The organism is Vogesella facilis (assembly GCF_042648525.1).
GTDB classification, from domain to species: domain Bacteria; phylum Pseudomonadota; class Gammaproteobacteria; order Burkholderiales; family Chromobacteriaceae; genus Vogesella; species Vogesella facilis.
Window position 1 is genome coordinate 207,660 of sequence record NZ_JBHRXN010000010.1, and the last position, 55,403, is coordinate 263,062.

Consider the following 55,403-nt stretch of genomic DNA (forward strand, 5'->3'; position numbering starts at 1 on the left):
AGCCGGTGCAGCCCGGCGGTCAGCGCCTGCACCGCGCCGGCCATGTCCCAGTCGTCATGGCCAGGTTTGACCACGTTGGAAATGGCGCGCAGCTGCAGGAACGGCACGCCTTCCTCGCGGCAGACGTGGAAAAACGCCGCGCCTTCCATGTTCTCGATGTCCACGCCGCGGCTGTCGATAAACGGCGCCAGCGCGGCATTCAGCGACGCGCTGCGCGCCAGCGGGAACGGCGCCGCCGCCGGCAGGTGGTGGCAGGGCAGGGTGTGGCGGCGCACGAAGTCCATGTCCAGCGGCAGGTGCGCCAGGTGGGTGAAGCCTTCCGGAGTGAAGAAGCCGAGGTCGGCCTCGACCTCGGACGCCACCAGCACCACGTCGCCGATCGCCAGATCGGCATGCGGGTACATGCCGGCGATGCCGGCCAGGATCAACAGCGACGGGCGCCGTTGCTGGATGGTTTTCAGCGTGCTGTAGGCGGTGGCGGTGAGGCCGACGCCGCTGATGACGGTGTCGACGCCGTCGCGCTGGAACAGGACCGCCTCGCTGGCGGTGGGAAACAGGACACAGATGCTCATGGCAGCTCCTTGCGGCGGGCTGGACGGATACCCGGATTGTAGCCGCCCGCGCCGCAAGCTTGGCCGCGACCTCAGGCCACGGTGTCGATCAGGCTGCCGATCGCCTTCAGGCCCGCCACGCCGGCCAGCCCGGCCACGCCCAGGGTGGCCAGATCGGCGGTTTCCGCCGCCGCGCGCACCACGCCCACGCCGACGGTGGTGGCGCCGCCCAGCGCCTCGGTACTGCCGGATACCACCTGGCTCACACCGCTGCCAACCTGGCGCAGGCCGCTGCCGATGGTGCTGCCTGCCGAAATCAGACCGTTGATGCTCATCTGTCGCTCCTTCCCATGTGTCGCCAATGTAGCGCCATGTGTCTGCGCTGTTGCCGTGTGTAGCCTAGTGTGTCGAGTGCCGTAAAAACACTGTCAGATTGTTTCCGGTTCGACACAAAGCGGATACAAAAGCGGCCGGCCAGCGGGTGCGGGCCGGCCGCCGTGGGCGGGCAGGATGGGGGTGGGGAAAGCGCGGGCGGCGCCTAGAACGGCTGGCTCTGCTGCAGCAGCGCCTCGAACTCCGCGGCCGGCAGCGCGCGGGCAAACAGGAAGCCCTGGCCGAAGTCGCAGCCGGCGGTGCACAGCCAGTCACGGTGCGCGGCCAGTTCGATGCCTTCCGCCACCACGCGCATGTCCAGCCGGTGCGCCATGGCGATGATGGCCTCGCACAGCGCGCGGTCGCTGCCGTCGGTTTCCAGGTGGCGCACGAAGGACTGGTCGATCTTCAGGTAGTCGATGGCGAACTTCTTCAGGTAGGACAGCGAGGAGTAGCCGGTGCCGAAATCGTCCAGCGACACGCGGATGCCGCACTGGCGCAGCGCGTGCAGCTGGGTGCTGACCTGGTCGCGGTTGTCCAGCAGCAGCCGCTCGGTGATCTCCAGCACCACGCTGTCGCCGGGCAGACCGTGCTCGGCCAGCAGTGCCGGCCATTGCAGCAGATTGGCGTTGTCGGCAAAGAACTGGATCGGCGACACATTGACGCTGATGTGCAGCTGCGGCCGCAGCTGCCGCCACTGCTGCAGCTGGCGGCACACCTCGGCAAACACCCAGCTGCCCAGCTCCACGATCAGGCCGCTGTCTTCCGCCAGCGGGATGAACTCGGCCGGGCTGATCCAGCCGCGCTGCGGATGCTGCCAGCGCAGCAGCGCCTCGGCGCCGGCGATGCGGCCGCTGTGCAGCGCCAGGATCGGCTGGTAGTGCAGGCGGAACTGCCCGCTGGCCAGCGCCTGGCGCAGGTCCTTGCCCAGCCGCACCCGCGTCTGCGCCGCCAGCTGCATCGACGGCGTGAAGAAACAGCTGCGGTTGCGCCCCTGGCCCTTGGCGGCGTACATCGCCTGGTCGGCGTTCTTCAGCAGTGTTTCCAGCTCGCTGCTGTCGTCCGGGCAGATGGTGATGCCGATGCTGGCCGACAGGTAGGCGATGTCGTCGCCCAGGTGGTAGGGCGCGCCCAGTGCCTGCAGGATGCGCTCGGCCATCTCGCCGGCCTGCTGCGCGTGCTCCAGCGTGCTGACGATGACGGTGAACTCGTCGCCGCCCAGCCGCGCCACGGTATCGATGTGGCGCACGCAGGTCTGCAGCCGCTGTGCGGCCAACTGCAGCAGCTCGTCGCCGGCGCGGTGGCCCAGGGTGTCGTTCACCTCCTTGAAGTGGTCGAGGTCCAGCAGCAGCAGCGCCAGCTGCAGGCCGTCGCGCTGGCTGCGGGCGATCTCCTGCTCCAGCCGGTTCTGCAGCATGTGGCGGTTGGGCAGGCCGGTGAGCTGATCGAAGTTGGCCTGCTGCCAGATCAGCTGCGTATCCTTCTTTTTCTGGGTCACGTCGCGACAGGACACCAGTACGTGGCTGATGCCACCCAGGATCACCGCCGCCAGCTGCAGGTCGGCGTCGAACAGGCTGCCGTCCGGGCGGCGGAAGCGCCATTCGCATTGCAGCAGGTGCTGCTGCTGCGTCTGCGGCAGATAGTGCTCGATCAGGATGGCGGCGTCGCGGCCATCCGGCTGCGTCGGCGGCGACAGCATGCACGGCGACAGCCCCAGCAGGTCGCCCACTTCGCAGGCGAACAGCCGCGCCGCCGCCGGGTTGGCATCCACGATCTGTTGGCCGCACACCACCAGCACGCCGTCGGCGGAGGCGGCGAACAGCGCGCGGTAGCGCTGCTCGCTTTCCTGGCGCGCGCTTTCCGCGCGCACCTGCGCGCCCAGGTCGATGTCCAGGCAGAACAGCATCAGCCGGTCGCCGGTATTCACCACGGTATGGCTGGAATGCACGTCCACCAGGTGGCCGTCCTTGTGCTGCAGCTGCAGGTGCGCCGCCGGCGCCCCCTGCTGCTGCGCGAACATCCAGTGCACCTCCTGCCGCACCGCCTCGCGTGCCGGCGGCGGGATGATCAGCTCGTACAGCGAGCGGCCGATCGCCTCCTGCGCGTCGTAGCCGTAGAGCCGGCTGGAGGCGCGGTTCCAGTACAGCACGGTGCCGTCCGGCGCGTAGCCCTGTATCGCCAGCGCGTCCACGTTTTCGAAGATGGCGCGAAAGCGCGCCTCGCTGGCGCGCAGCGCCTGCTCCGCCTGCTTGCGCACGGTGATGTCGCTGATGCTGCCCACCATGCGCGTGGGCAGGCCGTGCTCGTCCCACTCCACCACATTGCCGCGGTCCTGCACCCAGATGATGCGGCCATCGCTGCGGTAGATACGGTGCTCGCTGTAGTACGGCGCCTCGCCGCGCAGGCAGCGGGCGATCAGGCTGTTGACCGCCAGCTGGTCGTCCTCGTGCACCTGGGCGACGAAGTCGGCCAGCGGGTGCTGCTCCTGGTCGCGGGCGATGCCGGTGATCTCGCTCCAGCGGCTGTTGTGCAGCAGCATGCCGCTGCGCGTGTCCCAGTCCCACACCCCTTCGCCGGTGGCCTGCATCACGTAGCGTAGCGTGCGCTCCTGCTGCGCCAGCCGCTCGGTGACCTGGTGCAGGCGGGTGATGTCGCGGCCGATGCCCAGCACCCCCACCAGCGCGCTGCCATTGTGCAGCGGCGTCTTGATCACGTGCAGCAGCGCGCGGTGGCCGTTGTGCGGAAAGGTTACCCATTCCTCGTTGCTCAGCGCGGTGTTCAGGTGCACCGCCAGCAGGTCGCGGGCGCGGAAAAAATCCGCCAGCTCGGCATCGACAAAATCGCGGTCGCGGCGGCCGACAATGGCGCTGGCCTCGGCGCCGAACAGCTGCTCGAAGGCGCGGTTGCAATACAGGTAGACCCCGTCCGGGTTTTTCAGCCATACCGGGTCGGGCAGATGCTGCAGCAGCGAATGCAACCAGTGGGCATCCGCGGAAAGGGGCGGTCGGGAATCGGTCATGGCAATGGCCTGGGGCGCTCGTGTGGCAGGCAGCGTTTCCAGCATAGGAAGCCTGACCGACATTTGCCACGCGGCCGGCATGGGTATGGCCGGCGGCAGAACAGCGTTTTCAGCGTTTGCCCCTTGTGCGCCGGCCACGCCAGCGGCATTGTGCTGCTCTCGGGCCTGCCGGACGTTATCGTGGCGTCGCACAGGCCCCCGCCCGGTATTCATGACATGACCCTTAGCCGCCACCAGCTCAAACTCGCTGCCGCCTTCCTCGCCCTGTACCTGATCTGGGGCTCCACCTACTTCGCCATCAGCATCGGCGTCGCCGCCTGGCCGCCGTTCCTGATGGCCGGCGTGCGCTTCGTGCTGGCCGGCTCGCTGATGTACGGCTACCTGCGCTGGCGCGGTGCGGCCAACCCCACGCTGGCGGAGCTGAAAGGCGCCGCCATCCTCGGCATCCTGATGCCAGCCATCGGCAACGGCTTCGTCACCCTGGCGCAGAAGGAAGTGTCGTCCGGTGTGGCGGCGCTGGTGGTAGCCACCGTGCCGCTGTTCGCCATCCTGTTCGCGCGCCTGTTCGGCCACAAGCCGCGGCGCATGGATCTGGCCGGCGTGCTGCTGGGCATTACCGGCATCGTGGTGCTGAACATGGGCAGCAATCTGCAGGCCTCGCCGGCCGGCGCCGCCGCGCTGCTGTTCGCCTCCGCCGGCTGGGCGCTGGGCTCGGCCTGGAGCCGCCACCTCACCCAGCCCAAGGGGCTGATGTCCAGCGCCATGATGATGCTCACCGGCGGCGGCGCGCTGCTGCTGGGCAGCCTCGCCAGCGGCGAGCAGCTGACGGCGATGCCCGGCTGGCACGGCTGGCTGGCCATGCTGTACCTGGCGGTCTTCGGCTCGCTGATCGCCTACACCGCCTATATGTTCCTGCTGCAGCACGTCAGCGCCGCCGCCGCCACCAGCTATGCCTACGTCAACCCGGTGATCGCCGTGCTGCTGGGGGTGGGGCTGCTGCACGAGCACATCGGCGCGGCCGAACTGCTGTCGATGACCATCATCCTGGGCGGGGTGCTGCTGATCGGCTGGAACAAGGCGCCGCGCTAGCGCGGTGGTCTAGGTTTGCTGTGTCGAACCGCCCGGCTGGGCGGTTTTTTATTGCCTGCGCTAGGCTGGGTAGCTGCGTGGCAGCACAGGCTGGAAGCCCGCTGCAACCGGGCGTTCCGCCGTTCTCCGCCACTCAAGGTTGGCCGCATGCTGGCGGAACACGGCGGAACACGGCGGAACGCCTCTGTGGGGCTTTCCCCCTACGGCAGGTAGCGGCCAACTTCGCATGTAGGTTGGGTTGCGCGTAGCGAAGCCCAGCGTTTACCGCGTGGTTTGGCGGGTAGTTTTGTATCCGCTGCGCGGATGCTGTTTGAAGTCGCCGGTTCCGCCCGGCGGGCGGGGTACTTTCTTTTGCTTCGCCAAAAGACAGTACCCAAAGAAAAGGCGACCCGACGGCTGCTCGAAACCCCGGGCAAAACGGCACGCCCCAGGCGCCGCCGAACTCGTCCCTCGCTAACGGCTCGGGACTCCGACATGCGGCGGCTTAACACCTGGGGCGCACCGTTTTGCCCGGCTCGCGCCAACGGGATTGGGGCGAGCCGGTTCGGCTCCAAGGCTTGATAAGTTGGCCGTACCGCAAGGTTCAACGCATGCGGCCAACGTTGTGAGGCGCCAGATTGCCCCACGGGGAGCGCCGGGCGGAACCGGCGACTTCAAGCATCATCCGCGTAGCGGATACAAAACCCGATACGGCCAACGTTGGCCGCAAGCACACCCCTCCCTCCCCCTGTGTTGCATTTTTGATACCTGCTTAATACCAGTTGCTCCGTTCCCTAATCTCCCCGCAGCGCCAGCACTGGCGCGGCTCGGCATTTTCCGGCGCGAATTTGCACCGCCAATGCTGCATTGCAGCGTTGCCAATCGTGACAACTGGTCTACAACTGGTATTGACGTGGTTGGGTAGTGGTATTAATTTTGCGGCAACACAGCGGCTGGGACGGTAGCCAGGCAGCACGTACACTGATGCCTTTCCAAGACCACTTGAGGATTTCGCCATGGATGAACGCTGGCAGGCACTGAAGCCGGACGAGACGCAGAGCACGCCGCTGTACCTGCAGTTCGCCCGCAAGCTGGCCGACGCCATCAATGCCGGCTGGTGGCAGGCTGACGAGGCGCTGCCGTCGGAGCGCACTTTCTCCGACGAGCTGGGCATCTCGCGCGTCACCGCCCGCAAGGCGCTGGATGTGCTGCTGGAGCAGGGGCTGATTCGCCGCCGGCATGGCTCCGGCACCTTCATCACCCCGCGGCTGGAGCAACCGCTGTCACGGCTGACCAGCTTCACCGAGATGCTGAAGCAGAAGGGGTTCGAACCGTCGTCGGTATGGCTGGAGCGCAGCATCGGCACGCCGACGCACGACGAGGTGATCAAGCTGGGGCTGTCGCCCACCGCGCAGGTGGTGCGGCTCAAGCGCCAGCGGCTGGCGGACGGTGTGGTAATGGCCATCGAGCAGAGCACGCTGCCGCTGGCCTACCTGCCGGACCCGCAGGCGGTGGGCAGCTCGCTGTATGCCTTTCTGGATGCTGCCGGCCACCCGGTGGTGCGCGCGCTGCAGCACATCCGCGCGGTGAACGCCGGGCCGGATATTGCCGCCAGCGCCGGCATCAAGCAGGGCGAGGCGATGTTGTTGATGACACGTATCGGCTACACCGCCGACAACGTGGCGATAGAACTGACCGACACCTGGTGTCGCAACGATTACTACGACTTTGTGGCAGAGCTGAGACGATGAAAACACGGGTACTGCAGGGACGCATGCTGACCACCGCCGGCTGGCTGGATGGCGAGCTGCATCTGGACGACAACGGCCGCATCGCCGCCATCGACGGCCGCCTGGCCGGCGCGGGCGAGCCGGCACGCTACCTGCTGCCCGGTTTCATCGACCTGCACGTACACGGTGGCGGCGGGGTGGACATCATGGAAGCCGGCGATGCGGCGGGCCATGTGGCGCGTACCCACGCCCGCTTCGGCACCACCTCGCTGCTGGCCACCACCATGACCGCGCCGCGCGCCGAGCTGGTACATGTGCTGACGGCGCTGGGCAAGGTGGCGCAACAGCGCGCCGCCGGCAGCGCCCGCATCCTGGGCGTGCACCTGGAAGGCCCCTACATCAACCCCGGCAAGCTTGGCGCGCAACCGGACGACGCCGTGGCCGCGGTGATGGACGAGATCGACTACTACCGCAGCCTGGCGCCGCTGAAAGTGCTGACGCTGGCGCCGGAGATCGCCGGCCACCACGCGGTGATCCGCCGCCTGAGCGCGGACGGCATCCGCGTGCAGCTGGGCCACACCCTGGGCAGTTATGAGGAAGGCGTGGCTGCGCTGCAGGAAGGCGCCAGCGGCTTCACCCACCTGTTCAACGCCATGACCGCGCTGCACCACCGCGAGCCGGGCATGGTGGGCGCCGCGCTGGCGCACGCCGAATACGCCGAGCTGATTCCCGACCTGCTGCATGTGCATCCGGGCGCCATGCACGCCGCGCTGCGCGCCATTCCGCGCCTCTACTGCGTGACCGATTCCACCGCCGCCGCCGGCATGCCGGACGGCGAATACAAGCTCGGCTCCCACACCGTGACCAAGTGCATGGGGGGCGTACGCCTGGCGGACGGCACCCTGGCCGGCAGCACCCTGACCATGGATCAGGCGCTGCGCAACCTGGTGCAGATCGGCCTGCCGCTGGCGCAGGCCAGCAACCGGCTGTCGCTGTACCCGGCCGATTACCTGGGCGTGGCCGACCGCGGCCGCCTGGAAACCGGCGCCTGGGGCGACGTGGTGGTGATGGATAAAGACCTGTTTGTGCAACACGTGTACGTAGAAGGAGAGTGCCTTGAGCCTGATGCTTGATGAAGCCCTGTTTGCCGCCGAGGCGGTAGCCGCCCAACACATGTATGCCGACGAAGGGCTGGCGCTGCTGGGGCGCGAACTGGCCAAGGCACAGCCGCAGCTGGCGCTGACCGTGGCCCGTGGCAGCTCGGACCATGCGGCCAACTATTTCGCCTACCTGGCGATGCAGCGCACCGGCACCCCGGTGGTATCGCTGCCGATGTCGCTGATCACCCTGCACCACGCGCCGCTGGCGGTGCGTGGCCAGCTGGCGGTGGCGCTGTCGCAGTCCGGCCGCAGCCCGGACCTGGTGGACACCATGGCAGCGCTGTCCAAAGCCGGCGCCCGCACCGTGGCGCTGGTGAACCAGCCGGACTCGCCGCTGGCCGCCGCCTGCGAGTGGTCGCTGCCGCTGTGCGCCGGCAGCGAAAAGAGCGTGGCTGCCACCAAGAGCTACATCGCCTCGCTGTCCGCCGTTGCCCGCCTGGTGGCGCACTGGCAGCGTGACGAAGCCCTGCTGGCGGCGCTGGAAGCCCTGCCGCAGGCACTGCAGGAGGCCACCCGCCAGGACTGGTCGCCGGCCATCGAGGTACTGCAGAACGCCGAACGCATCATGGTGGTGGGCCGTGGCCTGGGCTTTGCCGTGGCGCTGGAAGCGGCGCTGAAATTCAAGGAGACCTGCGCCATCCAGGCGGAGGCGTTCTCCGGTGCCGAGATCAAGCACGGCCCGATGGCGCTGATCGACGAAGGCTACCCGCTGCTGATCTTCGCCCCGCGCGGCCCGGAGCAGGCCGGCCTGATCGCGCTGGCCGACGAGATGCGCGGCCGTGGCGCCCGCGTGCTGCTGGCGGCACCGGCCGATGTCGCCAGCCGCGACCTGACGCTGGCGCTGGCCGGTGACGAGGCGCTGGACCCGCTGCTGGCGATCCAGAGCTTCTACCTGATGGCGGCACGGCTGTCCGAGGCGCGCGGGCTGAACCCGGATGAGCCGCGGCACCTGAACAAGGTGACCCTGACACTGTAAACCGTCAGGCGCACCCGAACGCAGTACCCCAATACAACAGATACCTCGACCGCGGCCCACCGCGGCGACACAACGCATGCTGCGCGCACGGCGGGGGACGCCGTACGCGCAAAAAACAGCACAGGGCGCCTCGAAAACCCGGATTTCTAAGCGAGACAAGGCGCGAACGAAAAATTTCGACGCAGCATATGTTTGATATGTAAGGCGAAATTTTTCGTGAGCAACGCAGTGTCGCGACGAAAGCGGGAGTTTTTCGAGGTGCCCGACAGAGAAAGGTGTCACATGACTGCAACCGTAACCCTGCGCGCGCCGCTCAGCGGCAAGGTGCTGCCGCTGAGCCAGGTGCCGGACCCGGTATTCGCCGGCGGCATGATGGGCCAGGGCCTGGCCATCGAGCCGCTGTCCTCCACCCTGCTGGCGCCCTGTGACGGCGTCATCAGCCAGCTGTCGTCCACCGGCCACGCGGTGGCGCTGCGTGCGGCCAACGGTGCCGAGCTGCTGCTGCACATCGGCATCGACACCGTGCAGCTGGGCGGGCAGGGCTTTGCCCCGCGCGTCCAGGCCGGCGACCGCGTCAGCTGCGGCCAGCCGCTGGTGGATATCGACATCGACAGTGTGGCGCAGCGCGCGCCGTCGCTGATCACCGTGCTGGTAGTGACCAACAGCGACGACATGCAGCTGGGCGCCGCGGCCAGCGGCATGGTGCAGGCCGGCAGCAGCGCGCTGCTGGATATCAGCGCCAGCGGCACGGCGGCGGAAGGCGACAGCGTAGCCGGCGGCGTCAGCCACCACGGCCAGGCGCTGGTGGCACACGAAGGCGGCCTGCATGCGCGCCCGGCGGCACTGCTGCAGCACACCGCGCGCCGCTTCACCTCCCGTATCGAAATCGGCTTTGGCGGCAAACATGCCAGCGCGCGCAGCGTAGTGGCCATCATGGGCCTGGGCGTGGGCGAGGGCGACACGGTCAGCGTGCATGCCAGCGGCGCCGATGCCGAAGCCGCACTGGCCGCCATGCTGGCCGCACTGCAGACCCGCAGCGAAGCCGGCCATGCCGCCGCCGCGGTGCCTGCAACCACGTTGGCCGCACGCAGCGACGGCAAGCTGGGCGGCGTCTGTGCCGCGCCGGGGCTGGCAGTGGGCACCCTGCTGCTGCTGGCCGAGCAGGACCGCGCGGTGCCGGAACGCGGCGCCGGCGTGGAGGCGGAACTCACCGCACTGCATGGTGCGCTGGCGCAGGTGCGCCGCGACATCGAGGCCGATATCGCCCTGGCCGGCCAGCGTGGCGCCCGTGCCGAAGGCGAGATCTTCGGCGCCCACCTGGCACTGCTGGACGACCCGGAGCTGATGCTGGCGGCGGAGCGTTTCATCGTCGACGGCCGCAGCGCCGCCCACGCCTACCGCAGCGCCATCCGCGTGCAGAGCGAGGTGCTGCTGAGCCTCGGCAATGCCTTGCTGGCCGAGCGCGTGGCCGATCTGAAAGACCTGGAGCGCCGCGTGCTGGATGTGCTGCTGGGCAGCGACAACAGCGCGCTGCAGCTGCCGGCGCAGGCCATCGTGGTGGCCGACGACCTGACCCCGTCGCAACTCACCCGCCTGCCGCGTGCGCAGGTGGCCGGCCTGGTGCTGGCCCGTGGCGGCGCCACCAATCACGTGGCCATCCTGGCGCGTGCGCTGGGCATTCCGGCGCTGGTGGCCTGTGGCCCGGCGGCGTTGCAGCTGCCGGCCGGCGCCGAGGCGGTGCTGGATGCCGGCGAAGGCTGGCTGGATGCGCAGCCGGATGCGGCCAACCTTGCGCTGGCGCGGCAGCAGATCGCCGGGCACGAAGCGCGCCGCCAGGCGCTGCGCGAGCAGTCCGCCGGCCGTGCGCTCACCCGCGACGGCGTGCACATCGAAGTGGCAGCCAATGTGGTGAACGCCGCCGAAACCCGCGATGCGGTGCTGCACGGCGCCGACGGCGTGGGCCTGCTGCGTACCGAATTCCTGTTTACCGAACGCAGCGACGCGCCGAGCAGCGAGGAGCAGCGCGCCGCCTGCCAGGCGGTGCTGGATGCGCTGGAAGACCGCCCGGCCATCATCCGCACCCTGGATGCCGGCGGCGACAAGGACGTGCCCTACCTGCCGCTGCCGGCCGAGGACAACCCTGCGCTGGGCCTGCGCGGCATTCGCACCAGCCTGGCAATGCCGGAAGTGCTGGACGCGCAGCTCACCGCGCTGCTGCAGCTCAAGCCGCTGTCGCGCTTGCGCATCCTGCTGCCGATGGTGACCGACGTGGCCGACCTGCTGCTGGTGCGCCAGCGCATCGAGGTGCTGGCCGCGCAGCTGGGGCTGAGCGAGCGGCCGCAGCTGGGGGTGATGATCGAGGTGCCGTCGGCGGCGCTGCTGGCCGCCCAGCTGGCCGAGCATGCCGATTTCCTCTCCATCGGCACTAATGACCTTACCCAGTACACGCTGGCGATGGACCGCTGCCACCCGGCGCTGGCCGCGCGCCAGGATGCGCTGCACCCGGCGGTGCTGCGCCTGATCGGCCTCACCGTGCACGGCGCCCGCCAGCACGGCCGCTGGGTGGGCGTGTGCGGCGCGCTGGCTTCCGACCCGCTGGCGACTGCCGCGCTGGTGGGCCTGGGCGTGACCGAGCTGTCGGTCAGCCCGACGCTGGTGCCGGAGATCAAGGACCGCGTACGGCAGCTGGATGCCGCCGCCTGCCAGGAGCTGGCGCTGACGCTGCAGGCGCAGCGCTCCGCCGCCGAAGTGCGCGCCTTGCTGGCCACTGCGGCCAACGTTGCGGCGCAGTGAGAACCTTCACGATCTGCAGCGCCTGGGCGCAACAAGACGGTGCCTCCGCGATATCGCCGCCGCGCTGCAGATCGTAAGCAGAACCCAGCCGTAGCTGATTAGCCGGCACGGCTGGGCAACACGGGTAGGCAGTCACGGCTGCCGGCCCACACACAGAGAGTGAGATGAGGGAGAAACAAGTGACTACATCTAGCAAGTTTGCCGGCATCCAGCAGCTGGGCCGCGCCCTGATGCTGCCGATCGCCGTGCTGCCGGTGGCCGGTCTGCTGCTGCGGCTGGGGCAGCCCGATCTGCTGGGCATCGCGGTAATGGCACAGGCGGGGGATGCCATCTTCGGCAACCTGGCACTGCTGTTCGCCATCGGCGTGGCGGTGGGGTTCGCCAAGGACAACAACGGCGCTTCCGGCCTGGCCGGCGCCATCGGCTACCTGGTGCTGACCTCGGTGCTGAAAGTGATCGACGCCAAGATCAATATGGGCGTGCTGGCCGGCATTACCGCCGGCATCAGCGCCGGCCTCTTGTACAACCGCTACAAGGACATCGCGCTGCCGTCCTACCTGGCGTTCTTCGGTGGCCGCCGCTTCGTACCCATCGCCACCGGCTTTGCCATGCTGCTGGCCGGCGTGGTGCTGGGCTATGTGTGGCCGCCGGTGCAGCAGGGCATCGACGCGGTGGGGCACTGGATCATCGGCGCCGGCGAGTTCGGCCTGTTCATCTACGGCGTGCTCAACCGCGTGCTGATCGTCACCGGCCTGCACCACATCATCAACACCTTCGCCTGGTTCCAGCTGGGTGACTTCACCGACACTGCCGGCAAGCTGGTGCACGGTGACCTCACCCGCTTCTTTGCCGGCGACCAGAGCGCCGGGATGTTCATGTCCGGCTTCTTCCCGGTGATGATGTTCGGCCTGCCGGCTGCCTGCCTGGCGATGTACCGCGCCGCACGCCCGGAAAACAAGGCCGCGGTGGGGGGGGTGCTGCTGTCGATGGCGCTTACCGCCGCGCTGACCGGCGTTACCGAGCCGGTGGAATTCGCCTTCATGTTCCTGGCGCCGGCGCTGTACGCCATCCACGCCGTGCTCACCGGCATCTCCATGGCGCTGATGCATGCGCTGGGCGTGCACCTGGGCTTCGGCTTCTCCGCCGGCCTGTTCGACTACGTGCTGAACTTCGGCATTGCGCAGAAACCGCTGCTGCTGGTGCCGGTGGGCATTGCCTACTTCGCGGTGTACTACGGCCTGTTCAGCTTCTTCATCAGGAAATTCAACCTGATGACCCTGGGCCGTGAAGAAGCCGTAGCCGGCGCAGCGCCGGCAGCGGCTGCCGGCAGCATCGGCGGCCGTGCCGGTGGCTTCATCAGCGCACTGGGCGGTGCGGCCAACCTCAAGAACGTGGATGCCTGCACCACCCGCCTGCGTCTGCAGGTGGTGGACAACGGCAAGGTGGACGAGGCGGCGCTGAAGGCGCTGGGCTCGCGCGGGCTGATCAAGCCGGCCGCCGGCAGCGTGCAGGTGGTACTGGGGCCGGAAGCCGAGCTGGTGGCCGACCAGATCCGCGATGCGCTGCTGCAGGGTGTCGGCGGTAGTGCCGGCGGCAGCGGCGACCGTCAGCAGTGGCTGGCGGCGCTGGGCGGCGAAGGCAACCTGCGCGGCGTATCGGTGGTAGCCGGCAGCCGGCTGCGGCTGGAGCTGGCCGACAGCGGCCGCATCGACGAGGCGCAGCTGAAGGCGCTGGGCGCCAGCGGCGTGATGACGCTGCCGGGCAACCTGCTGCATGTGGTGGTGGAAGGCGATGTGGCGCTGACCGCGCGGCTGCTGCAGGCCTGATCGGCAAGCATTTCCTCCCAAGCCCGCCACCCGGCGGGGCTGGCGGCGGCAAGGCAGTCATGCCTGCCGCCGCTTTTTTATGTGGTGGCGTGCGGCCAACGTTTGGCTGCATGGGCGGGTAGGGTGGAAGTGTGTTGCTTGGGCCCTGCGTAGCGAAGCCCAACGTTTACCGCGTTATCTGGTTTTGTATCCGCTGCGCGGATGATGGTTTTGATGCCGGTTCCGCCCGGCGGACAGGTTAAGGGGGCCACCGCGGCCCCCTTAACAATCCCCGGCTCCCCGGGGCTACTCGAAACCCCGTGCAAAAAGGCACGCCCCAGGCGCCGCCGAACTCGTCCCTCGCTAACGGCTCGGGACTCAGACAAATCGGCGTCTTAAAACCTGGGGCGCACCATTTTGCACGGCTCGCGCCAACGGGATTGGGGGCAAGTCGATTTGGTTCGGCTGTTTGTTGAGTTGGGTGGGGTGTTGGCTTGGGCCGCGTAGCGCGTAGGTTGGGTTGAGCGTAGCGAAGCCCAACATTTACCGGGATGGCTTGGTGGTGTGTCTGATGTGGAATCCGCTGCGCGGATGATAATTTTGATGCCGGTTCCGCCCGGCGGACAGGTTAAGGGGGCCACCGCGGCCCCCTTAACAATCCCCGGCTCCCCGGCGGCTGCTCGAAACCCCGTGCCAAACGGCACGCCCCAGGCGCCGCCGAACTCGCCGCGCGCTAACGTCGCGCGGCTCAAACAAAGCGGCGTCTTAAAACCTGGGGCGCCCCGTTTTGCCCGGCTCGCGCCAACGGGGTTGGGGCAAGTCGGTTTGGTTCTGCTGTTTGTTTTGTGGGGGTAATTGTCGGGAGGGAGTCTGCCGTAGGGCGGGTTGGCCGCAGGCCATACCCGCGCGACGTTGGTGGCTTGCGCGGGTATGAACCGCTGGTTCAACCCGCCCTACAAGAAATGGAGCAAAAACGTTGGCCGCATCAACCCACGCCCACAACATGCGGCCAACGTTGTGTGCCACCAGACTGCCCCCTTGGGACGCGCCGGCAAAAAATGGTTGCCGCAAGGTGTTAAGCGGCCGCATGTTTGAGTCTTGAGCCGTTAGCGAAGGACGAGTTCGGCCGCGCCTTGCGGCGGCCGTTTTTACCGGGGTTTCGCGGACCGCGGGGGCGAGCGGGGTCGATAGGGGGCGGCGGTACGCCCCCTATCCCGTACGCCGGGCGGAACCGGCGACTTCAAGCACCATCCGCGCAGCGGATTCCACACCCGACAACACCAACAAGGCAACGCGGTAAACGTTGGGCTTCGCTGCGCTCAACCCAAGCTACAAGACTGTCGCCTCCGCGTCGCGGGCTACGGGCGGGTACGCCTTTGCCAGATCGGTATGACGAACGCTCTGGTATCGATACCAGACAAGCAACAAATTCCCCCTGCACCAGCACGGCGCTTTGCTACGGTGAAAAGTGTTGGTAGTGCGCACACTACAATCATGAAAACCATTGAGTACAAGCGGGAATGGGACAACGATGGATGCACAGCTGGCGTGCAGCAGGCACGCAGAGATCACCCGCAAACAAGGAGAGACACATGGCACTGAAACTGGCCATCAACGGGTACGGCCGCATCGGTCGCATGGTATTGCGCGCCTGGCAGGAACGTTTTGCCGACAAGGGCATTGAAATCGTTGCCATCAACGATCTGGGCAACCCGGAACTGCACGAACACCTCACCAAGTTCGACTCCATCCACGGCCCGTTCCCCGGCAGCGTGGCGCTGGAAGGCGACAAGCTGGTGGTGAACGGCAAGCCGATCCAGCTGCTGTCGGTACGCAACCCGGCCGAGCTGCCGTGGGGCGAGATGGGCGTGGACATCGTGCTGGAATGTACCGGCATCTTCACCAAGCGCGACAAGGCCGGGCTGCATCTGCAAGCCGGTGCCAAGAAGGTGCTGATCTCCGCGCCGGCAGACGACGCCGACGCCACCATCGTGTTCGGCGTGAACGACAACACCCTGCGCGGCGGCATGAGCATCGTCTCCAACGCCTCGTGCACCACCAACTGTCTGGCGCCGCTGGTGAAGCCGCTGAATGACACCCTGGGCGTGGTGCATGGCCTGATGACCACCGTGCATTCCTACACCAATGACCAGGTGCTGCTGGATACCGAACACAGCGATCTGCGCCGCGCCCGTTCCGCCGCGCTGTCGATGATTCCGACCAAGACCGGCGCCGCCGCCGCGGTGGGCCTGGTGCTGCCGGAGCTGAAAGGCAAGCTGGACGGCTTCGCCGTGCGCGTGCCGACTGCCAACGTGTCGCTGGTGGATCTCACCTTTACCGCCGCGCGTGATACCAGCGTGGCCGAGGTGAACGAGATCGTCACCGCTGCGGCCAACGGTGCGCTCAAGGGCGTGCTGGCGGTGAACACCCTGCCGCTGGTGTCCATCGATTTCATGCACAACCCGGCGTCCAGCGTGTTCGACTCCACGCTGACCCGCGTGATCGATAGCCGTCAGGTGAAGGTGCTGTCCTGGTACGACAATGAATGGGGCTTCTCCAACCGCATGCTGGATACCGCCCAGGCCTGGGCCGCGGCCAAGTAAGGCCGTGCTGCCGGTGCGTGCCAGCAGCGAGGGTTTCTTACCGGTGGCCGTGTGGAGACGGCCGCCTCGCTCTTTAGTTCTTCTGTTGCTTCTATTGTGCATAGACCCGCTCGCCTGCCCCGCAAAGGGCAGGCATTTTTTTGCGCGCGAGGCGGCGGGCAAGGTTGGCCGCACGATCCGGCCGGGTGGGGGCCGCGGCTGCCAGCTGCCAGCTGACGGCTTGGCGCAGTGCCATGCCGTGGCTGCCGGGGCGTGCCGGCGTCATGGTTGATGCCGGCAGGGCGGGCCGCAGTGGCGGCGACACGCCTTGTAATTCGACTACAACGTGGCGCAAGCCCCCGGCAGCAACCGGGGCGGTGGCTGTAGTGGCGCGATTACCTAGTCGTCGTCGCGCAGCGCCGGCATGCGCGGCGGCACCGGCTGGTCGATTACCATCGAGGTCTTGGTATCGCCGTACTGCATCAGGCGCGCGATCACCGCCTGCAGCGTGCTCATGGTGTCCACCGCCACGCGTATCATCAGCCCGCTGCTGCCGGTGATGGAGTCGCAGGCGGTGATTTCCGGCATGCCTTTCAGCGTCTCCACCACGCCGTAGTACTCCAGGTTTTTCACCGTCAGCTCCACCAGGCACTGGATCGGGTAGCCCAGCTTGTCGGGGTTGATGATTGCGCGATAACCGCTGATTACGCCGCTTCGTTCCAGTTTTTCCACCCGATCGGCGACTGCCGGCGCGGAAAGGTTCACCCGGCGGGCAAGTTCCGCAAAGCTCAGACGGCCGTTTTCGTGCAGCGCAGCAAGGATTTTGCGGTCGAACTTGTCCATTTTTTCGATTCCAAAGCCAGGGTAGCGAAAATAGATTGTATACAAAGTGAAGCGGCCGAAAAACCTTCGATTCACTATTACCAGGGGCGATTATCCTCCGTAAAATTCGCCTCGTGTTGAAGCAGTAGGGTCCGCGCCCGAGTGCTTCGACTTCTGGATCTGTTGTGAGGGTGCTCATGTCCCTGAGCATCTTTGAACTGTTCTGGTGATCTCTTTGTCCCTGGTCTTTATGGTTGTTGGCGCCACGCGCCGGCAGCTGACCTCTTCTGGCCTGTCCCTTACCGGACAGGCCATTTTTTTTGTCCGCCGCCACGCCAGGCCCGGCCGCCGCGCCGCCACAAGGTGAAGTGTCATATTTCTGTAACGGCTGCTTTCTATCCTTGCCATAATTGCTACCGGGAGGATTTACGCGCATGCCAGCCAATATTCTGCTTGTCGAAGACGAGCCGGCGATTCAGGAACTGATTGCTTTCAACCTGGTTCAGGCCGGGCACCACGTGCTGCGCGCCAGCACCGCGGAGGTGGCGCTGACGCTGGTCAAGAACGCGCTGCCGGATCTGGTGCTGCTGGACTGGATGCTGCCGGGCGCCTCCGGCGTGGAGATCGCGCGCAAGTTGCGCGCCGACGAACGCACGCGCCAGATCCCCATCATCATGCTCACCGCCCGCTCCGACGAGCAGGACAAGGTGCAGGGGCTGGATGCCGGCGCCGACGACTACATCACCAAGCCGTTCTCGCCGCGCGAGCTGCTGGCGCGCATCAAGGCGGTGCTGCGCCGCCGCGCGCCGCAGATGACCGACGACGCGGTGGAGGTGAAGGGCCTGCGGCTGGACCCGGTGACCCACCGCGTGCAGGGCAACGGCGACACCATCGACCTCGGCCCCACCGAGTTCCGCCTGCTGCATTTCTTCATGACCCACGCCGAGCGCGTGCACTCGCGCACCCAGCTGCTGGACCAGGTGTGGGGCGATCACGTGTTCGTGGAAGAACGCACCGTGGACGTGCACATCCGCCGCCTGCGCAGCGCACTGGAGGGCACCGGGCACGACGGCCTGATCCAGACCGTGCGCGGCACCGGCTACCGTTTCTCGGCGCAGGGGTAAGCCTTGGCCGAATTCCTTGTCGTACGGCTGGTGACCCTGGCGGTCATCGCCGTCATCTCGCTGATCTGCGGGCTGGTGTGGGGCGAACTGACCGGGCTGGCGCTGATGCTGGGCCTGCTGGTGACCTGGCTGGGCTTTCACCTTTATCACCTGGGGCAGCTGCTGCGCTGGCTGGAGCGCCCGGCGCCGCGGCGGGTGCCGGACGGCTTCGGGCCGTGGAACACCGTGTTCATGGCGCTGTACCGCCAGGCGCGGCGGCAGAAGCAGAGCAAGCGCCGGCTGGCCATCGTGCTGGACCGTTTCATCAACGCCAGCGAGGCGATGCCGGACGGCGTGGTGGTGCTGGACGAGTACGACCGCATCGAGTGGATCAACCCGATGGCGGTGGACCACCTGGGGCTGGACCGCCGCAAGGATGTCGGCAGCCAGATCCTGAACCTGGTGCGCGAGCCGGAATTCCACGACTACATGGCCGAGCAGCGCTACAGCCAGCCGTTGATCCTGCGCAATGCCGGCAATGGCCCGGAGCTGGTGCTGTCGATCCAGCTGGTGCCGTTCGACATCAAGCGCAAGCTGCTGCTGACCCGCGACATCACCCAGCTGGAACGGGTGCAGACCGTGCACCGCGACTTCGTCGCCAACGTGTCGCACGAGCTGCGCACGCCGCTCACCGTGGTGGGCGGCTTCCTGGAAACGCTGTCCGACATGCCGGCGGTGGACGACGCCACCCTGCGCCAGTTCCTGTCGATGATGCTGGAGCAGTCGCGGCGCATGCAGAGCCTGGTGGAAGACCTGCTGACGCTGTCGCGCATCGAGAACAGCCCGCACGGCGTGGCGCCGGACACGGTGGACATGGGTGCCATGCTGGACACGCTGCTGGTGGAGGCCGAGGGGCTGTCGCAGGGGCGGCACCACATCGCGTTGCAGCGCGACAGCGGGCACAACCTGCTGGGCAACCAGCAGGAGCTGCACTCGGCGTTCGGCAACCTGGTGTCCAACGCGGTGCGCTACACGCCGGAAGGCGGCAGCATCACCCTGCGCTGGCGCGAACTGGACGACGGCCGCGCGGCGTTTTCGGTGACCGACACCGGCATCGGCATTCCGCCGGAGCACCTGCCGCGCCTCACCGAGCGCTTCTACCGCGTCGACCGCGGCCGCTCGCGCAGCAACGGCGGCACCGGCCTCGGCCTCGCCATCGTCAAGCATGTATTGATGCGGCATCATGGCAAGCTGGAAGTCCGCAGCGAGCCGGAGCAGGGCAGCGAGTTCAGCGTGCTGTTCAGCCCGGAGCAGGTGGCCTGAGCCGCTGGCAAGTCCCCCAAGGTTGGCTGCGGCCAACCTTTTGTCTTTCTGTCGCCGTTACCGGAGGCCCGCCATGCTGCACCACATTGTGTTGTTCCGCTTTCACGATCATCTCGACGCCGCCGCCATCGCCGCGGTGCAGGCCGACTTCGCCGCGCTGGTGCCGGCCACCGGGGTGGTCGCCGACTTCCGCCACGGCCCGGACTGCAGCCCGGAAGGGCTGGCGCAGGGCTTTAGCCACGGCTGGCTGCTGCAGTTTGCCGGCGTGGCCGAGCGCGACGCTTATCTCACGCACCCGGCGCACCAGCAGTTCGTCGCCATGGTGCAGCCGCTGCTGGCGGCGGCGCTGGTGTTCGATTTCGTCGACTGACCGTGCCGGGGCTGGCCGCCGCTGCCGCAAACGGTTCTGTTTGCCGCCTGCGGCGCTGTAGTGGCTTTGCTTCACGCCGGCATCGGGTTAGCATCACCCGACGATATTCCCCGTTTTCCAGCCCTTTTCGAGTAGCACACATGAACCGACTGCAAGCCATCCGCCCGTTCGGCCAGCGCATCTGGCTGGACAACCTGTCCCGTGAACTGCTGGCTTCCGGCGAGCTGGCCCGCCTGCTGCAGGAAGACGGCATCGCCGGCGTTACCTCCAACCCGGCCATTTTCCACAAGGCGATCAGCAGCGACCCGCGCTACCGCGACGAACTGGCGCAGCTGAAGAGCAATGCCGCGCTCAGCGCCGAGCAGCGCTACGAGACGCTGGTGCTCGCCGACATCCAGGCCGCCTGCGACCTCAACCTGGCGCAGTACCGCGCCAGCGGCGGCGACGATGGCTACGTGTCGCTGGAAGTGTCGCCGGCGCTGTCGCGCGACGAAGCCGGCACCCTGGCCGCCGCGCGCCGGCTGTGGGCGGCGATCGACCGCCCCAATGCCATGATCAAGATCCCGGCCACTGCCGAGGGCATCGCCGCCTTCCGCCAGCTCACCGCCGAGGGCATCAACGTCAACATCACCCTGCTGTTCTCGCTGCCGCAGGTGGCCGCGGTGTGGGATGCCTACATCGCCGGCCTGAGTGCGCGCCATGCCGCCGGCCAGCCGCTGGGCCACATCAAGGCGGTGGCCAGCTTCTTCCTGTCGCGGGTGGACAGCCTGCTGGATGCGCAGCTGCCGGCCGAGCTGCAGGGCAAGGTGGCGGTGGCGCTGTCGCGCGTCGCCTACCAGCGCTACCTGGCCCGCTTCCACGGCAGCGAATTCGCTGCGCTGAAAGCCGCCGGCGCCCGGCCGCAGTTCCTGCTGTGGGCGTCCACCGGCACCAAGAACAAGGCCTATTCCGACGTGCTGTACGTGGAAAGTCTGATCGGCGATGAAACCGTCAACACCGTGCCGGATGCCACCCTGGCGCTGTTCCGCGACCACGGCCACGCCGCCGCCACCCTGACGCAGCAGGTAGAGGCCGCCGCGGCAACGTTGGCCGCAGCGCAGGCCGCCGGCGTGGATTTCGACGCCATCGGCGAGCAGTTGCAGCAGGATGGCCTGGCGCTGTTCGACAAGGCGTTTGCCGAGCTGCTGCAACTCACCGCCTGAGCGGCCGCGCCGCAGTAAAAAAGCTCCCCGCGGGGAGCTTTTTTATTGGCCGGCGCCTGGTGCTGGCGGCTAGTTGGTGCTGGGCGGGCAGCGGCTGGCCGGCAGCCGGCTGTCGCACAGCTGCACGCTGCGCAGGTAGTGCAGCCACGGCAGCAGCTGCGCCTTGCTGGGCGAGAACTTGAAGGCCTTCTGGATCACGTAGAAGCTGTCGTGGCCCTGGATGGTCTTGAACCAGGTGTTTTCCGGCTGGCCGGTGGCCGGGTTGTTGGGGCAGGCGAGGAACCACAGCGCATACGGGTAGCCGTTCTCGCGGCCGTCGGCCACCACGTCGTAGGCGCTGCCGGGGCAGGCGAAATCCCATTGCTTGACCATGATGTCGCGGAACGCCTGCGGGGTGGCCACCTTCAGGCCGTGGAACACCTGGGTGGTGAGCATCTCGTCCCAGTGCTGCGCCGACTGTGCCGCCGGCACCATCTCGGTCATCAGCAGGCTGTCCTGCTGCAGCTGGTAGTCGATCTTGTAGCCGGGCGGCAGGCTCTGCAGCAGGTTTTCGCTCTGCGGCTGGGCCAGCGCCGGCAGGCTGGGCAGCAGCAGGCCCAGCAAGGGCAAGCAGAAGGGACGCATGGTGCCTCCGGTGGGCGGGTGTGGCCGCCAGCGGCGCTCAGGACACCACCTGGTTGCGTCCCTGCGCCTTGGCGCGGTACAGCGCGTTGTCGGCACGTTCCAGCGCGCTCTCGCAGCTGGCATCGTCGGCGGCAAATTCGCTGATCCCGATACTGATGGTAGCAGCTGCGTCGCCGATGCCCAGCGCGGCAAAGGCGTGCAGTGCCTGCTGGCGCAGGCGCTGGGCGATGACGGTGGCGCTGGGCAGCCCGGTCTGCGGCAGCAGGGCGACGAACTCGTCGCCGCCGAAGCGCGCCGGCACGTCGTTGCCGCGCAGCTCGGCGCGGCACACGCCGGCCAGCGCGATGATGACCTGGTCGCCCATCAGGTGGCCGTGGCGGTCGTTGATGTGTTTCAGGTGGTCGATGTCGAACGCCAGGATGGCGCTGGGCGTGCGGTAGCGGCTGAACAGCGCGAAGTGCTGCTGCATCGCGGCCAGCAGCTTGCGGCGGTTGGCCAGCCCGGTCAGCGGGTCGGTCTCGCTCTGCGCGCGCAGCCGGGTTTCCAGCTCGTGGCGCGGGGTGATATTGCTGGCCACCCACAGCACCGCGTCCTCGCCCGCCACCTGGAACGCCAGCCGCTGCACCCGGCCTTCGAACCAGATCGGCTGGCTGGGGCCTTCCGCCTTCAGCCCTTTCACATCGCTGCCGGCCAGGGTGTATTCCACGATGTGCAGGCCGCCGCCGTGCAGCGCGCTGGCGATTTCGCCGAGGAAAAAGTCGGTTTTTTCCCGGGTCAGCACATCGCCGATCGACAGGCCGACCAGGCCGCTGCCGTCGTGGTAGTAGCGCAGGTCGGCGCCGCCGAACACCGCGGCGTAGCGGCCGCTGCGGGTGAGGATGAACACCGGGTCGGGCAGCGCCGCCAGGATGGCGGCGAACTGGTCGTTGGAAAGGGCCGAATTGTGCATGCTGGCAGCGGGCCGGGCGGCGCCGGCCGCGGGAGGAATGGCGACCTTCTTACACTAGCACGCCATGCCGCCGGCGTAGCGGACGGCGGCGCTTCAGCGCGGCGCGGTACGCCGCGCCGCCATGCGCTGGCCGGCGGCGTGCAGCTCCGCCTCGCTGATCAGCGCGCTGGCAGTGGGAAACAGCCAGGCTTCCTCGCGCGCGGCGTGCTCGCGGTACAGGCGGGTGAACTCGTGGATCTCGCCGGCGTTGAGCGTGGCCAGCGTGCCGGCGGCGTAGGCGTTGAGGTCGTCGCGGATGGCGTTCCAGCGCGCATGCAGGTAGCCGTGCTCGCCCAGCAGCTGCTCGATCTTCGGCGCCGCGTCCGGCTGGCGCGCCAGGATCAGCGGGAACAGTTCGTCTTCTTCGTCCTGGTGGTGCGCCGGGCCGGCCACCTCGAAGTAGCGCACGATGCCGGCGATGCTGTTGCCCAGCGCGGCGCTGTTGCCGTGGGCGGCGATGTAGGCCGGCAGCGCGTCCAGCTGCTGGCAGAAGTGGCGCACCTTGTCGTGACAGGCGTTCAGCATTTCCAGTGGCGCATCGAACGACGGTGCGGCGGCGGACAGGGCATCGAGCTTGAGCATGGCAGTCTCCTGCGATAAAGGTTGGCCGCAGTATCGCGCCGCCCGTGTTGCCTGCCTATGACGGCGCTCAACTTCCGGCGTCTGCCGTGTGGCGGGCGGTTGCGGTAAAGTGCGCGTTTGCCTGTTGAGACGGAATGCCGCGATGACCGTTCCCTTCCACGTCTGCCCGCTGCCGCGCGATGCGGCCAACCTGGCCGCCGCGCTGGCGCTGCACGATGCCGCCCATGCGCTGGAGGTGTCCTGGCTGGATGGCTACCCGCTGCCGCGGCTGTGGCCGGACGCCGCCGCCATCGCCGCCGACACGCGCCAGCTGCTGGCCGCCTACGACGAGGCCGGCACGCTGTGCGGCCTGCTGCTGGCCAGTGCGCTGGCCGACGACGGCATCGACATCGAGCGCACGCTGGTGCTGCCGTCGCGGCTGGGCGAGGGCTGGGCCGGGCGGCTGCTCACCGCTGCGCTGGCACCGGCGCGCCACGCCACGGTGATGACCGCCGCGGCCAACCATGCCGCCCGGCGCTGCTATCACAAGGCCGGTTTCGAGCTGGTGCGCACGTTCGCCGCGCCGGACGGCCTGCCGTTGCTGGCGCTGGCCTGGCGGCGCGACGACAGCCCGCTGGCGCTGACGCTGGACGCCGACGGCTGGGTACCGCAGGCGCAACAGCTGCCATCGCCCAACTGCGACGCCTATCCCGAGCTGGGCGCCGCGCCGGCCACGCCGCTGCTGGTGCTGCACAACATCAGCCTGCCGCCCTATCAGTACGGCGGCGACGGCGTGCCGCAGCTGTTCAGCAACACGCTGGACCCGGACGAGCACCCCTATTACGCCAGCATCGCCAGCCTGCGGGTGTCCTGCCATTTCTTCATCCGCCGCGACGGCAGCCTGCTGCAGTTCGTGCCCACCAGCCGCCGCGCCTGGCATGCCGGTGCCTCGCACTGGCGCGGTCGCGAGCGCTGCAATGACTTCTCGCTGGGCATCGAGCTGGAAGGCTGCGATTTCGAAGCGTTCAGCCACGCGCAGTACCGCACGCTGAGCGCGCTGGCGGCACTGCTGCAGCGCAACTGCGGCGTGGTGGCGATTACCGGCCACGAGCACATCGCGCCGGGGCGCAAGACCGACCCCGGCCCGTACTTCGACTGGGCGCGGCTGTCGGCCGGCATCGGACGGGCGCTGCCGGAGAACTGAGCGCCGGCCTGGCCATCGGGCGCCGGAAACAGCAAGGGCAAGCCATTCGGCTTGCCCTTGTCGCTGCAGCATGCGGCCAACGTTGGCCGCAAGACCCGGCTTACAGCTCGACCTGCGCCCCCATCTCCACCACGCGGTTGGACGGAATCTGGAAGAAGTCGGTGGCGCGCAGCGCGTTCTTGCTCATCCACACGAACAGCTTCTCGCGCCACGGCGCCATGCCTTCGCGCTCGGTCTGGATCAGCGTCTCGCGCGACAGGAAGAACGAGGTGTCCATCAGCTCGAAGTGCAGCTGCTGCTGCTCGCACAGGTCGAGGATTTCCTGCACGTTCGGCGTTTCCTTGAAGCCGTAGGCGGCCAGCACGCGCCAGAAGCTGTTGGACAGCCGCTCGATGCGGATGCGCTGCGCCTGCTCCACATACGGCACTTCCTCGCTGCGAATGGTCATCAGCACCACGCGCTCGTGCAGCACCTTGTTGTGCTTCAGGTTGTGCAGCAGCGCGTGCGGTACGCCGTTGGTGGTGCTGGTGAGGAACACCGCGGTGCCCTGCACCCGGTCCGGCGAGTAGGTTTCCATGTTCTCGATGAAGCCTTCCAGCGGAATGGCCATCTCGTTCAGGCGTTCCATCAGCAGCTTGCGGCCCTGTTTCCAGGTGCTCATCAGCATGAACGCCGCCACGCCGATGGTGAGCGGCAGCCAGCCGCCGGCCAGGATCTTCACCACGTTGGCCGCAAACAGCGGCACGTCGATGATCAGCAGCGCCGCCAGCAGCGGCGCCACCAGCCACGCCGGCCAGTGCCAGCCGCGCAGCGCCACCGAGCAGGCGAGGATGGAGGTGATCACCATGGTGCCGGTCACCGCGATGCCGTAGGCGCCGGCCAGCGCGCTGGAGCTCTGGAACATCACCACCACGGCGATCACCGCCACCAGCAGCCCCCAGTTGATCAGCGGGATGTAGATCTGGCCGATTTCATGATCGGAGGTATGGGTGATCTCCATGCGCGGCAGGAAGCCCAGCTGCACCGCCTGGCGGGTGAGCGAGAACACGCCGGAAATCACCGCCTGCGAGGCGATCACCGTGGCGAAGGTGGACAGCACCACCAGCGGCAGCAGCGCCCACTGCGGCGCCAGGTGGAAGAACGGGTTGGCGCGCGCTTCCGGGTTGGACAGAATCTCGGCGCCCTGGCCGAAGTAGTTCAGCAGCAGCGCCGGCAGCACGAAGCAGAACCACGCCAGGCGGATCGGCTTGGCGCCGAAGTGGCCCATGTCGGCGTACAGCGCCTCGGCGCCGGTCAGCGCCAGCACCACCGAGCCCAGCGCCAGAAAGCCCACCGCCTGGTGGTGCAGCAGGAACTGCAGCCCCCAGGCCGGGTTCAGCGCCGCCAGCACCGCCGGATTGCCCGCCACGCCGTGCAGGCCCAGCGCCGCCAGCGAGCCGAACCACAGCATCATCACCGGGCCGAACAGCTTGCCGACGCTGGCGGTGCCGTGCTTCTGGATCAGGAACAGCGCGGCCAGCACCACGATGGCGATCGGCAGCACGTAGGGCTTGAACGCCGGGGTGATCACCTCCAGGCCCTCCACCGCCGACAGCACCGAGATGGCGGGAGTGATCACCACCTCGCCGTAGAAGAAACCGCCGCCCATCAGCCCCAGCATGCCCAGCAGCCAGGCCTTGGGACCGACCACGTAGCGGCGCGCCAGCGCCATCAGCGTGAGGATGCCGCCCTCGCCGCGGTTGTCGGCGCGCAGCACGAAGCTGAGGTATTTGAGGGAGACGATCAGCAACAGCCCCCATACGATCAGGGACAGGATGCCCAGCACGTTGGCCTCGGTGACGGCGAGGCCAAGGTGGGGACTGAAGCATTCTTTCAGGGTGTAGAGCGGGCTGGTGCCGATGTCGCCATAGACCACGCCCATGGCCGCCAGGGTGATACCGGCCAGTGCTTGCTTATTGTGTGCCTGCATGATGTTTGTATTTATGGATTCGAGAGTCTGTCGGCAATGCCATGTTGCATTGCAAAAACGACCACAGGTGAGCGCGCAGGGTACTCCTGTGCCTGGGAAACTGCCACGCCCGGCCAGTGCCGCGGGTCGCTTTATGTCGTTTGTGTAGATGGTTTGCCACAGATGGCGCCCTGACGGCCGGCGCTGGCGGCAGCCTGCAAGCCGGCATGCGCTTTTTTGATATTTTTCAATAAAAAAACATTCAGCATTTACCTGCATTGAGTATGCTGACAGCCTGTCTGAATGCAAGGAGCCGTCGGTGTCATTGCGCGTAATCCTGGCCGCCTGCTGCGCCTTGCTGTCAAGCATTGGCGGCAGCGCCGCCGCCCCGCTGCTGCTTACCCAGCAGCAGGCGCCCTATGCCATGCAGGGCGCGGATGGCCAGCAACAGGGCATCGCCTTGCAGGCGATACGCTGCGCGATGTCGCGCAGCGGGCAGCAGGCGGCCATCCGCTTCATTTCCTGGTCGCGGGCGCAGCGGCTGGTGGAAACCGGCGCCGCCGACGGCTACTTCCCGGCGTCGCGCAATGCGCAGCGCGACGAACTGGCGCAGTGGTTCGGCCCGGCCGCGCCGCAGCAGTGGCGCTGGTACCTGCGCCGCGACAATCCGCTCAACCCGCTGGATGCCGATTTCGCGCAGCGCGCCCGCGTTGGCGCCTATGCCGGCTCCAATATGCACCAGTGGCTGGAAGACCACGGCTACCAGATCAGCGTCAGCCCGCCGGGGCACGACCAGATGCTGGACGTGCTGCTGGCCGGCCGCGCCGATGCGGTGCTGGCGGCCAACCTGGCGATGGACGAACTGATCGCGGCGCGCGGCGTCGGCCACAAGGTGAAATCGGTGCTGGCGCAGGAAAAACCGCTGGGGCTGTACCTGTCGCGCAGCTTTCTGCAGCGCCAGACGCCGGAGTTCGCCGCCCGTCTGCAGCAGGCGCTGCAGGCCTGCTACCGCGCGCCGGCCTGAGGCGCGGCTGCCGGCGGCGCTGACGCTGGCGGGACGATCGTGCGCACGGTTTTTCCTGTCCCGGCCGCGACCTCTGCAGAGTTACCACCCGCCGCGCCCGCCGGCCCGGATGCTGCGGCCAACCTTGCCTGGCACGCTTGCCTCTCGTCGTCAGCCCGGCAGCGCCGTCGCCGGCGGCGCAACTGCCGCCCCGGCCGGGTGGGTGTCAAACACGCCGCTGTAGCGGTACACCTCGCCCAGCAGCGGGTGGGTCAGGCGGAAGTCCATAGCAAAGCGGCTGTCGTCCAGCGCCTGTTCCACGATGCTGGTGTGGCCCAGCAACCATTCCGGCAGCGGCAGCCGTACTGGGCCGAGCCGGACGATAAAGCTCTCGCCGCGGTAGTGCAGCTGCTGGCCGACCACATAGGGCGTCATCGCCAGCCCCAGCAGCGGGTTGACGTATTCAATCAGCTGGCCGTGCTTGCCGGCCTCCCAGCAGCTGTCGAAGCGCAGCACCTTGCCGTCGGGAAAGACGATGCGGCGTTGCCAGCGCTGCCGGCCCTGCTGCTCGTCCTTGCGTACCTCGGTGGGCAGTTGCCGGCCGCGGCGGTGTACCAGTGCGCCCAGCAGATGCAGCAACTGCAGCAGCGGCTGCATGGCGCGCGGGTAGTGGATGTCGAGGTGGCCATGCTCCACGCTGTGGCCAGCTACGTAATGGGCCTGCAAGGCGGCTGGCAGCTGCTGCCAGTCTTTGCCCAGTAACTGTTGCATCAAGCTGCTCATCATTGTGCTCCGGGGAGGTGTTTGAAAACCATCAATGCCACCACCAGCACCATGGCGCTGAAGGCGGGCACGCCGAGCCAGAACCAGCAGCGGGCGTACTGCCAGTACTGCGGCGGCAGCGGGCTGTGCTGCGCACAGCTGCTGGCGGCGATCTGCCGCATGCGGATCTGCAGCCACACCACCGGCAGCCAGCAGATGCCAGCCAGCGTGTACAGCGTCAGGGTGGCGGCAAGCCACGGGGTGGATAGCGGCAGGCCCAGCTGCTGCACCAGGTAGAGGCCGCTGAGCGGCTGGAAGATCACGGTAGGGGTGGTGAACAGCCAGTCGGCCAGCACCACGTGGCGGTTGGTGGCGGCGATGTGCGCAACGTTGCCGCTGCGGTCGGCCATCCACTTGTAGAAGGCGCTGCCGAGGCCGGTGCCGAACAGCAGCACCATGCTGAGAATGTGCAGGGTTTTGATCAGCGGGTAGCTCATGAGCTTTCTCCTGGTGTGTCGGCGTGAAAGAACAGCTGCGGCGAGGGCGACAGTGGCGGGCGCCCCAGCAGCCGGGCCAGCGGCTCGGGGTTGGCCGCACGGCTGGCCAGCAGCATGCGCAGGTTGTCCGGCTGCAGTAGCGGGCTGAGGTGGCGACCGACACGCAGCAGGGCCAGCAGCAATGCCGGCGGAATGGCCAGTACCGGCGCCGGCGCCTGGCCGCGTGCCGCGCGTATGGTCTGCAGCCAGTCGGCAAAGCGCAGCGGCTGCGGCCCCACCACGTCCACGCTCTGGCCGGCCACGCCTTGCGCCAGCGCTTGCAGCACCGCGGCCACCACATCGCTGATGTGCACCGGCTGCACCAGCTGGCGGCCACCGTCCGGCAGTGGCAGCAGTGGCAGGCGCGCCAGCTGCATGAAGGCGGCGCTGCTGGCACTGCCCGGGCCGTAGACCAGCGCGGGGCGCAGCACCAGCCAGTCCAGCGGCAGGCTGCGCAGATGGCGGTCGGCGGCGAGCTTGCTCAGGTGGTAGGCGGTGAAGGCGCTGTCGTCGCAGCCCAGTGCCGAAATCTGGATCACCCGTGAAATACCGGCCTGCACGCAGGCGTCGAACAGCGCGCACGGGGCCTGCGTGTGCAGGCTGGCAAAACGCTGCCCCGGCTGTTCGGCGATGATGCCCACGGCGTTGATCACCACATCGGCACCCGCCAGATGGGGCAGCCAGTGCTGCGCGCTGTGCAGCTGGCTGAAATCGGCGCCGTGGCGGCGCGACAGCGGCCGCACGTGGTGACCGGCTGCCAGCAGGGCAGCACTCAGGTGGCGGCCGATGAAGCCACTGGCGCCGGCAAGCAGGATGTTCATTACTGTGCCTCCCCGGTGGTGGCCGGCGGCAGCGGGATGAAGCGGCCCAGGCGTTTGCCTATGCTGCGCAGCCCCAGCAGCAAGCCGGCCAGGGTGGCGATCAGCACCAGTTGCAGGCTGTTCAGCGGGGCGACACTGGTGGTGAACAGGCTGACCAGCAGGGCGAGCAGCAGCGGTGCCACGGTCAGCATCACGCGGGTGTAGCTCAGCCAGAAGGCGGCGCCCTGTTCGCTGGCGCACAGTTGGGTCAGCAGGTTGCGCAGCGGCAGCGACAGTGCGCGCAGCACGAGCGTGCTGGCGCAGAGGCTGATCAGCGCGGCAAGCAGTAGTTGCAGGTAGGCATGCATGGCGATCTCCCGATGGGGTGTGGAGATTCCAGTTTCGTGTCTCAGCGCAGGGTAAACCTCCGCTTTGGTCGGACAGGAGCAATTTATTGCTCCGGAAAGATCATTCCGGAGAAAAAACCGTCAGTTTGCCGGCGCTGCCGCTTGCCCCTGCTGCAGTTTGCGATACTGCCCGGGCGTGGTGCCGGCCACTTCGCGGAAGGCTTCGTAGAAATTGGACTGCGAGGTGAAGCCTACGCTCAGGCCGACCGACAGCACCGAGGCAGAGGGCTCCTCGCACAGCATGCGCTGCGCGGCGGCGACGCGCTGCTCGCGCAGGTAGCGGGCAAAGCCCTTGCCCAGGCAGCTGTTGAGCAGCTCGGACAGCTGGTGGCTGCTCAGGCTCATGGCTTGGGCGAGGCCGGCCAGGCTCAGCTCGGCATCCAGGTACAGCTGCTGCGTTTGCATCAGCGCTGCCAGCCGCGCCAGCGCGGCATCGCGGTCCACGTTGCCGAGCGTGGAGTTGCTGTAGGCGGTGTGCAGCGTGGTGTTGAGCTCTTCTTCCAGCTGCGGGCGCATGGCTAGGGTCAGCTGTACCAGCAGGAAGGCCAGGCCGATGGCCACGGCGTACAGGCTGTGGAACAGCTTGCCCGGCAGCGCGGTTTGCAGCAGCCCCAGCAGCGCTACGCCGCCGGCGATGGCGAATACCGCGCCCAGCAGCAGCATCTCGCGCTGGAAGTTTTCCCGCTCCTGGCGCAGCGGATACAGCACGCGTGCCAGCCACAGCAGGTAGCCGGCGCCGATGGCAAAGGCCAGCGGCAGCGCGACGCCGGCCGGCACCCAGACGCTCAGCAATACCGGCAGCCCGTGCAGCAGCAGGGTCGGCGGCCTGCTGGCGGCATCCGGCTGCAGCAGCGGGCGGCTGAACAGATAGAACGCCGGCGCCACCAGGTACAGGGTGACGAAGTAGGGCCGCTGCAGCACCCAGGGCAGGTCCAGGTACAGCCAGGCGAAGTGGCATAACTGCAAGGCCGCCAGTGCCAGCAGTAGTACCTGCCCGGCCAGGCCGGCCAGTGGTGTGCTGTGCCGGCGCAGATGGCTCAGCCCCAGCGCCAGGGCGCAGAACAGGGAATAACCGGTAAACAGGATGGCCAGGGCGGCGATGGTTTGCATGGGCGGACAGGTGAAAACGGGTGCCCGGAAATATGTCGGAATCATGGTTGGCGGTCAATTCCGCCAGTGCACGCGGCGAGCGGCTGCCAGCTGCTGTCGCGCATGCGGCCAACCTTTCCCCTCGCCGCCGCTACCCGCTACAATCAACGTCATTTTGCAGCATTTCCAAGGAACCCCGCCCATGCGCGCCTCGCAGTTTTTCATTTCTACTCTGAAAGAAGCCCCCGCCGATGCCGACATCGTCAGCCAGAAGCTGATGCTGCGCGCCGGTTTCATCCGCAAAGTTGCCGCCGGTGTCTACAACTGGATGCCGATGGGCCTGCGCTCGCTGCGCAAGGTGGAAAGCATCGTGCGCGAGGAAATGAACTGCGCCGGTGCCATCGAGATCGTGATGCCGGTGGTGCAGCCGGCCGGCCTGTGGCAGGAAACCGGCCGCTTCGACGGCATGGGTGACGAGCTGCTGCGCTTCAAGGACCGCCACGAGCGTGATTTTGTGATCCAGCCGACTTCCGAGGAAGTGGTGACCGACATCGCCCGCAACGAGCTGAAAAGCTACCGCGCGCTGCCGAAGAACTTCTACCAGATCCAGACCAAGTTCCGCGACGAGCGCCGCCCGCGTTTCGGCGTAATGCGCGGCCGCGAGTTCACCATGAAGGATGCCTACTCCTTCGACCGCAGCGCCGAAGCAGCCGGCGTCAGCTACGACACTATGTATGCCGCCTACTGCCGCATCTTCGACCGCCTGGGCCTGACCTACCGCGCGGTGGCGGCCGATACCGGCGCCATCGGTGGCGACCGCTCGCACGAATTCCAGGTAATCGCCGACACCGGCGAAGACGCCATCGTCTACTGCCCGAACTCCGACTATGCGGCCAACATCGAGCTGGCCGAAGCGGTGGCTCCGGCCGGCGAGCGCGCCGCCGCCGCCGAGGCGCTGACCAAGGTGCACACCCCGGGCGTGAAGACCATCGCCGACCTGGTGCGCTTCCTGAACATCGACATCAAGGCCACGGTGAAGGCGCTGGTGGTGGAAGGCGAAGAGGGCGACGCGGTGCTGATGCTGGTGCGCGGCGACCACGAGTTGAACGAAGTGAAGGCGGAGAAGATTGCCGGCATCAAGAAGCCGCTGACCATGGCCACCCCGGCACTGATCAACAAGGCCTTCGGCGCCAACCCCGGCTCGCTGGGCCCGGTGGGCTTCAACGGCCGCATCATTGCCGATCGCACCGTGGCCAAGATGGCCGATTTCGTGATCGGCGCCAACGAGGACGACCAGCACTACACCGGCGCCAACTTCGTGCGCGACTGCGTGGAGCCGGAAGTGGCCGACCTGCGCAATGTGGTGGTGGGCGACGCCTCGCCGGACGGCAAGGGCGAGCTGGCGATCCAGCGCGGCATCGAAGTGGGCCACGTGTTCTACCTCGGCACCAAGTACTCCAAGGCCATGGACGCCACCTTCCTGGATGAAGACGGCAAGCCGAAACACTTCGAGATGGGCTGCTACGGCATCGGCGTTACCCGCATCCTGGGCGCCGCCATCGAGCAGAACTTCGACGACAAGGGCATGATCTGGCCGGACAGCATCGCGCCGTTCAGCGTGGTGATCTGCCCGGTGGGCTACGACCGTTCCGAGGCGGTGAAGGCCACCGCCGACCAGCTGTACGGCGAACTGCTGGCCGCTGGCGTGGATGTGATCATCGACGACCGCGGCGAGCGTCCGGGCGCGATGTTCGCCGACTGGGAGCTGATCGGCGCACCGCACCGCGTCACCATCGGCGACCGCGGCCTGAAGGAAGGCAAGCTGGAATACCAGCACCGCCGCGACAGCGAAGCCACCGCGGTGGCGCCGGCCGACATCCTGCCCCTGCTGCTGGCCAAGCTGGGCTGAACCGTGGCGGCAGGGCGGGCTTTGCCCACCCTGCGCCGCTGGACTAAAAACCAAGCATGAACCCGTCGCGCCTGTTGCCGCTGTTTGCCGTGCTGGCTGCCGTCTCCGTTTGCGGGCCGGCGTGGGCCGGTGCGCAGCGGGAAGAGGCGCTGGCGGCTAACGTCGCCTCGGCGATGTCGCGCAGCATTGCCGACGTCAACGCGCCGCGGCTGGTGTTCGACAACCCGCGTGAAGGCCCGCTGTGGCTGGCGGAAATGTCGCGCCGGCTGCAGTCGCGCATTCCGGACCAGTGGATGCGTGAGCGGCTGCTGACCGCGGTGCAGTACGAGGCCACCCGCGCCGGGCTGGACCCGCAGCTGGTGCTGGGCTTGATCCAGGTGGAAAGCGGTTTCAACAAGTACGCCATTTCGCCGGTGGGCGCGCGCGGGCTGATGCAGGTGATGCCGTTCTGGGTGCGCAGCATCGGCGCCGCCGGCCACAATCTGTTCGATCTCACCACCAATCTGCGCTACGGCTGCACCATCCTGCGTCACTACCTGGATATCGAAGGCGGCAACCTGTTCCGCGCGCTGGGGCGCTTCAATGGCAGCCTGGGGCGCGCGGAATATCCCAATCTGGTGGTGGGCGCCTGGCAGCGGCACTGGCAATGGCTGGCGCCGGGCAACGACAAGCTCGCCGCGCTGCCGTGAGCGGCAAACAAAAAGCCACCGTAACGGTGGCTTTTTTCATGGCATGGCCGGCAAGGTTGGCCGCATCAGGCGCGCTCGCCCTTGGCCAGGGTAATCAGCCGGGTGCCGGCCAGACGGTCGTGCAGGAACTGGCGCTCCGGGTCGGTGAGCGGCCACAGCAGCGGCAGCATCCACCAGGCCATGGCGATCCACATCGAGGCGCGGCTGTCGCCGCTGGCGCGCTGCCAGGCGAGGAAGGACAAGATGGGCACGCCGACGAACAGCAGCAAGGCCACCACGAAGCGTACTGCGGCATGCGGCCAGCCCAGCCGGCCGCCATCACGCAGCACCAGCTTGAGGCGCCAGGTCTTCATCGCCGGCGTCTGTCCGCTCTTTACCCAGCAGTAGCCGAAATAGCCGAACAGCACGCCAGCCATGCCAAGGCGATACAGCCATTCCACGGCCGGTGCATGCCCCGTCCAGACCAGCAGCGGGGTAAAGACCGCGGCGGTGGTGAACACAATGGCGGCAAGTAGCAGCAACTCGTAGAAAAGACTGGCAAAACGGCGGCCGAGGCCCGGCGTGGGTGCGGATGTCATGAGGGGAAGATCACCATCGGAAAAGGTTGGCCGCAGGCGCAGCCAACACTGCATGTTACCAAAGCCGGCATACGCCGCCTACCCCTGTAAAAGTGGCTGTTTTTGAATGTTTTTGCCGCTTTTTTGCACCTGCACAAAAGCGCTTGACCGTGCTTTCTGGCTTGGGTTAAGTTCGTTCATCACGGGACAAAAATAACCTGAATATAAAGAGGCAAAGATGCAGATATCGGGCGCGGAGATCGTAGTTCGCAGCCTGCAGGAAGAAGGGGTCGAATTCGTATTCGGCTACCCCGGCGGCGCGGTTCTCGAAATTTATGACGCAATTTTCCGGCAGCAGGAATTCAAGCACGTACTGGTCCGCCACGAGCAGGCCGCGGTACATGCCGCTGATGCCTACTCGCGTTCCAGCGACAAGGTCGGCGTGGCGCTGGTCACTTCCGGCCCGGGCGCAACCAATGCGGTAACCGGCATTGCCACCGCCTATATGGATTCCATTCCGATGGTGGTGATTTCCGGCCAGGTGCCGACCCCCGCCATCGGTCTGGATGCGTTCCAGGAAGTGGACATGGTGGGCATTACCCGCCCGTGCGTGAAGCACAACTTCCTGGTGAAGGACATCAACGAGCTGGCGTCCACCATCAAGAAGGCGTTCTACATTGCCAAGACCGGTCGCCCCGGTCCGGTGGTGGTGGATGTGCCGAAGGATGTAACCCAGGCCAAGGCCGAGTTCCATTACCCGGAAAGCGTGAGCATCCGCTCCTACGTGCCGGTAACGCGCGGCCATCCGGGCCAGATCAAGAAGGCCGTCAACCTGCTGGCCGAAGCCAAGCGCCCGTACATCTACGTGGGTGGTGGCGCGGTGCAGGGCGATGCCGCTGCCGAAGTCACCGAGCTGGTGAAGATGCTGGGCGTGCCGTGTACCAACACCCTGATGGGCCTGGGCGCCTATCCGGGCGAGGATCGGCAGTTCCTCGGCATGCTGGGCATGCACGGTACTTACGAAGCCAACATGGCCATGCAGTACTGTGATGTGCTGATCGCCGTCGGCGCGCGTTTCGACGACCGCGTGATCAGCATCCCGTCGCACTTCCTGTCGCAGCCGAAGAAGATCGTGCACATCGACGTGGACCCGTCCTCCATCGCCAAACGCGTGAAGGTAGACGTGCCCATCGTCGGCGACGTGAAACACGTGCTGCGCGACATGATCGACCTGTTCAAGCAGAGCGGCCTGAAGACCAACGAGCAGCACCTGGCTGGCTGGTGGCAGCAGATCGAGCAATGGCGCAGCTACAACAGCCTGCTGTACACCCCGTCTACCGAGCTGATCAAGCCGCAGTACGTGGTGCAGAAGCTGTACGAGATCACCGGCGGCGATGCCATCGTGACTTCCGACGTCGGCCAGCACCAGATGTGGGCGGCGCAGTACTACCCGTTCAAGCGTCCGAAGCAGTGGCTGAACTCCGGCGGTCTCGGCACCATGGGCTTCGGCTTGCCGGCCGCCATCGGCGCACAGCTGGCCAACCCGGACGCACAGGTGGCCTGCATCACCGGCGAAGGCTCCATTCAGATGAACATCCAGGAGCTGTCCACCGCCAAGCAGTACCACACCCCGGTGAAGGTGATCGCGCTCAACAACCGCTACCTGGGTATGGTGCGCCAGTGGCAGGAGTTCTTCTACGGCACCCGCTACTCCGAGTCCTACATGGACGCGCTGCCGGATTTCGTGAAGATCGCCGAAGCCTACGGCCATGTGGGCATCAAGGTGGAAAACCCGGCCGATGTCGAGCCGGTGTTGCGGGAGGCCTTCAGCCCGGCACTGAAGGAACGTCTGGTATTCCTGGACTTCCGTACCGACCAGTCCGAGAACGTGTTCCCGATGATCCAGAACGGCAAAGGCCTGGACCAGATGGACTTGCCGCCGCACATGCGCGAGCTGCAGATTGCTCCGTTCGAGAACAACCGTGACTACGGCAACATGTGCTGAGGCGTAAGAATGCGACACATCCTTTCTATCCTTCTGGAAAACGAAGCGGGCGCACTTTCGCGAGTAGTAGGACTTTTTTCCGCCCGCGCATACAATATCGATTCGCTGACGGTGTCGACTACCGAAGATCCGACACTGTCACGGATGACTATCGTTACCCACGGGTCCGACGAAGTCATCGAACAGATCACCAAGCAGCTCAACAAGCTGATCGAGGTGGTCAAGGTGATTGACCTCAACGAGTCCGACCATATCGAACGCGAGATGATGTTGATCAAGGTCCGTGCCACCGGCAAGGACCGCGAGGAAATGAAGCGCATGGCGGATATCTTCCGCGGTCGCATCATCGACGTGACGGAAAAGACCTACACCATCGAGCTCACTGGTACCAGCGAAAAGCTCAACGCCTTTATCGAGGCGATCGACCGTTCAGTGATCCTGGAAACGGTGCGTACCGGTGCATCCGGCATTGGTCGCGGCGAACGTATTTTGAAGATCTGATATCACCAGGGCGGCTACCCGCTGCCCGAGAACAACTAGGGACATAAAATGAAAGTTTTCTACGACAAAGACGCTGACCTCTCCATCATCAAGGGCAAGCAGGTCGCCATCATCGGTTACGGCTCGCAAGGCCATGCCCACGCGCAGAACCTGAAAGAATCCGGCGTCAACGTGATCGTCGGTCTGCGCAAAGATGGCGCATCGTGGAAAAAAGCCGAGGCCGCTGGCCATCAGGTGAAAGAAGTTGCCGACGCGGTAAAAGCTGCCGACGTGGTGATGATTCTGCTGCCGGACGAATCGCAGCCGGACGTGTACAACCGCGAGATCGCCGCCAACATCAAGCAGGGTGCTGCGCTGGCCTTCGCCCACGGCTTCAACATTCACTACAACCAGATCGTGCCGCGCGCCGACCTGGACGTGATCATGATCGCCCCGAAAGGCCCGGGCCACACCGTGCGCTCCGAGTACGTGAAGGGCGGCGGCGTGCCGACCCTGATCGCCGTGTACCAGGACAAGTCCGGCAAGGCCCGCGACATCGCCCTGTCCTACGCTGCGGCCAACGGCGGCACCAAGGGCGGCGTGATTGAGACCAACTTCCGCGAAGAAACCGAAACCGACCTGTTCGGTGAGCAGGCCGTACTGTGCGGCGGCGCGGTGGAGCTGGTGAAAGCCGGTTTCGAAACCCTGACCGAAGCCGGCTACGCTCCGGAAATGGCCTACTTCGAATGTCTGCACGAGCTGAAGCTGATCGTGGACCTGATGTACGAAGGCGGCATCGCCAACATGAACTATTCCATCTCCAACAACGCGGAGTATGGCGAGTACGTGACCGGCCCGGAAGTAGTGACCTCTGCCACCAAGGAAGCGATGAAGAAGGCGCTGTACCGCATCCAGTCCGGTGAATACGCCAAGATGTTCATCCTGGAAGGCAAGACCAACTACCCGAGCATGACCGCCCGTCGTCGCCTGAACGCCGATCATCCGATCGAAAAAGTGGGTGCCGAACTGCGCGCGATGATGCCGTGGATCGCCAAGAACAAGCTGGTTGACCAGTCCAAGAACTAATCTGGACCGTACCCGATCAAGCCAAGCCGGACAGTGTCCGGCTTTTTGCATTCTGCAACACGGTTTGGCTTTTGCCGCACCGGCTGCCGTTTTAGAATGAACGACTGTATGCGGCCAACCTTGCGCCGTTCACCTCGACTCACCCGCCAACAATAACGACCAGGGCTATCCCATGCATATTGATCCGGCCCCGCACAAGCCTTCCCTGCGCCGCCAGGGCATTTACCTGCTGCCCAACTCTTTCACGCTCGCGGCGTTGTTTGCCGGTTTCTATGCCATCGTGCAGGCGATGAACCAGAATTTCGAACATGCCGCGGTGGCGATCTTCCTCGCCATGATTCTGGACGGCATGGACGGCCGCGTGGCGCGGCTTACCCACAGCCAGAGCGCCTTCGGCGCCGAATTCGACAGCCTTTCCGACATGGTGAGCTTCGGCGTGGCACCGGCGCTGGTGGCCTACGAGTGGCTGCTGAAGGATCTGGGCAAGCTGGGTTGGATGGTGGCGTTCATCCATTGCGCCGGCGCCGCACTGCGCCTGGCGCGCTTCAACACCATGATCGGTTCCACCGACAAGCGCTGGTTCATCGGCCTGCCCAGTCCGGCGGCGGCGGCGCTGGTGGCCGGCCTGGTGTGGATCTGCCATGCCTACGGCTACAACGACCTGCCGGGGCTGAAATGGGTGGCGCTGGGCTTCACCGCCTTCTCCGGCATCACCATGGTCACCAACGTGAAGTTCTGGAGCTTCAAGGAGATTCACCTGCGTCGCCGCGTGCCGTTCGTGATGCTGCTGGCACTGGTGGTGGGCCTGCTGCTGCTGATGTCCGAGCCGCCGCTGGTGCTGTTCGGCTTCTTTGTCTGCTATGCGCTGTCCGGCTACGTCATGGCCGCCTTGGGCATGGGCAAGAAGACGCCGCCGCTCGCCAGCGAGTAGGGCGAGACGGCGGCCGGCTTGGCCGCCAGGCGATGCTGCAAGACAACAGGGCGCTGCGGGCGCCCTTTATTGCGTCTGCAATTCTACATAATGTCCGATTTATTGCTTTGGACAACGCGCTTTTTGCGCTTTTTACGCGGGATGGACATTTTTGTTTGACACAATGTCGCGGCGTTTAGTAAGGTAACTGCAGAGACAAACAGGAGAGCAGTATGCAATTGGACATCGAGCGTCTAATCGAGGATTTTGGCGGCCCTAGCGTGCTTGCGGAGGCACTCACGGCCAGCTTTCCCGATGAGCCGGTGACCCGTGCTGCTGTCTATAAATGGCGGGAGCGCGGCAGCCTGCCGCTGGCGCAGCTGAACAAGCTGGCGCTGCTCGCCGTACAACAAGGCAAGAGATTCGATTTCAACGACTATCTGACCGGGGCCGCCGCTTCGGCGCAAGGGAGATCACCAGACATGGGCGACCGTCTTTACATTTTCGATACCACCTTGCGTGATGGCGAGCAGTCGCCGGGCGCAGCGATGACCAAGGAAGAGAAAGTCCGTATCGCCCGCCAGCTGGAGCGCCTGGGCGTGGACGTGATCGAGGCCGGCTTTGCCGCCGCCAGCCCTGGCGATGCCGACGCCATTCGCGCCATCGCCGAGGTGGTGAAGGAATCCACCGTCTGTTCGCTGGCGCGTGCCAACGAGCGCGACATCCGTGCCGCCGGCGAGGCGATCAAGCCGGCCGCGCGTGGCCGCATCCACACCTTCATCGCCACCAGCCCGATCCACATGGAGAAAAAGCTGCGCATGACCCCGGACGAGGTGGTCGAGGCAGCGGTGAAGGCGGTGAAACTGGCGCGCGAATACACCGACGATGTGGAATTCTCCGCCGAAGACGCACTGCGCTCCGACATCGATTTCCTCGCCCGTATCTTCGGCGAAGTGATCAAGGCCGGTGCCACCACCCTCAACGTGCCGGATACTGTCGGCTACGCGGTGCCGAAAATCACCGAGGCCTTCTTCCGCGAGCTGATCGCCAAGACCCCGGGCGGCGACAAGGTAATCTGGTCCGCCCACTGCCACAATGACTTGGGCATGGCGGTGGCCAACAGCCTGGCTGCGGTGCTGGGCGGTGCCCGCCAAGTAGAGTGCACCATCAACGGCCTGGGCGAGCGTGCCGGCAACGCCGCGATGGAAGAGATCGTGATGGCGGTGCGCACCCGCAAGGACGTGTTCGCCGTGGAAACCCGCGTCGATGCCACCCAGATCGTGCCGGCGTCCAAGCTGGTGTCCACCATCACCGGCTACCCGGTGCAGCCGAACAAAGCCATCGTCGGCGCCAACGCCTTTGCCCACGAATCCGGCATCCATCAGGACGGCGTGCTGAAGCACCGCGAAACCTATGAAATCATGTCGGCCGAATCGGTGGGCTGGACCGCCAACCGCCTGACGCTGGGCAAGCTGTCCGGTCGCAACGCCTTCCGTACCAAACTGCAGGATCTGGGTATCGTGCTGGACAGCGAGGAAGCGCTGAACGCCGCCTTTGCCCGCTTTAAAGAGCTGGCTGACAAGAAACGCGAGATTTTCGACGAAGATTTGCACGCGCTGGTATCCGACCAGCTGGTGACCGTCGAGCAGGAAGACTACAAGTTCGTGTCGCTGAAAGTGGCCACCGAGACCGGCGAAGCACCGCAGGCGCAGATCGTGTTCGTCGAGCACGGCAACGAGCAGCGTGCTGAGTCCACCGGCTCCGGCCCGGTCGATGCCGCCTTCAAGGCCATCGAAAGCGTGGTGAAGAGCGAGGCCGAGCTGGAGCTGTACTCGGTGAACGCCATCACCAAGGGCACCGAATCGCAGGGCGAAGTGACCGTGCGTCTGGCCAAGGAAGGCCGCATCGTCAACGGTCAGGGCGCCGACACCGACATCATCGTCGCCAGCGCCAAGGCCTACCTGGCGGCACTGAACAAGCTGCATAGCAAGACCGAGCGCGTGTACGCCCAAGGCCCGGTCTAAAGAGCGCGCAAACGCGGCGGCAGGACATCCCACCCGGAAAGGTTGGCCGCGGCGTTAAAGATCAAAGGCTCACAAGGCCGTCCTATTCAGGTGGCTGCCCCATCAGGCAGACGCCGACCGCCGACCCACGAGGTCGGCGCTGTCGTGTCTGCCTTTTGTTTTGCCGTTTTGGCCGCATCTAGCGGTGATTCAACTACAGGACAGCTGCTGTGGCACAAGGCTATTTCATTACCGGCACCGATACCGAGATCGGCAAGACCCACAGCGCCGTCAAGCTGGTGCGGCACCTGCAGGCGCAGGGCAAGCGGGTGCTGGCGATGAAGCCGGTGGCTTCCGGTTGCGAGCTGCAGCCCGACGGCAGCCTGCTCAACGACGACGTGGCGCGGCTGGTGGCCGCCACCGGCCAGACCGATCTGGACTTGATGAACCCGTACCGCTTCCAGCCGCCGGTATCGCCGCACATCGCCGCGCGCGAGGCGGGGGTGGAGATCGAGCTGGCGCTGATCGCCGAGCATTACCAAAGGTTGGCCGCAGACGCCGAGGTGGTGCTGGTGGAGGGCGCCGGCGGCTGGCTGGCGCCGCTGTCCGACCGCTACCGCATGCAGGAGCTGGCGCAGCGGCTGCAGCTGCCGGTGATCCTGGTGGTGGGCATGCGCCTGGGCTGCATCAACCATGCGTTGCTGACGGCGCAGGCGATACAGGCCGCCGGCTGCCAGCTGGCCGGCTGGATCGCCAACCGCGTGGTGCCCAACCAGCTGGCCTACGCCGACAACCTCGCCACGCTGAAACAGTATCTGGGTGAACCCATGCTGGAGCTGCCCTACGAGGGCTAGCCGCGCTGCAATAGGCCCAATTCGCGCCGCCGGCAGGCGCGCCGTGGGGTGTTGCGCGCCTCAGCAGGGGGCGTCTGCTGCGGTGCATCATGATAAATCCTTGTTTTTTTACGGCGAATTCCTAATCTCGATACTGCACTGCCACGAAATAGAGCAGCGAGTGACCGGGTTTCCGGCCAACACGAGAGGATAGGTGCCGGCAGATTATCGTGCCGTCACCAACAGGATCACTCCGGCAGCGGATGATCCATAGGGGGACGCCATGCTTTCCCGTTACACCCTTCTTGGGATCTTGGGGGGCGCACCGCTGAGCGCGGCTGCGGCCAACCTGAACTTCCAGACACCTGTCACCCAGGTGGCGCAAGACATCTACGACCTGCACCTGCTGCTGCTGTACATCACCGGCGGCATTTTCGTGCTGGTGTTCGGCGTGATGTTCTGGGCTATTTTCCGCCACCGCAAAGCCGCCGGCCATCAGGCCAAGCTGTTCCACGAGAACACCACGGTGGAGATCGTGTGGACGGTGATTCCGTTCCTGATCCTGGTGGCGATGGCACTGCCGGCCACGCGGCTGATCCTGCAGCAGAAGAGCAGCGCCGGCGCCGAGCTGACCATCAAGGTCACCGGCTACCAGTGGAAGTGGCAGTACGACTACCTGGAGCAGAACGTCCGCTACATGAGCCACCTGGCCACGCCGCAGGACGCCATCGTCAAGGCCGCCGGGCGCGGCGACAACTATCTGCTGGAAGTCGACGAGCCGCTGGTGGTGCCCACCGGCGTCAAGGTGCGGGTGCTGCTGACCGCCAACGACGTGATCCACTCCTGGTGGGTGCCGCAGCTGGGGGTGAAGCAGGATGCGGTGCCGGGCTTCGTACGTGATGCCTGGTTCAAGGTGACGCAGCCGGGCACCTACCGCGGCCAGTGTGCCGAGCTGTGCGGCAAGGATCACGGCTTCATGCCCATCGTGGTGGTGGCCAAGACGCCGGCCGACTACCAGCAATGGTTGGCCGCCAAGCAGAAAGCCTCTGCGGCCAACGCCGACGACCCGAACAAGGTGTGGAAGCTGGACGAGCTGAAGGCGCGTGGCGAGAAGGTCTATACGCAGAACTGCGTGGCCTGCCACCAGGCCAACGGCAAGGGTATTCCCGGTGCGTTCCCGGCACTGGATGGCTCGCCGATCGCCAGCAAGAACAAGCCGGCGCACATCGAGATCGTGCTCAATGGCAGCAAGAAAAACCCGGCCATGGCGGCTTGGGGCAAACAGCTGTCCGATACCGACATCGCGGCGGTGATCACCTACGAGCGCAATGCGTGGGGCAACCAGACTGGCGATGTGGTGCAGCCCAAGGACATCAAGGCTGCCCGTGGCGGCAAGGCGTAAGGAGGGGATGATGGCGATCGCGGAAACCACCCACGCCGGTCACGGCGACCACCACGGCAAGCCACACGGGCTGGCGCGCTGGCTGTATGCCACCAACCACAAGGACATCGGCAGCCTGTACCTGTGGTTTGCCTTTTCCATGTTCATCTTTGGCGGCGTGCTGGCGCTGTGCATCCGCGCCGAGCTGTTCCGCCCCGGCCTGCAGTTCTGGCAGCCGGAGCTGTTCAACCAGTTCACCACCCTGCACGGGCTGATCATGGTGTTCGGCGCCATCATGCCGGCCTTCACCGGGCTGGCCAACTGGCTGCTGCCGCTGATGCTGGGCGCGCCGGACATGGCGTTTGCACGCATGAACAACTGGAGCTTCTGGCTGCTGCCGCCGGCCGCCCTGCTGCTGCTGATCTCGTTTGCGGTCCCCGGCGGCGCGGCGGCGGCCGGCTGGACCATGTACGCGCCGCTGTCCACCCAGATGGGCATGGGCATGGACCTCACCATCTTTGCCATCCACATCATGGGGGTCAGCTCGATCATGGGCTCGATCAACATCATCGTCACCATCCTCAACCTGCGCGCGCCGGGCATGAGCATGATGCAGATGCCGATGTTCGCCTGGGCTACGCTGATCACCGCCTACCTGATCATCGCGGTGATGCCGGTGCTGGCCGGGGTGGTGACCATGGTGCTGACCGACCGCCACTTCGGCACCCACTTCTTCAATGCCGCCGGTGGCGGCGACCCGGTGCTGTACCAGCATATCTTCTGGTTCTTCGGCCACCCGGAGGTGTACATCATGGCGCTGCCGGCCTTCGGCATCGTCAGCCACATCATTCCCACCTTCAGCCGCAAGCCGCTGTTCGGCTACACCTCGATGGTGTATGCCACCAGCTCCATCGCCATCCTCAGCTTCATGGTGTGGGCGCACCACATGTTCACCACCGGCATGCCGGCTACCGCGCAGCTGTTCTTCATGTACGCCACCATGCTGATCGCGGTGCCCACCGGGGTGAAGGTATTCAACTGGATCGGCACCATGTGGCAGGGCAGCATGAGTTTCGAGACGCCGATGCTGTTCGCCGTGGGCTTCATCTGCCTGTTCACCGTCGGCGGTCTGTCCGGGGTGACGCTGAGCATCGCCGCGGTGGATATCCAGCTGCAGGACACCTACTACGTGGTGGCGCATTTCCACTACGTGCTGGTGGCCGGCGCGCTGTTCAGCCTGTTCGCCGCCGTCTACTACTGGTTTCCCAAGATGACTGGCCGCATGTACCACGAGAAGCTGGGCAAGTTCCACTTCTGGTGGTCGATGATCTGGTTCAACGTCACCTTCTTCCCGATGCACTTCCTCGGCCTGGCCGGCATGCCGCGCCGCATCCCCGACTACAACCTGCAGTTTGCCGACTTCAACGCCATGGCCAGCGTCGGGGCGTTCTGCTTCGGCCTCGGCCAGCTGATCTTCCTCTACAACATGATCAGCAGCATCCGGCACGGCCAGCCGGCGCCACAAAAGCCGTGGGAAACCGCCGATACGCTGGAATGGCAGATACCCACGCCGGCGCCGTATCACAGCTTTGTCGAGGCGCCGACGCTGGAAGTGGGTGAAAACGGTGCCATCAAGTCCATGCAGGGCGGAAAGCACCATTGATATGACAACGCACCAGGCGACCCCGGCCCGTGACAACCGCACGCTGCTGCTCAAGCTCAGCCTGCTGGCGTGCGCGATGTTCGTGTTCGCCTGGGGCTTGATCCCGGTGTATGACGCGCTGTGCCGGGTAACCGGGCTGGGCAAGCTGCTGCAGCCGGATGCGGTCGGCACGGCACCGGCGGCAACGTTGGCCGCACCCATCGTGCTCACTTTCGACGCCACGGTGCAGCCGGGGCTGCCGTGGCAGGTGCGGCCGCTGGTGTCCACACTCAAGGCGCGGCCGGGCGAGTTCGTGCGGGTGGATTACGAGATTACCAATGCCAGCAACCGGCGGGTGACCGGGCAGGCGATCCCGCGTTACCTGCCGGCTGCAGCGGCGGAGTACGTGAAAAAGCTGGACTGCTTCTGCTTTGCGCAGCAGGCGTTCGAGCCGGGGCAGACCAAGCGCTTCCCGGTGGTGTTTGTGGTGGACAAGAGCGTGCCGGCCGGCATCGACAGCATCACCCTGGCCTACACCATCTTCGATGTACCGGGGCGGTCATGAACAACCCGCTGCAAGCCCTGCGGGCGGTGCTGTCGGCCTTTGTCGGCATCCGCAAGGGGCACAGCGCGCGGCAGGACCGCAAGCTGAGCTTTGCCGACGTGGTCACCGCTGCCATCGTGCTGGTGGCGATACTGATCGGGCTGCTGCTGCTGTTGGTGCGGCTGGTGACGGGCTAGCGGCAGGCGGCCCATGAGGAGAGCGTGATGATGGAACACAGCGAACAAACCCATTACTTCGTGCCCGATCCGTCGCGCTGGCCCATCATCGGCTCGCTGGCGCTGTTCTGCCTGGGGCTGGGCGCGGCGCTGGCTGTCAACAGCGTGGCGGTGGGCAAGCTCGGCCTGCTGCTGGGCTTCGGCATCCTGTTCTGGATGCTGTTCGGCTGGTTCGGCGACGTGATCCGCGAAAGCCTGGCCGGCCGCTACCACGGCCGCGAGGATCATTCCTTCCGCTGGGGCATGGGCTGGTTCATTTTCTCCGAGGTGATGTTCTTCGCCGCCTTCTTCGGTGCGCTGTACTACGTGCGGGTGATCTCGGTGCCTGAGCTGGGCAACGAGGTGCACAAGCTGCTGTACCCGGATTTCACCGCCAGCTGGCCGCTGCAGACCGGGCCGGGCATCACCGCGCGCTACCAGGCGATGGGCGCCTGGGGGCTGCCGGCGGTCAATACCCTGATCCTGCTCAGCTCCGGCGCCACGCTGACCTGGGCGCACTGGGGGCTGCTGGCCGGCCAGCGCCGGCAGCTGGCCACCGGGCTGGGCATTACCGTGGTGCTGGGGGTGAGCTTTCTGTCGCTGCAGATGTACGAGTACGCGCACGCCATGCACGAGCTGGGGCTGAGTCTGGCGGCCGGCGCCTATGGCATGACCTTCTTCATGCTGACCGGTTTTCACGGCCTGCACGTGTTGCTGGGTGCCATCATGCTGTCGGTGATGTGGCTACGGGTGCAGCGCGGGCACTTCAGTGCCGAGCACCATTTCGCCTTCGAAGCCGCGGCTTGGTACTGGCACTTCGTGGATGTGGTGTGGCTGATCCTGTTCGTGTTCGTGTACTGGCTGTAGCGGGCTACCAGCTGCCCCACAGCTTGCCGGCCATTACCAGCACAAACAGGCTGATGGACAGCACCACGCGCACGGTCAGTGCCCGCACAGTGCGGCGCGGGTCGCCGCCGCGGGTCAGCGAGCGCAGTGCATAGCCCAGCGAGCCGACGATCAATAACAACAGCAACGGTACGATCGCGTTCATGACAGTCACTCCCCCGGTGTCCACACCCCAGTCTAGACGGCCGCGTAGCGCCGCGTGGCTGTTGTTGCTGGCGCTGCTGCCGCTGGCGCTGGCGGTGTGGCAGTACCAGCGGGGGCAGCAGCGCAGCGCGCAGCTGGCGGCGTTCGAGCGTGCGGCCAACCTGCCGCCACGGCATCTGGCAGAAATCGCGCGCGATGCCGTGCCCAATGGCCAGCGGGTGTGGCTGACGGTGCGCGACAGCGCGCCATCGCTGCGGCTGGCCGGCGCGGTGCTCAATGGCCGCGACGGCGTGCGCGAGTGGCAGGCGGTGCAATTGGTGGATGGCAGCTGGGTGGTGATCGATCGCGGCTGGCTGCCGCGGCCGGTGGGCATCATGAGCCTGCCGTTGCCGACCGGACGGCTGAGCGGCCGCTGGGTGGCGCGGCCGGCACCCTATCTGCTGAGCAAGGCGCGCATCGGTATCGACGGTGAAGTGGATGCGCTGGACTGGCCGGCGCTGGCCGCCACGCTGCCGGGGCCGCTGCGCACCGGGCTGGTGGTGCTGGAGCCCACGCTGCGGCCGTACACCACCTGGCCGGTGCAGCCGGGCTTCGACCCGCGGCGACATTACGCGTATGCGCTGCAGTGGCTGTTGCTGGCGCTGGGGGTGGTGATAGGCGCACTGGTGATGATGAGGAGGCAGCATGCAACACAGCGTTCCGGGAACTGAACTGCCGCCTGGCGGCGTGTGGCGGGCCGACCTGCGCCCGCTGTGGCTGATCCTGCTGCTGGCGCTGGCGCCGGTAGTGGCCTCCACCGCACTGTATGTCTGGTGGCAGCCACAGGCTACGCACAGCGTCGGCACGCTGCTGGTGCAGCCGTTGCCGGCGGCGCAGGCGCAAGGTTGGCCGCAAGCGCGCTGGGTGCTGTTGTCGGTGGGGCAGGGCTGTGATGCGGCCTGCCGGCAGCGGCGCTTTGCCATGCAGCAGATTCGCACCGCGCAGGGCGAGGCGGCGGAGCGTATGCAGTTACTGCTACAGGCCAATCGCAGCGGGCTGCGCGAGGACGGTTTTTATCTGGTGGACCCGCAGCGCAATCTGGTGCTGTTCTACGCCGATGGCACCCCGCCCACCGCGGTGATCCGCGAAATCGGCAAGGTACTGAAAACCAATAACGGCCTCGGCTGACCGTGGCCCTTGCGGCCAACCGTGCCGCCCATGCTGCAACAGGGGGATGTCATGAAGCGTCTGCTGCTGTTTGCCTTGCTGCTGGCCTGCATCGTGGTACCGCTGGGTGCCTACGTGCGCTTGTCCGATGCCGGCCTGGGCTGCCCGGACTGGCCCGGCTGCTATGGCCATCTTTCCCCGCATCACGCCGCCGACGATATCCGTCAGGCCATGAGCGCGCAGCCGGATGGCCCGGTTAGCCCGGCCAAGGCGTGGAAGGAAATGATCCACCGCTACCTGGCCGCCACGCTGGGGCTGCTGGTGTTGCTGGCGGCGGCGCTGGCCTGGTATCGCCGCCAGCAGCGCCTGCCCGCCAGCGGGCTGCTGGCCTTGCTGGTGTTGCAGGGCTTGCTGGGGATGTGGACGGTAACGCTGCTGCTGAAACCGGCAGTGGTCACTGCGCATTTGCTCGGCGGCATGAGCATCGTGGCGCTGCTGGCCAGCTGGCGCTTCGGTGGCCGCCAGGCGGTGGCGGTGCCGCCGCGGCTGTACTGGCTGCTGTGCGCCTTGCCGCTGCTGGTGCTGGGACAGGTGGCGCTGGGCGGCTGGGTGTCCAGCAACTATGCCGCGCTGGCCTGCCAGGGTTTTCCAACGTGTAACGGCAGCTTTTTGCCAGCGGAGATGCGGTTCGATGGCGCTTTCCACTGGCAGCGTGCGCTGGGTGAAAGTGCCGATGGCACGCCGCTGAGCCTGGCGCAACTTACCGCCATTCACTGGTTGCACCGGCTAGGGGCGCTGTTGCTGAGCCTGCTGCTGTTGGCTGCCTTGCACGCCGGCTGGCGGCATCGCGCGCTGCGGCCGCGGTTACTGTTGTTGGCCGCCGCGCTGCTGCTGCAACTGCTGCTGGGTGCGGCCAACGTGTGGCTGCAATTGCCGCTGCCGCTGGCGGTCGGTCACAACATCGGCGCCATGCTGCTGCTGACGGTGACGCTGCTGCTGCTGAGCGCCGCCCGCCGCCAGGTCGCACAGCCGCAAGCGGCGCGGCAGCGCATGGCATTGCCGCGGCTGCGGCACGCGAAGGGAAGGAGAACGACATGGCCAGCCTGACCTTTTCCCTGCACCGCCAGCAGTGGCGGGCGCTGTGGCAGCTCACCAAGCCGCGCGTGGTGCTGCTGATCGTGTTCTGCGCGGTGATCGGCATGCTGCTGGCGGTGCCGGGGCAGCCGGACGTTGGCCGCATGTTGGCCGCAACGGTGGGTATCGCGCTGGTGGCCGGGGCGGCGGCGATGATCAATTGCCTGGTGGAGCGCACCATCGACGCGCGCATGCACCGTACCGCCTGGCGCGCCACCGCGCGGGGCGATGTCAGCCCGGCGGCCACGCTGCTGGTGGCGCTGAGCGCGCTGGGGCTGGGCATGGCGCTGCTGATCGGGCTGGTGAATGCGTTGACCGCCTGGCTGACGCTGGCCACTTTTGCCGGCTACGCCATCGTCTACACCCTGCTGCTGAAGCCGAATACGCCGCAGAACATCGTGATCGGCGGTGCCAGCGGCGCCATGCCGCCGCTGCTGGGCTGGGTGGCGATGACCGGCGAAGTCAGCGCCATGGCCATGCTGCTGTTCCTGATCATCTACACCTGGACGCCGCCGCACTTCTGGGCGCTGGCGCTGTACCGGCGCGACGATTACCAGCGCGCCGGGCTGCCGATGCTGCCGGTAACGCATGGCGCGCGCTTCACCACGCTGTCCATCGTGCTGTACACCGTGCTGTTGCTGGCGGTGACCCTGCTGCCGGTGGCGCTGCGCGCCAGCGGCGCGCTGTACCTGTTGGCCGCGCTGCTGCTGGGCGCGCGCTTTTTGTGGCTTGCCGCCTGCCTGCATCGAAACTATGCTGACGAGCTCGCGCGACGCTGCTTCCGCTGGTCCATCCATTACCTGAGCTGGCTGTTTGCCGCGTTGCTGCTCGATCACTATCTCTTCATTGCACTGCGATTCTGAATGCCCAGATTGATGAAACGCCTGGCGGCTCTGTTGTTGGCCGCCGCGCTGACGGCCTGTTCGCCACAGGCCGAAAAGCTGTCGTTCAAGGCTACCGATATTACCGGCGCCGAGTTCGGCAAGCCGTTCACCCTTACCGGCCAGGATGGCAAGCCGCACGGGCTGGCCGATTACCGCGGCAAGGCGGTGGCGCTGTTCTTCGGTTATACCCACTGCCCGGACGTGTGCCCCACCACCATGCTGCAATACCAGCAGGTGATGAAGCAGCTGGGCAAGGATGCCGACCGCGTACAGGTGCTGTTCATCACCGTGGACCCGGAGCGCGATACGCCGCAGGTGCTGGCCGGCTATGTGCCGTTCTTCGACAAGCGCTTCATGGGGCTGACCGGCGCCCCGCCGCTGGTGCAGACGGTGGCCAACCAGTACAAGGTGGTGGCGCAGAAGCAGCCGGGCGCCGCCGGCGGCTATAGCGTGGACCACAGCGCCGGCAGTTATTTGTTCGATCGCGACGGTCAGCTGCGGGTTTATGTGCCGTATGGCAGCCCGGCGGCCGATATCGTCCATGATCTGCAGCAGTTGTTGCGTTAGACTTCAAGGCAGGCGCCCCAACTGTTCTGGAACACATCCCTATCGTGAGTCAGCAAAATCCCCCCCTCGCCAGCGGCACGCAGCAGGCGGAACTGGCCCGGTTCACGCTGAGCAATCCGCTGGAAATCCTGCAGCATCTGCACAGCATTGCCGAGCTGAAGCAGGCGGTGACGGTGTTCTCCAACAAGGGCAACTCCTTCATCGTGACCCGCCTGCTGGACGTCGACGTGCCGCGCGGTGTGCTGGTGTTCGGCATGAGCGCCGACGACGGTTCCAACCAGAAGCTGCTGGCCAGCGAGCGCAATGTGCTGGTGACCGCGCCGGCCGGGGTCAAGACGCAATTCATTTGTGGTCCGGCCGAGGAGGTGACCTACGACGGCCGCCGCGCGTTCGAAATGCCGTTGCCGGAAAAAATCATCCGGCTGCAGCGCCGCGAGTTCTACCGCATCCATTCGCCGCTGACCAAGCCGGTATGGTGCCGGCTGCACGAGCCGCCGGGGCGGGTGCTGCCGCTGTTCGACATCAGCCTGGGCGGCGTGGCGCTGTCGCTGAGTCTGGACCAGCATGCCTGGCTGCAGCCGGGGCAGGTGCTGTCGCAGGTGGATATCGACCTGCCCGGCGTCGGTCTGCTGCAGGTGGGGCTGGAGGTTCGCCATGTCATGCTCATCAGCGCGCGTGACGGCCAGGAGCACTACCGGGCCGGCTGTACTTTCATCGGTATGAACATGGCACGCGAAACGCTGGTACAACGCTACATCACCCACCTTGAGCGAGAGCGCCGAGCTCTGGTACGCTGAGCCCTAACTATTGCAACGCAACAAAATCATGACTTTGACTATTGCCCTGTCCAAGGGCCGCATCTTTGAAGAAACCCTGCCGCTGCTGGCCGCCGCCGGCATCGTGCCGGCCGAAGCGCCGGAATCCTCGCGCAAGCTGATCATCGGCACCAACCGCCCGGACGTGCGCCTGGTGATCGTGCGCGCCTCCGACGTGCCCACCTACGTGCAGTACGGTGCCGCCGACCTCGGCATCGCCGGCCGCGACGTGCTGATCGAGCATGGCGGTGCCGGCCTGTACCAGCCGCTGGACCTCAACATCGCCAAGTGCAAGATGATGGTGGCGGTGGAAAACGGCTTCGACTACGAGGCGGCGGTGAAACACGGCGCGCGCCTGAAAGTGGCCACCAAGTACCCGCAGATCGCGCGCGAGCACTTTGCCGCCAAGGGCGTGCACGTCGACATCATCAAGCTGTACGGCTCGATGGAACTGGCGCCGCTGGTTGGTCTGGCCGATGCCATCGTCGACCTGGTGTCCACCGGCGGCACGCTGAAGGCCAACAACCTGCAGGCGGTGGAGCACATCATCGACATCAGCTCGCGGCTGGTGGTGAACCAGGCCGCGCTCAAGCTCAAGTACGACACCATCCAGCCGGTGCTGGATGCCTTTGCCGGCGCCGTGCCGCAGTAAGCCAATGCCCGTTGCGGCCAACCTGCAGGTTGGCCGCAAGTCTATGGAGCCGTAAACATGCAACGCCTGTCTTCCTCCCAAGCCGATTTCGCCGCCCGCCTGCAAGCGCTGCTGGCGTTTGAAACGGCGCAGGACCCGGCGGTGGACGCCGCCGTCGCCGCCATCTGCGACGACGTCAAAGCCCGCGGCGATGTCGCCGTGGTGGAGTACACCAACCGTTTCGACCGCATGAGCGTGGCCAGCATGGCCGAGCTGACGCTGAGCCGCGCCGAGCTGCAGGCCGCGCATGACCGGCTGCCGCAGCATGTGCGGGCCGCGCTGACCGCCGCTGCCGAGCGTGTGCGCCGTTACCACGAGAAGCAGCTGGCGCATTCTTGGAGCTACGAGGACGAAGACGGCACCCTGCTGGGGCAGCAGGTGACGCCGCTGGACCGCGTCGGCATCTACGTGCCGGGCGGCAAGGCGGCCTATCCGAGTTCGGTACTGATGAACGCGATGCCGGCCAAGGTGGCCGGCGTAAGCGAGATCATTATGGTGGTGCCGACGCCGAACGGCGAAAAGAATGACCTAGTGTTGGCCGCAGCCTATATCGCCGGGGTGGACAAGGTGTTCACCTGTGGCGGCGCGCAGGCGGTGGCGGCGCTGGCCTACGGCACCGACAGCGTGCCGCAGGTCGACAAGATCACCGGCCCGGGCAATGCCTATGTGGCGGCCGCCAAGCGCCGCGTGTTCGGTGTGGTCGGCATCGACATGGTGGCCGGCCCGTCCGAGATTCTGGTGATCTGCGACGGCGATACCGATCCGGACTGGATTGCCATGGACTTGTTCAGCCAGGCCGAGCACGACGAGATCGCACAGGCTATCCTGCTGTGCCCGTCGGCCGACTACATCGCCCGGGTGGAAGCCAGCATCGAAAAGCTGCTGCCGAGCATGCCGCGCCGCGCCATCATCGAACAGAGCCTCACCAACCGTGGCGCGCTGATCGAGGTACGTGACCTGGACGAAGCCTGCGAGATTGCCAACTACATCGCCCCGGAGCACCTGGAGCTGTCGCTGGCCCAGCCGGAAGACTATGTCGGCAAGATTCGTCACGCCGGCGCCATCTTCATGGGCCGCTTCACCTCGGAAAGCCTGGGCGACTACTGCGCCGGCCCCAACCACGTGCTGCCCACCAGCCGCACCGCGCGCTTTGCCAGCCCGCTGGGGGTGTACGACTTTCAGAAGCGCAGCAGCCTGATCCGCGTATCGCACGCCGGCGCGCAGCAACTGGGCCGGATCGCCAGCATCCTGGCGCACGGTGAGGGCCTGACCGCTCACGCCCGTGCCGCCGAGTTGCGCCTCGACCCGTAATGCCCGCCGCGCCACCGCCGCACTGCGGCGGTAGCCGCTCACGGGGTTTCCGGTTACGATGAAGCCCTTGTTGCAAGCACCGCGTCGGGCCACTACCGACATTCTGTTACCGGCCCGGCCGGTAATAAATGCCGATGAAAATGTCTATACAGCAATTGTTCCGCCCCGACGTGCTGGCCATGCAGGCCTACCATGTCGCCGATGCCTCGGGCTACATCAAGCTCGACGCGATGGAAAACCCCTACCATCTGCCACAGGCACTGCGCCAGGAGCTGGGCCAGGTGCTGGCCGAAGTGGCGCTGAACCGCTACCCCGATCCGCATGGCGACGGCCTGAAAGAGCAGCTCAAGGCCGCCTTCGGCATTCCCGATGCCGCCGCCGTGGTGCTGGGCAACGGCTCCGACGAAATCATCACCCTGATCACCCAGGCGGTGGCCGCCGCCGATACCGTGGTGCTGGCGCTGGAGCCGTCCTTCGTGATGTACCGGCTCAACGCCCAGTTCTCGCGCGTGCGCTATGTCGGCGTGCCGCTCAAGACCGACTTCGGCATCGACCTGCCGGCCACCCTGGCCGCCATCCGCGAGCATCGCCCGGCGGTGGTGTTCCTGTCCTACCCCAATAACCCCACCGGCCCGCGCTTTGCCCGCGAGGAAGTGCAGGCGGTGCTGGATGCCGCACCGGGGCTGGTGGTGGTGGACGAGGCCTACCAGGCGTTCGCCGACGACAGCTTCATGGATCTGGCCGGCAGCCAGCCGCACCTGATCGTGATGCGCACGCTGTCCAAGCTCGGCCTGGCCGGGCTGCGCCTGGGTTACGCCGCCGGTCACCCGGAGGTGATCGCGCAGCTGGACAAGGTGCGCCCGCCGTACAACATCAACGTGCTGAGCCAGGCTGCCGCCAAGTTCGCGCTGCGCCATCTGGACGTGTTCGCCGCGCAGGCGGCCGAGCTGCGCAGCGAGCGCAGCCGCCTTGCGGCCAACCTTGCCAGCCTGCCACAGCTGACGGTGTATCCGTCCGAGGCCAACTTCCTCACCATCCGCGTGCCGGATGCGCTGGCGCTGTTTGCATACCTGAAGGCCGAGGGTATCCTGATCAAAAACCTGCACGGCTACCACCCGCTGCTGGACAACTGCCTGCGCCTGACCGTGGGCAGCCCGGACGAAAACGGCGCGCTGCTTGCCGCCATTCACGCCTACTTTGCCTGAGCCATCATGCGTACTGCTACCGTTACCCGTAATACCCTGGAAACCCAGATCACCGTCGGCATCAACCTGGACGGTACCGGCGTCGGCCGCTTCGACACCGGTGTGCCGTTCCTGGACCACATGCTGGACCAGATCGCCCGCCACGGCCTGATCGATATCGAGATCGTCGCCAAGGGCGACCTGCATATCGATGCCCACCACACCGTCGAGGACATCGGCATTACTGTGGGGCAGGCGTTTGCCAAGGCCATCGGCGACAAGAAGGGCATCCGTCGCTACGGTCACGCCTACGTGCCGCTGGACGAGGCGCTGAGCCGGGTGGTGATCGATCTGTCCGGTCGCCCGGGGCTGCAGTACCACATTCCGTTCACCCGCGCTGCCATCGGTGGTTTCGATGTCGATCTGTTCAGCGAATTCTTCCACGGCTTCGTCAATCACAGCATGGTGACGCTGCACATCGACAACCTGCGCGGCGTCAACAGCCACCACCAGGCCGAGACGGTGTTCAAGGCCTTCGGCCGTGCGCTGCGCATGGCGGTGGAGTTCGACGAGCGCATGGCGGGCATCACGCCGTCCACCAAGGGCACGCTGACCGCATGAGCGCCGTGCAGCCCGGCATTGCCGGCCTCAACCACCTGTGCCTGTGCGTGCACGAGCTGGATGTGGCGCTGGCGTTCTACGACCGCGTGATGCCGGCCATGGGCTGGCAGCCGCGCCGCTCGGCCGAATCCCGCGCCTACGTGGCCGGCAATTACGAGCTGTACCTGCAGCAGAGCAAGCAAGCGGACGCCGGCTTCCAGCGTTACGGTATCGGCCTGCAGCATCTGGCGTGCAATGCCCCGTCGCGCGCGGCGGTGGACGCGCTGTACGCGCTGCTGCTGGACATCGGCGCCGACATCAGCGACGCGCCGGCCGACTACCCGCAGTACAGCGCCGGCTACTACGCGGTGTTTTTCCGCGATCCGTCTGGCATTGCGCTGGAATTCTGCTACACCCCACACATGATCCTGTAAGGCTGATATGAAAGTTGCAGTCATCGACTACGGCATGGGCAATCTGCACTCGGTGCTGAAATCCGTGCAGTACGTGAACGACATCGGCGCCGACATCTTCCTGACCTCCGACCCGGAGCGGGTGTTGCAGGCCGACAAGGTGATCTTCCCCGGCCAGGGCGCGATGCCCGATTGCATGCGCGAGCTCAACGCCCACGGCCTGGCCGAGGCGGTGCGCGAGAGTACCCGCAACAAGCCGTTCTTCGGTATCTGCGTCGGTGCACAGCTGCTGTTCGAGCGCAGCGAAGAGGGCGACACCCCGGGCTTGGGCATCTTCCAGGGCGAGGTCAAGCGCTTTGCGGCCAACCTGCTGGACGCGCAGGGAGAGCGGCTGAAAGTACCGCACATGGGCTGGAACCGCGTGTACCAGCAGCAGTCGCACCCGCTGTTCACCGGCATCGAGGATGGCGAGCGGTTCTATTTTGTACACAGTTACCACTTCGCACCCGCTGAAGCCGGCATCAACCTGGCGGAAAGCGAGTATCCGGAGCGCTTT

The 55,403-nt window shown here is 66.3% G+C and carries 53 protein-coding genes and 1 pseudogene (2 of these 54 cut by a window edge); 39 read left to right on the forward strand and 15 right to left on the reverse strand.

Features of this window, described 5'->3' with window-relative positions:
* The 3 genes from ACFOLG_RS05100 to ACFOLG_RS05110 form a co-directional block, all read right to left on the reverse strand.
* Window positions 1–572, reverse strand: partial view of a phosphorylase family protein gene (locus tag ACFOLG_RS05100; RefSeq protein ID WP_386089139.1) — the 5' portion only. The gene continues 64 nt to the left of window position 1, outside the view; only the first 572 of its 636 coding nucleotides appear in the window; its start codon is at window positions 570–572; its stop codon lies off the left edge, out of view.
* A 71-nt stretch (window positions 573–643) separates the two neighbouring features.
* Window positions 644–886 (reverse strand): hypothetical protein, encoded by a 243-nt coding sequence (locus tag ACFOLG_RS05105; protein ID WP_386089142.1) that lies wholly within the window; start codon window positions 884–886, stop codon window positions 644–646.
* A gap of 203 nt (window positions 887–1,089) precedes the next feature.
* The gene (locus ACFOLG_RS05110) at window positions 1,090–3,942 is read right to left on the reverse strand and encodes a sensor domain-containing protein (protein ID WP_386089145.1); all 2,853 of its coding nucleotides are present in this window, start codon (window positions 3,940–3,942) and stop codon (window positions 1,090–1,092) included.
* 216 nt (window positions 3,943–4,158) lie between these two features.
* On the opposite strand from ACFOLG_RS05110, the gene yedA reads away from it, so the two are divergent.
* The 7 genes from yedA to gap all read left to right on the forward strand — a co-directional run bounded on the left by yedA (window position 4,159) and on the right by gap (window position 16,077).
* The gene (gene yedA, locus ACFOLG_RS05115) at window positions 4,159–5,031 is read left to right on the forward strand and encodes a drug/metabolite exporter YedA (protein ID WP_386089148.1); all 873 of its coding nucleotides are present in this window, start codon (window positions 4,159–4,161) and stop codon (window positions 5,029–5,031) included.
* A 995-nt stretch (window positions 5,032–6,026) separates the two neighbouring features.
* Window positions 6,027–6,761: a GntR family transcriptional regulator gene (locus tag ACFOLG_RS05120; protein ID WP_088966034.1), complete on the forward strand. Its 735-nt coding sequence runs from the start codon at window positions 6,027–6,029 to the stop codon at window positions 6,759–6,761.
* On the forward strand, window positions 6,758–7,873 hold the full coding sequence (nagA, locus tag ACFOLG_RS05125; protein ID WP_386089152.1) for an N-acetylglucosamine-6-phosphate deacetylase: 1,116 nt from the start codon (window positions 6,758–6,760) through the stop codon (window positions 7,871–7,873). The genes ACFOLG_RS05120 and nagA overlap by 4 nt, the downstream gene beginning before the upstream one ends.
* Entirely contained in the window at window positions 7,866–8,876 is a 1,011-nt protein-coding gene (locus tag ACFOLG_RS05130; protein WP_386089324.1) for an SIS domain-containing protein, read from the forward strand. The genes nagA and ACFOLG_RS05130 overlap by 8 nt, the downstream gene beginning before the upstream one ends.
* A 282-nt stretch (window positions 8,877–9,158) precedes the next feature.
* Window positions 9,159–11,669 carry a phosphoenolpyruvate--protein phosphotransferase gene (gene ptsP / locus ACFOLG_RS05135; protein WP_386089155.1) on the forward strand — a complete coding sequence of 837 codons (2,511 nt, stop codon included), beginning with the start codon at window positions 9,159–9,161 and terminating at the stop codon, window positions 11,667–11,669.
* Between the two features lie 179 nt (window positions 11,670–11,848).
* Window positions 11,849–13,495 (forward strand): N-acetylglucosamine-specific PTS transporter subunit IIBC, encoded by a 1,647-nt coding sequence (nagE, locus tag ACFOLG_RS05140; RefSeq protein WP_386089158.1) that lies wholly within the window; start codon window positions 11,849–11,851, stop codon window positions 13,493–13,495.
* Window positions 13,496–15,066: 1,571 nt separating this feature from the next.
* Complete coding sequence (gap, locus tag ACFOLG_RS05145) at window positions 15,067–16,077, forward strand: type I glyceraldehyde-3-phosphate dehydrogenase (RefSeq protein ID WP_386089161.1); 1,011 nt, start codon at window positions 15,067–15,069, stop codon at window positions 16,075–16,077.
* Window positions 16,078–16,455: 378 nt separating this feature from the next.
* On the opposite strand, the gene ACFOLG_RS05150 is transcribed toward gap, so the two are convergent.
* A complete protein-coding gene (locus ACFOLG_RS05150; protein WP_386089164.1) occupies window positions 16,456–16,899 on the reverse strand; it encodes an Lrp/AsnC family transcriptional regulator in 444 nt (147 codons plus the stop codon).
* Between the two features lie 413 nt (window positions 16,900–17,312).
* Here ACFOLG_RS05150 and phoB point away from each other — a divergent pair, with 413 nt between their 5' ends.
* The 4 genes from phoB to tal all read left to right on the forward strand — a co-directional run bounded on the left by phoB (window position 17,313) and on the right by tal (window position 20,876).
* Window positions 17,313–18,002, forward strand: coding sequence for a phosphate regulon transcriptional regulator PhoB (phoB, locus tag ACFOLG_RS05155; RefSeq protein WP_386089167.1), 690 nt, complete (start codon window positions 17,313–17,315; stop codon window positions 18,000–18,002).
* Between the two features lie 3 nt (window positions 18,003–18,005).
* Window positions 18,006–19,304 carry a phosphate regulon sensor histidine kinase PhoR gene (phoR, locus tag ACFOLG_RS05160; protein ID WP_386089170.1) on the forward strand — a complete coding sequence of 433 codons (1,299 nt, stop codon included), beginning with the start codon at window positions 18,006–18,008 and terminating at the stop codon, window positions 19,302–19,304.
* A 73-nt stretch (window positions 19,305–19,377) separates the two neighbouring features.
* The gene (locus tag ACFOLG_RS05165; RefSeq protein ID WP_386089173.1) at window positions 19,378–19,674 is read left to right on the forward strand and encodes a Dabb family protein; all 297 of its coding nucleotides are present in this window, start codon (window positions 19,378–19,380) and stop codon (window positions 19,672–19,674) included.
* A 140-nt stretch (window positions 19,675–19,814) separates the two neighbouring features.
* Window positions 19,815–20,876, forward strand: coding sequence for a transaldolase (gene tal / locus ACFOLG_RS05170; protein ID WP_386089176.1), 1,062 nt, complete (start codon window positions 19,815–19,817; stop codon window positions 20,874–20,876).
* A gap of 69 nt (window positions 20,877–20,945) precedes the next feature.
* On the opposite strand, the gene ACFOLG_RS05175 is transcribed toward tal, so the two are convergent.
* The 3 genes from ACFOLG_RS05175 to ACFOLG_RS05185 all read right to left on the reverse strand — a co-directional run bounded on the left by ACFOLG_RS05175 (window position 20,946) and on the right by ACFOLG_RS05185 (window position 23,070).
* Window positions 20,946–21,500 (reverse strand): hypothetical protein, encoded by a 555-nt coding sequence (locus ACFOLG_RS05175; protein WP_386089179.1) that lies wholly within the window; start codon window positions 21,498–21,500, stop codon window positions 20,946–20,948.
* Window positions 21,501–21,537: 37 nt separating this feature from the next.
* A complete protein-coding gene (locus tag ACFOLG_RS05180; protein WP_386089182.1) occupies window positions 21,538–22,449 on the reverse strand; it encodes a GGDEF domain-containing protein in 912 nt (303 codons plus the stop codon).
* 93 nt (window positions 22,450–22,542) lie between these two features.
* A complete protein-coding gene (locus tag ACFOLG_RS05185) occupies window positions 22,543–23,070 on the reverse strand; it encodes a hemerythrin domain-containing protein (RefSeq protein WP_386089185.1) in 528 nt (175 codons plus the stop codon).
* Between the two features lie 142 nt (window positions 23,071–23,212).
* Here ACFOLG_RS05185 and ACFOLG_RS05190 point away from each other — a divergent pair.
* Both ACFOLG_RS05190 and ampD read left to right on the forward strand, forming a co-directional pair.
* Window positions 23,213–23,635: pseudogene (locus ACFOLG_RS05190) on the forward strand (GNAT family N-acetyltransferase); the annotation flags it as partial.
* A gap of 54 nt (window positions 23,636–23,689) precedes the next feature.
* Window positions 23,690–24,253 carry a 1,6-anhydro-N-acetylmuramyl-L-alanine amidase AmpD gene (gene ampD / locus ACFOLG_RS05195; protein WP_386089326.1) on the forward strand — a complete coding sequence of 188 codons (564 nt, stop codon included), beginning with the start codon at window positions 23,690–23,692 and terminating at the stop codon, window positions 24,251–24,253.
* Window positions 24,254–24,353: 100 nt separating this feature from the next.
* Here ampD and kup read toward each other — a convergent pair whose 3' ends face one another.
* Entirely contained in the window at window positions 24,354–26,222 is a 1,869-nt protein-coding gene (gene kup, locus ACFOLG_RS05200; protein WP_386089188.1) for a low affinity potassium transporter Kup, read from the reverse strand.
* Window positions 26,223–26,520: 298 nt separating this feature from the next.
* Between kup and ACFOLG_RS05205 the strand changes: the two genes are divergently transcribed.
* The gene (locus tag ACFOLG_RS05205) at window positions 26,521–27,225 is read left to right on the forward strand and encodes a substrate-binding periplasmic protein (RefSeq protein ID WP_386089191.1); all 705 of its coding nucleotides are present in this window, start codon (window positions 26,521–26,523) and stop codon (window positions 27,223–27,225) included.
* A gap of 150 nt (window positions 27,226–27,375) precedes the next feature.
* On the opposite strand, the gene ACFOLG_RS05210 is transcribed toward ACFOLG_RS05205, so the two are convergent.
* The 5 genes from ACFOLG_RS05210 to ACFOLG_RS05230 all read right to left on the reverse strand — a co-directional run bounded on the left by ACFOLG_RS05210 (window position 27,376) and on the right by ACFOLG_RS05230 (window position 30,819).
* Window positions 27,376–27,975, reverse strand: coding sequence for a DUF4166 domain-containing protein (locus ACFOLG_RS05210; protein ID WP_386089194.1), 600 nt, complete (start codon window positions 27,973–27,975; stop codon window positions 27,376–27,378).
* Between the two features lie 11 nt (window positions 27,976–27,986).
* Complete coding sequence (locus tag ACFOLG_RS05215) at window positions 27,987–28,463, reverse strand: DUF2269 family protein (RefSeq protein ID WP_386089197.1); 477 nt, start codon at window positions 28,461–28,463, stop codon at window positions 27,987–27,989.
* A complete protein-coding gene (locus ACFOLG_RS05220; protein ID WP_386089200.1) occupies window positions 28,460–29,323 on the reverse strand; it encodes an NAD-dependent epimerase/dehydratase family protein in 864 nt (287 codons plus the stop codon). Before ACFOLG_RS05220 ends, ACFOLG_RS05215 begins: the two co-directional genes overlap by 4 nt.
* Window positions 29,323–29,670 carry a hypothetical protein gene (locus tag ACFOLG_RS05225; RefSeq protein ID WP_386089203.1) on the reverse strand — a complete coding sequence of 116 codons (348 nt, stop codon included), beginning with the start codon at window positions 29,668–29,670 and terminating at the stop codon, window positions 29,323–29,325. Before ACFOLG_RS05225 ends, ACFOLG_RS05220 begins: the two co-directional genes overlap by 1 nt.
* Before the next feature lie 120 nt (window positions 29,671–29,790).
* Window positions 29,791–30,819 (reverse strand): AraC family transcriptional regulator, encoded by a 1,029-nt coding sequence (locus ACFOLG_RS05230; RefSeq protein WP_386089206.1) that lies wholly within the window; start codon window positions 30,817–30,819, stop codon window positions 29,791–29,793.
* A gap of 181 nt (window positions 30,820–31,000) precedes the next feature.
* On the opposite strand from ACFOLG_RS05230, the gene ACFOLG_RS05235 reads away from it, so the two are divergent.
* Together ACFOLG_RS05235 and ACFOLG_RS05240 are read left to right on the forward strand one after the other, a co-directional pair.
* Complete coding sequence (locus ACFOLG_RS05235; RefSeq protein ID WP_386089209.1) at window positions 31,001–32,707, forward strand: proline--tRNA ligase; 1,707 nt, start codon at window positions 31,001–31,003, stop codon at window positions 32,705–32,707.
* Between the two features lie 56 nt (window positions 32,708–32,763).
* Window positions 32,764–33,396, forward strand: a complete 633-nt coding sequence (locus ACFOLG_RS05240; protein ID WP_386089212.1) for a lytic transglycosylase domain-containing protein — start codon at window positions 32,764–32,766, stop codon at window positions 33,394–33,396.
* A 65-nt stretch (window positions 33,397–33,461) separates the two neighbouring features.
* On the opposite strand, the gene ACFOLG_RS05245 is transcribed toward ACFOLG_RS05240, so the two are convergent.
* Entirely contained in the window at window positions 33,462–33,974 is a 513-nt protein-coding gene (locus ACFOLG_RS05245) for an RDD family protein (protein WP_386089215.1), read from the reverse strand.
* A 217-nt stretch (window positions 33,975–34,191) separates the two neighbouring features.
* Between ACFOLG_RS05245 and ilvB the strand changes: the two genes are divergently transcribed.
* The 11 genes from ilvB to ACFOLG_RS05300 all read left to right on the forward strand — a co-directional run bounded on the left by ilvB (window position 34,192) and on the right by ACFOLG_RS05300 (window position 45,919).
* Window positions 34,192–35,958, forward strand: coding sequence for a biosynthetic-type acetolactate synthase large subunit (gene ilvB / locus ACFOLG_RS05250; protein ID WP_386089218.1), 1,767 nt, complete (start codon window positions 34,192–34,194; stop codon window positions 35,956–35,958).
* A 9-nt stretch (window positions 35,959–35,967) separates the two neighbouring features.
* A complete protein-coding gene (gene ilvN, locus ACFOLG_RS05255) occupies window positions 35,968–36,459 on the forward strand; it encodes an acetolactate synthase small subunit (RefSeq protein ID WP_088966057.1) in 492 nt (163 codons plus the stop codon).
* Between the two features lie 48 nt (window positions 36,460–36,507).
* Entirely contained in the window at window positions 36,508–37,524 is a 1,017-nt protein-coding gene (gene ilvC, locus ACFOLG_RS05260) for a ketol-acid reductoisomerase (protein ID WP_386089221.1), read from the forward strand.
* A 172-nt stretch (window positions 37,525–37,696) separates the two neighbouring features.
* Window positions 37,697–38,455 carry a CDP-diacylglycerol--serine O-phosphatidyltransferase gene (pssA, locus tag ACFOLG_RS05265; RefSeq protein WP_386089224.1) on the forward strand — a complete coding sequence of 253 codons (759 nt, stop codon included), beginning with the start codon at window positions 37,697–37,699 and terminating at the stop codon, window positions 38,453–38,455.
* Between the two features lie 212 nt (window positions 38,456–38,667).
* Window positions 38,668–40,458, forward strand: a complete 1,791-nt coding sequence (locus ACFOLG_RS05270) for a 2-isopropylmalate synthase (RefSeq protein WP_386089227.1) — start codon at window positions 38,668–38,670, stop codon at window positions 40,456–40,458.
* 209 nt (window positions 40,459–40,667) lie between these two features.
* Window positions 40,668–41,291 (forward strand): dethiobiotin synthase, encoded by a 624-nt coding sequence (gene bioD, locus ACFOLG_RS05275; protein WP_386089230.1) that lies wholly within the window; start codon window positions 40,668–40,670, stop codon window positions 41,289–41,291.
* 262 nt (window positions 41,292–41,553) lie between these two features.
* Window positions 41,554–42,672: a cytochrome c oxidase subunit II gene (gene coxB / locus ACFOLG_RS05280; protein ID WP_386089233.1), complete on the forward strand. Its 1,119-nt coding sequence runs from the start codon at window positions 41,554–41,556 to the stop codon at window positions 42,670–42,672.
* 10 nt (window positions 42,673–42,682) lie between these two features.
* Entirely contained in the window at window positions 42,683–44,314 is a 1,632-nt protein-coding gene (ctaD, locus tag ACFOLG_RS05285; protein ID WP_386089236.1) for a cytochrome c oxidase subunit I, read from the forward strand.
* Window position 44,315: 1 nt separating this feature from the next.
* The gene (locus ACFOLG_RS05290; protein ID WP_386089239.1) at window positions 44,316–44,858 is read left to right on the forward strand and encodes a cytochrome c oxidase assembly protein; all 543 of its coding nucleotides are present in this window, start codon (window positions 44,316–44,318) and stop codon (window positions 44,856–44,858) included.
* Window positions 44,855–45,034, forward strand: a complete 180-nt coding sequence (locus ACFOLG_RS05295) for a DUF2970 domain-containing protein (RefSeq protein ID WP_386089242.1) — start codon at window positions 44,855–44,857, stop codon at window positions 45,032–45,034. Before ACFOLG_RS05290 ends, ACFOLG_RS05295 begins: the two co-directional genes overlap by 4 nt.
* Window positions 45,035–45,061: 27 nt before the next feature.
* Window positions 45,062–45,919, forward strand: a complete 858-nt coding sequence (locus ACFOLG_RS05300) for a cytochrome c oxidase subunit 3 (RefSeq protein WP_386089245.1) — start codon at window positions 45,062–45,064, stop codon at window positions 45,917–45,919.
* Between the two features lie 4 nt (window positions 45,920–45,923).
* On the opposite strand, the gene ACFOLG_RS05305 is transcribed toward ACFOLG_RS05300, so the two are convergent.
* On the reverse strand, window positions 45,924–46,103 hold the full coding sequence (locus tag ACFOLG_RS05305) for a twin transmembrane helix small protein (RefSeq protein WP_386089248.1): 180 nt from the start codon (window positions 46,101–46,103) through the stop codon (window positions 45,924–45,926).
* Between ACFOLG_RS05305 and ACFOLG_RS05310 the strand changes: the two genes are divergently transcribed.
* The 12 genes from ACFOLG_RS05310 to hisH form a co-directional block, all read left to right on the forward strand.
* Complete coding sequence (locus ACFOLG_RS05310) at window positions 46,102–46,812, forward strand: SURF1 family protein (protein ID WP_386089251.1); 711 nt, start codon at window positions 46,102–46,104, stop codon at window positions 46,810–46,812. The genes ACFOLG_RS05305 and ACFOLG_RS05310 overlap by 2 nt on opposite strands.
* Complete coding sequence (locus tag ACFOLG_RS05315; protein WP_386089254.1) at window positions 46,787–47,269, forward strand: hypothetical protein; 483 nt, start codon at window positions 46,787–46,789, stop codon at window positions 47,267–47,269. The genes ACFOLG_RS05310 and ACFOLG_RS05315 overlap by 26 nt, the downstream gene beginning before the upstream one ends.
* A gap of 51 nt (window positions 47,270–47,320) precedes the next feature.
* Window positions 47,321–48,355, forward strand: a complete 1,035-nt coding sequence (locus ACFOLG_RS05320; RefSeq protein ID WP_386089256.1) for a COX15/CtaA family protein — start codon at window positions 47,321–47,323, stop codon at window positions 48,353–48,355.
* On the forward strand, window positions 48,343–49,245 hold the full coding sequence (locus tag ACFOLG_RS05325) for a heme o synthase (protein WP_386089259.1): 903 nt from the start codon (window positions 48,343–48,345) through the stop codon (window positions 49,243–49,245). The genes ACFOLG_RS05320 and ACFOLG_RS05325 overlap by 13 nt, the downstream gene beginning before the upstream one ends.
* Before the next feature lie 12 nt (window positions 49,246–49,257).
* Window positions 49,258–49,833, forward strand: coding sequence for an SCO family protein (locus ACFOLG_RS05330; protein ID WP_386089262.1), 576 nt, complete (start codon window positions 49,258–49,260; stop codon window positions 49,831–49,833).
* A 44-nt stretch (window positions 49,834–49,877) separates the two neighbouring features.
* Window positions 49,878–50,630, forward strand: a complete 753-nt coding sequence (locus ACFOLG_RS05335; protein ID WP_386089265.1) for a flagellar brake protein — start codon at window positions 49,878–49,880, stop codon at window positions 50,628–50,630.
* 28 nt (window positions 50,631–50,658) lie between these two features.
* The gene (gene hisG / locus ACFOLG_RS05340) at window positions 50,659–51,300 is read left to right on the forward strand and encodes an ATP phosphoribosyltransferase (RefSeq protein WP_386089267.1); all 642 of its coding nucleotides are present in this window, start codon (window positions 50,659–50,661) and stop codon (window positions 51,298–51,300) included.
* Between the two features lie 57 nt (window positions 51,301–51,357).
* Window positions 51,358–52,650, forward strand: a complete 1,293-nt coding sequence (hisD, locus tag ACFOLG_RS05345; protein ID WP_386089269.1) for a histidinol dehydrogenase — start codon at window positions 51,358–51,360, stop codon at window positions 52,648–52,650.
* Between the two features lie 134 nt (window positions 52,651–52,784).
* On the forward strand, window positions 52,785–53,855 hold the full coding sequence (hisC, locus tag ACFOLG_RS05350) for a histidinol-phosphate transaminase (RefSeq protein WP_386089271.1): 1,071 nt from the start codon (window positions 52,785–52,787) through the stop codon (window positions 53,853–53,855).
* A 6-nt stretch (window positions 53,856–53,861) separates the two neighbouring features.
* Window positions 53,862–54,455: an imidazoleglycerol-phosphate dehydratase HisB gene (gene hisB / locus ACFOLG_RS05355; protein ID WP_386089273.1), complete on the forward strand. Its 594-nt coding sequence runs from the start codon at window positions 53,862–53,864 to the stop codon at window positions 54,453–54,455.
* Window positions 54,452–54,868 (forward strand): VOC family protein, encoded by a 417-nt coding sequence (locus tag ACFOLG_RS05360; RefSeq protein WP_386089276.1) that lies wholly within the window; start codon window positions 54,452–54,454, stop codon window positions 54,866–54,868. Before hisB ends, ACFOLG_RS05360 begins: the two co-directional genes overlap by 4 nt.
* Window positions 54,869–54,875: 7 nt before the next feature.
* Window positions 54,876–55,403, forward strand: partial view of an imidazole glycerol phosphate synthase subunit HisH gene (gene hisH, locus ACFOLG_RS05365; RefSeq protein ID WP_386089279.1) — the 5' portion only. 114 nt of this gene lie beyond the right edge of the window; the window shows 528 of its 642 coding nt (coding positions 1–528); its start codon is at window positions 54,876–54,878; the stop codon falls past the right edge of the window.

What these genes read in the sequence shown, in the direction of transcription:
- ACFOLG_RS05110 (WP_386089145.1), bottom strand. Translation starts at nt 3,942, where the DNA reads ATGACCGATTCCCGACCGCCCCTTTCCGCGGATGCCCACTGGTTGCAT.
- ACFOLG_RS05295 (WP_386089242.1), top strand. Translation starts at nt 44,855, where the DNA reads ATGAACAACCCGCTGCAAGCCCTGCGGGCGGTGCTGTCGGCCTTTGTC.
- ACFOLG_RS05215 (WP_386089197.1), bottom strand. Translation starts at nt 28,463, where the DNA reads ATGAGCTACCCGCTGATCAAAACCCTGCACATTCTCAGCATGGTGCTG.
- ACFOLG_RS05220 (WP_386089200.1), bottom strand. Translation starts at nt 29,323, where the DNA reads ATGAACATCCTGCTTGCCGGCGCCAGTGGCTTCATCGGCCGCCACCTG.
- ACFOLG_RS05130 (WP_386089324.1), top strand. Translation starts at nt 7,866, where the DNA reads ATGCTTGATGAAGCCCTGTTTGCCGCCGAGGCGGTAGCCGCCCAACAC.
- gap (WP_386089161.1), top strand. Translation starts at nt 15,067, where the DNA reads ATGGCACTGAAACTGGCCATCAACGGGTACGGCCGCATCGGTCGCATG.
- ACFOLG_RS05235 (WP_386089209.1), top strand. Translation starts at nt 31,001, where the DNA reads ATGCGCGCCTCGCAGTTTTTCATTTCTACTCTGAAAGAAGCCCCCGCC.
- ilvB (WP_386089218.1), top strand. Translation starts at nt 34,192, where the DNA reads ATGCAGATATCGGGCGCGGAGATCGTAGTTCGCAGCCTGCAGGAAGAA.
- coxB (WP_386089233.1), top strand. Translation starts at nt 41,554, where the DNA reads ATGCTTTCCCGTTACACCCTTCTTGGGATCTTGGGGGGCGCACCGCTG.
- ACFOLG_RS05230 (WP_386089206.1), bottom strand. Translation starts at nt 30,819, where the DNA reads ATGCAAACCATCGCCGCCCTGGCCATCCTGTTTACCGGTTATTCCCTG.
- hisC (WP_386089271.1), top strand. Translation starts at nt 52,785, where the DNA reads ATGAAAATGTCTATACAGCAATTGTTCCGCCCCGACGTGCTGGCCATG.
- ACFOLG_RS05175 (WP_386089179.1), bottom strand. Translation starts at nt 21,500, where the DNA reads ATGCGTCCCTTCTGCTTGCCCTTGCTGGGCCTGCTGCTGCCCAGCCTG.
- yedA (WP_386089148.1), top strand. Translation starts at nt 4,159, where the DNA reads ATGACCCTTAGCCGCCACCAGCTCAAACTCGCTGCCGCCTTCCTCGCC.
- ACFOLG_RS05105 (WP_386089142.1), bottom strand. Translation starts at nt 886, where the DNA reads ATGAGCATCAACGGTCTGATTTCGGCAGGCAGCACCATCGGCAGCGGC.
- ACFOLG_RS05165 (WP_386089173.1), top strand. Translation starts at nt 19,378, where the DNA reads ATGCTGCACCACATTGTGTTGTTCCGCTTTCACGATCATCTCGACGCC.
- ilvC (WP_386089221.1), top strand. Translation starts at nt 36,508, where the DNA reads ATGAAAGTTTTCTACGACAAAGACGCTGACCTCTCCATCATCAAGGGC.
- ACFOLG_RS05290 (WP_386089239.1), top strand. Translation starts at nt 44,316, where the DNA reads ATGACAACGCACCAGGCGACCCCGGCCCGTGACAACCGCACGCTGCTG.
- ACFOLG_RS05120 (WP_088966034.1), top strand. Translation starts at nt 6,027, where the DNA reads ATGGATGAACGCTGGCAGGCACTGAAGCCGGACGAGACGCAGAGCACG.
- ACFOLG_RS05330 (WP_386089262.1), top strand. Translation starts at nt 49,258, where the DNA reads ATGAAACGCCTGGCGGCTCTGTTGTTGGCCGCCGCGCTGACGGCCTGT.
- ctaD (WP_386089236.1), top strand. Translation starts at nt 42,683, where the DNA reads ATGGCGATCGCGGAAACCACCCACGCCGGTCACGGCGACCACCACGGC.
- ACFOLG_RS05360 (WP_386089276.1), top strand. Translation starts at nt 54,452, where the DNA reads ATGAGCGCCGTGCAGCCCGGCATTGCCGGCCTCAACCACCTGTGCCTG.
- ACFOLG_RS05320 (WP_386089256.1), top strand. Translation starts at nt 47,321, where the DNA reads ATGAAGCGTCTGCTGCTGTTTGCCTTGCTGCTGGCCTGCATCGTGGTA.
- phoB (WP_386089167.1), top strand. Translation starts at nt 17,313, where the DNA reads ATGCCAGCCAATATTCTGCTTGTCGAAGACGAGCCGGCGATTCAGGAA.
- ptsP (WP_386089155.1), top strand. Translation starts at nt 9,159, where the DNA reads ATGACTGCAACCGTAACCCTGCGCGCGCCGCTCAGCGGCAAGGTGCTG.
- ilvN (WP_088966057.1), top strand. Translation starts at nt 35,968, where the DNA reads ATGCGACACATCCTTTCTATCCTTCTGGAAAACGAAGCGGGCGCACTT.
- ACFOLG_RS05310 (WP_386089251.1), top strand. Translation starts at nt 46,102, where the DNA reads ATGACAGTCACTCCCCCGGTGTCCACACCCCAGTCTAGACGGCCGCGT.
- ACFOLG_RS05300 (WP_386089245.1), top strand. Translation starts at nt 45,062, where the DNA reads ATGATGGAACACAGCGAACAAACCCATTACTTCGTGCCCGATCCGTCG.
- ACFOLG_RS05180 (WP_386089182.1), bottom strand. Translation starts at nt 22,449, where the DNA reads ATGCACAATTCGGCCCTTTCCAACGACCAGTTCGCCGCCATCCTGGCG.
- hisD (WP_386089269.1), top strand. Translation starts at nt 51,358, where the DNA reads ATGCAACGCCTGTCTTCCTCCCAAGCCGATTTCGCCGCCCGCCTGCAA.
- ACFOLG_RS05245 (WP_386089215.1), bottom strand. Translation starts at nt 33,974, where the DNA reads ATGACATCCGCACCCACGCCGGGCCTCGGCCGCCGTTTTGCCAGTCTT.
- ACFOLG_RS05150 (WP_386089164.1), bottom strand. Translation starts at nt 16,899, where the DNA reads ATGGACAAGTTCGACCGCAAAATCCTTGCTGCGCTGCACGAAAACGGC.
- ACFOLG_RS05210 (WP_386089194.1), bottom strand. Translation starts at nt 27,975, where the DNA reads ATGCAACAGTTACTGGGCAAAGACTGGCAGCAGCTGCCAGCCGCCTTG.
- ACFOLG_RS05270 (WP_386089227.1), top strand. Translation starts at nt 38,668, where the DNA reads ATGCAATTGGACATCGAGCGTCTAATCGAGGATTTTGGCGGCCCTAGC.
- kup (WP_386089188.1), bottom strand. Translation starts at nt 26,222, where the DNA reads ATGCAGGCACACAATAAGCAAGCACTGGCCGGTATCACCCTGGCGGCC.
- hisB (WP_386089273.1), top strand. Translation starts at nt 53,862, where the DNA reads ATGCGTACTGCTACCGTTACCCGTAATACCCTGGAAACCCAGATCACC.
- nagA (WP_386089152.1), top strand. Translation starts at nt 6,758, where the DNA reads ATGAAAACACGGGTACTGCAGGGACGCATGCTGACCACCGCCGGCTGG.
- ACFOLG_RS05325 (WP_386089259.1), top strand. Translation starts at nt 48,343, where the DNA reads ATGGCCAGCCTGACCTTTTCCCTGCACCGCCAGCAGTGGCGGGCGCTG.
- ACFOLG_RS05305 (WP_386089248.1), bottom strand. Translation starts at nt 46,103, where the DNA reads ATGAACGCGATCGTACCGTTGCTGTTGTTATTGATCGTCGGCTCGCTG.
- hisG (WP_386089267.1), top strand. Translation starts at nt 50,659, where the DNA reads ATGACTTTGACTATTGCCCTGTCCAAGGGCCGCATCTTTGAAGAAACC.
- pssA (WP_386089224.1), top strand. Translation starts at nt 37,697, where the DNA reads ATGCATATTGATCCGGCCCCGCACAAGCCTTCCCTGCGCCGCCAGGGC.
- ACFOLG_RS05240 (WP_386089212.1), top strand. Translation starts at nt 32,764, where the DNA reads ATGAACCCGTCGCGCCTGTTGCCGCTGTTTGCCGTGCTGGCTGCCGTC.
- ACFOLG_RS05185 (WP_386089185.1), bottom strand. Translation starts at nt 23,070, where the DNA reads ATGCTCAAGCTCGATGCCCTGTCCGCCGCCGCACCGTCGTTCGATGCG.
- ACFOLG_RS05225 (WP_386089203.1), bottom strand. Translation starts at nt 29,670, where the DNA reads ATGCATGCCTACCTGCAACTACTGCTTGCCGCGCTGATCAGCCTCTGC.
- ACFOLG_RS05315 (WP_386089254.1), top strand. Translation starts at nt 46,787, where the DNA reads ATGCAACACAGCGTTCCGGGAACTGAACTGCCGCCTGGCGGCGTGTGG.
- tal (WP_386089176.1), top strand. Translation starts at nt 19,815, where the DNA reads ATGAACCGACTGCAAGCCATCCGCCCGTTCGGCCAGCGCATCTGGCTG.